This window comes from Blautia caecimuris (assembly GCF_024622975.1).
In the GTDB taxonomy this organism is placed as follows: domain Bacteria; phylum Bacillota; class Clostridia; order Lachnospirales; family Lachnospiraceae; genus Blautia_A; species Blautia_A caecimuris.
The window spans coordinates 1-57,671 of the sequence record NZ_JANJZT010000011.1 but is presented as its reverse complement, the minus strand read 5'-3'; the positions used below and the strand labels follow the sequence as shown (position 1 = coordinate 57,671).

Here is a 57,671-nt window from a genome sequence, read left to right as displayed (position 1 = left end):
TACTCCTACATATTCCAGCTTGATCTGAAGCTCTCCTTTTCCCGGCTGAGGAATGTCACGTTCTACCCATTCCAGTTTCTGTTTACCGGTTAATACACATACTTTCATTTTTCCTTCCATGATGTTCTTCTCCTTTATGTCATAATTATTTATTTAAGTTCTTCTCCGTTTACATTAGTACCCGTTCAACTGCTTTTTTCCATCCGAGATACTTTTGCTCAGCTTCTTTTTCATTCATTTCAGGTTCATATTTTGTCCTGTTCAGCTTGTTAAAAATATTTTCATCCCACAGCCCTAACGCAATTCCCGCTGCAAAAGCCGGTCCCATTCCTGAGAGTTCTTCCGCATCCGGCACCTGAACCGCTGCCCGTGTCATGTCGCTTTGAAACTGCATCAGATAACTGTTTCTGGTTGGGCCTCCGTCTACTCTTAATTCCTCAACCTTTACTCCTGCATCTTCGCTCATGGCATTGACAATATCTGTGATCTGATAAGCAATACACTCTACTGCGGCCTTTACCAGCTCCGGCTTTTTTGTAGTTCTTGTCATCCCTACAACTGCCGCTGTTGCCCGACTGTCCCAGTAAGGAGCTCCAAGTCCTGAAAATGCAGGAACCAGATAAGTTTTATCATCTTTTGACGCCTCTTCCGCAAGTTTTTGGGTCTCTCCGGGAGATGAGATCAGCTTCATATCATCTTTCAGCCATGTGATCACTGCCCCTGTATAATTCAGATTGCCTTCCAGTACATAATTTACTTTTCCGTTCATACTCCATGCAAGAGAGGTCACCACTCCATGGGTACTCAAAACAGGCTTTTCTCCAATATTCATCATAATAGAAGAGCCGGTTCCATAAGTGGATTTCGTCATTCCCGGTTTCAGACATCCCTGTCCAAATAAGGCTCCGTGTGAATCTCCCAGAACTCCGTGTATCGGAACCGGATGAGGCAGAAATCCGTTAAAATCCGTTTCGCCAAAGCAGGAATCTGAATCACATACCTCTGCCATATTATCCGGGTTGATCCCAAAAAGCTCACAGATCTCCTGATCCCATTTCAGCTCAAAAATATTAAAAAGCTGTGTCCTTGACGCATTGGAATAGTCTGTTTTATATTCTTTTCCTCCGGTCAGTTTATAAATAAGCCAGGTGTCAATTGTTCCATGACAGATATTTCCTGAATCTGCTTTCTCCTTTGCTCCTTCCACATTTTCAAGGATCCAGGCAATCTTGGATGCCGGAAAATAAGGAGACAGATTAATACCCGTGCGGCTTCTGACTGCTTCTGCCTGTCCTGCCCGTTCCACTCTTTCACAGATATCAACAGCTCGCGCGCACTGCCAGACAATTGCCTGTCCCAGCGGTTCCCCTGTTGATCTGTCCCAGGCAAGGGAAGTTTCTCTCTGATTACTGATTCCCACACCCACAACATCACCTGCCGGAATACCGGATTCCTGAACCAGATTCCTTACAGCTTCCAGAGTATTTCTGTAAATCTCTTCCGGATCATGAGAAACCCAGCCTTTTTCATTTATGATCTGCCTGTGAGCTTTGTCAGTACGTTTGATCAGATTCCCTTCCTGATCAAAAAGCAGTGCTTTTGTTCCCTGTGTACTCTGATCGATTCCTATTAAATATTTCCCCATATCAGATCAGCTCCATTACCTTTTTTACAATTCCCTGTGCATTCAGTCCGTAATAATCAAAAACTTCCTTTGATGTTCCGGAAATAACCGGCTCATCAGGTAATGAAAGATTGATCACCTTTACAGGACAATGTTCGCCTGTAACCTGACTTACCATAGATCCCAGTCCCCCAAACGGCGCATGCTCCTCAACGGTAACTACAGCCTTTACATTGGAAGAAACACGGATGATCGTTTCTTTATCCAGCGGTTTCAGGCAGTACATATCTATAACTGATGCACTGACTCCTTTTTCATCAAGAAGCTCTGCTGCATCCAGGGCCGGTTTCACCATTTCACCACAGGCAATAATTGCAATGTCTGTTCCTTCTCTTACTACTGTTGCCTTATCCATCTCAAAAGGTATCTTGCCCTCTTCATACACATCCTCAACAGCATTTCGTCCTACACGAATATAAGCAGGTTTTTCATCTTTAAGAAGCGCCTCTGTCAGCTTTTCTGTCTGAAATCTGTCGCTTGGAAGATAGACTCTCATATTGGGAATGGCTGACATGGCTGCTATATCCTGCGCAGAATGATGGCTCATTCCCAAAGCCCCGTAGCTTACTCCTCCACTGATCCCAATCAGTTTTACGTTTGTGTTTGAGTATGCCACATCTACTTTACACTGTTCATAGCTTCTGGTAGATAAAAAGCAGGCCGGCGAAGCAGCATATGGTTTTTTTCCACATTTCGCAAGTCCTGCGGAAATACTTACCAGATTCTGTTCTGCTATTCCTGTTTCTACAAACTGTTCCGGATACGTCTCTGCAAATTTTGAAAAAGAAGCGCTTCCCCGGGAATCACTGCAAAGAGCAACAATATCTTTATCTTTTTCTGCCTCCCGCATCAGTACATCACAAATTACCTGTTTGTTTGCAATTTTAGCCATGGATCAGCGCCTCCCTTCTTTTTCTCAAATCAGTTTTAATCTGTATTACCTCTTCCGGTGACGGAACCTTATGATGCCAGTTGGCTTTATTTTCCATAGTTTCGGAGCCTTTTCCTTTTACAGTATTTGCTATTACTACCGTAGGCTTATTTTTCACTGTTTTAGCTTCATCAAAAGCCGCTTTCAGCTGAGGTATACTGTTTCCATCTTTAACATCAATGACATTCCAGCCAAATGCCCGGAATCTTTCATGAAGATCATCATGTGCCATTACATCTTCTGTATTGCCGGAAATCTGTAAACGGTTTCTGTCTACTACAGCACAGAGATTATCAAGTTTATAATGAGAAGCTGCCATTGCGCCCTCCCATACAGACCCTTCCGCCAGCTCTCCGTCTCCCATAACCGTATAAACACGATATCCTGATTTATCCATCTTCCCTGCAAGTGCCATTCCTACACTTACTGGAAGTCCATGTCCCAGAGAGCCGGAGTTCATTTCAATGCCGGGAAGTTTATTATTGGGATGTCCGATAAATTTTGTCCCAAATTTACTAAACTGCGCTATTACATCTTTAATATCAAAAAATCCTTTTCTTGCCAGTACTGCATAATAGGCTTCAACAGAATGTCCCTTACTTAAAACGAACTTATCTCTTTCAGGATCATTCATATTCTCAGGGCTGATATTCATCTGATCGAAATAAATTTCTGTCAGAATCTCCATAACGCTCATGTCTCCGCCAATATGCCCGGCTTTTCCCTCCACTATCATATCGATAACATCTTCTCTAAGCTCATAGGCCATTGCAGATAACTGATTCATAATATCCTCCTCTCTAAATTATATTAAGTTTTATTAAGTTTTTATTTATTTGTATTTTACCCCCCCCCCCATGTGTAAATGTCAATAGTTTTTTAAATTATTTTTACTTTATTTTAGTTATATTTGATAAATATTTATCATCCTCGACTTATTTTTCTGTATTTCAACATAAAAAAAACACTGATCTATAGTATTTTCCATAAATCAATGTTTTTATATCAATTATATATTTAGAAAAATTAAGTTTATTTCAATTGATTAACACTTTTTCTAATAATTAATTTTGTGCCTATTTCAGTTTTCATAGAATAATCTCTGGGATTCTGCATTTTTTCCATTAAAAGCTCAACTGCTGCGGATCCAAATGCATTTTTAGGAACATTTACAGTGGTCACAGAAGGAACTATCATTTGACATACAGGTCTGTCGTCAAATCCAATTACAGAAATATCCTCTGGTACCCTGTAACCATTATCCTGCATTCCATGAATGGCATGACATGCAATAAAATCGTTTTCCGCAATAAATATAGTGGGATTCTCATTATTTTCTGAAAGGTATTTTCCTACCTCTTCTCTAATAGTCTTTTCCGAATAATTTACATCCCAGATATAGCTTTCCTTTATCTTCAGGCCAAATTTTTTCATACAATTTTTATAAGCCTGATATCTTTCTGAAAAACTGGTGATACGCTCTCGGCATCGTATATATCCGATTTCTCTATGTCCCATATCATATGCATATTGCATTGCTTTGCTGATTCCCTGAAAATTATTAATAGAAACAGAATCTACATCACTGTCCTGAAATGAATTATCCAATACCACAAAAGGAAGTCCTGTATCAATAAATACCTGAAGATCTTCTCGCTGCATCTCAACTCCAAATATAAGAAATCCTTTACAATCCGAAGATCGTAATTGCATTTCCTGTACCTCAAGAGGAGTACTTCTATTCATATATACAAAGCTCAGATTATAGCCATAGTCAGTGAGACTACTGTTTAGTCCCTCCAATATATAATTAAAAAACGGAGATTCATCCACAATTTTTCCTATTGTCTTATATACTACAAATCCAATATTTCCATTCGTAACAGGAATGTCTTTAAGAAGATAATCACATCCTAATTCTCTGATTTTTTCAATAATTTCCTGACGCTTTTGATCACCCACCCCTGGTTTATTATTTAACACAAGTGAAACTGTCGCTGTAGAAACTCCAAGCATTTCTGCAATATCTTTCGCTCTTAATGCCATTTTCATCCCTCCTTTCACTTAATCATACTAAATTGTTTAGAAAAAAACAAGTGTCTTTGCCACATAAAACAATTTCAGAGAAATTTTATGTATAAATTTTCTAAAAAACATGTTATCCCAAACAATATATTCATTTTCCTGTTATGATTCATAATCTTTAACACCACAAAAAATACAGGAAAGCTGGAATCATCATCCATCCCTCCTGTATTTTCCTGTTTCCTGGAATTTACATATTTTCCTTCTTTTTCTCCTTAAACGGCTTCATAAAGATCACCCATCCAAAGATCAGCAAATTCAGTACAAGAGCAGCCGGTATATCCGCCCAGTGGATCTGCTGGTTCTGAAGCACTTCCGTAGAATATGTTCCGGAAAAGACTACAGCCATATTGTTATTCAGAAAATGGATGATCACCGGAACCCAGATATTCTGTGTTTTCATATATGCATATGCCATAAAAAGTCCGATTGTAATACAGGTAATAAACTGACTTGCCAGAGCCGCCAGTCCCATATCCGGAGTGGTATAATAGAAAAAGTCAATTGGCAGATGCCATACAGCCCACACACAGCCCAGAAGGATCACGCCGCCTTTCAGTCCGAAACGCTTCTGAAGAAGGGGCTGAAGATAATATCTCCATCCGTATTCCTCGCCGAAAAACGCCACTACTGCCAGGAAAAAGTTTAGCAAAACAGTAAAAAACATGATCCAGGTGGTTGGATTTGCCATTATTTTTCCAAATTCAGAAAGCTGGCCGCCAAGAGCGCTGGCAATTACAAGTCTGAGAAGGTACAGTCCAATAAACAGCAGGATCATAAGAACCGAAGTACTCCACTGATTACTGTTCAGTCCGTAAGCTCTGCGCTTTTCTTTGCCGGATACCAGAAGAAGGATCCAGAAAACAATACTTCCTCCTATCATGACATACTGCAGAATCAGCATCCACTGAGAAAACGGTGTACCCATAATGTCTATATTCACAGGAGCCAGAACAGAGGCTGCCGTACATACAACCATCGCTGCCGTCAGCGCCACAAAAAATATGTAAAAAACTTTGGGAAGCTTTTTATCTCCCTTCCTGGTGATTAAATAAGCCATCATAACGCCTGCTGCCGGATACAGCATCTGCGCATTAGGAAAAGCGCTGAGATCAATTCCCTTTCCGTATCCATACCACATCAGAAGCCCCAGCACATAGGTGATTCCGTATGCTATGATCACATAGATCATAAGCTGTTTTTTCTCTGTCTGCGTAAATTTCATAATTCTCCTCCTTATTCTCCCGGAAATACTGCTGTTACGGAAAAAATCCCGTCTTTTGTCTCTATATTCAGCGCGCCGTGATATTTTTCTACTGTATGGCGCACATTTTCCAGGCCAATTCCTTCATGCCCCTGTTTTCCTGAGCGTCCCGGGGCGTAGACTTCAGAATAGGGATTCCATATTTTTACTACTGTAAAATCCTGTATCTGTTCCCCTCTTATTTTTATCCAGAAATTCTTTTTATTTTCGCCTGCCTCTATGGCATTATCCAGAAGGTTTGCAAAAATGGTTGTCACATCCATATCCGCCAGAAAATCCAGGCTGATACCGCCCATATTACATTCTGCCTGCCCCGGTTCCAGCTTTTTTAATTTGTCGTTCAGAATCATGTTCAACATTCTGTTATCTGAATAAAATTTCAGTCCCAGAGAATTCAGCATTCCGTGAACGTCCTCAAAATAACCGGCCGCATCTGTTTTTGCTGACTGTTCCAGCATATTCAGATGATTTCTGATATCATGTATGATTCTTCTGGAGCGATTATAATTATTTTCCATATCCTCATAGTACTGATGAGTCAGCTCATTCTGCTGCTTCATCAGCTCTACCTTCTGCTTCAGCTCCCTGTTTTCTGCCAGATCATACCATACATACAGACAGTAAATATTAATAACCAGCAAAAGGATCATACAGAGGATCACACCCCAGAATCCATGCTCCAGAAAAAAGCTTTCCCCGGAAATGCAGTACAGATATATAAGAACCATACTAAACAGCGGCACAAGAACCATTCCTCTGATATGCAGTTCTCTCTGTTCCTTTACCAGGCGTTTTCTGACAATCCGCCTCATAAGATAAGTCACGGAAAACATACAGATCATTTTTGCCAGCACAAGTGTATAATAGGAGAGTATATCCTGGTAAAAACCAAACTTTTTACTGATATATACGGTAAAATAAATACCTATCACCTGAGCGCCATAATTTGCCATTCCGTAGATCAGAGAATACAAAATCCAGGTTCTGCTTCTGTGATAGAGAAACCAGCAGACTGCAATGTAATATACTGTAAGCACGGACATTGTAATAATATCATTCCACCATAATGTCGGAATCAAAAAGGTCAGTACAACAAAAATCCCCCAGACACAGTATCTTACCCATGGTTTCGACTCCACCTCTCTTGGCATGGAATACAGAAACCAGATAAAGCTTCCTGTATGGATAACCAGTTCAATGATCTGAAAAAAGCAATATAATACATAATTCATTTCCATCATCCTCTCCGGTGCTCCAGCCGTGCCGACAGCCAGACAGTCAGCTCCTGTTTCCATGTTTTCTGTTTTTTCTGGGAAAGAGGAATTTCCATTCCATTGTCCAGATAAATGTGCTGTCCTTTTACATTTTTCACATGAAGCATATTTACGGAAAAGCTCTGATGAGGCATGGAAAAGCCAAAATCCTCCATACGTTTTGCCACATTTCCAATGCGCTCCACCATATAATATTCATCTTCATCTGTCACAATCCGTATCCTTCTGTTCTCATACTCAAAAAAATAAATGGACTCTACAGGAAGGCAGACAATTCCATCCACTGTGCGAAAATCAAGGATGATCTTTTTATCCGAGGCTTCCATATACCGGAATATCTCTTCCAGAACATTTATAATCTCCTGTCTGTTCACAGGCTTCAGCAGATACTGAAATGCATGAACTCCAAAAGCTCCTGCCACATAATCCCGGTAAGCTGTCAGATAAACAATTTTTACATCAGTATCTACAGACCGGATAGCCTTTCCTGTTTCTATGCCATTCATTCCCTGCATGTCAATATCAAGAAAAACCGCGTCGTAAGGCTGGTAATTTTCCATCAGCTCCCTCCCGGAAGAAAACACCCTTACCTCCACCTGAGACTTCCATTCCAGAATCATTTTTCTGACCTGCTCACGAATATTTTTATCATCATCACAAACTGCAATTCTGTACATTCCTGCCACTCTCTCCTGTTGTTTTTACTATAATCATTATACCTGAAGTTGTAAATACAGTATACACAAGAGACAAAAATCATGTACTAAATGACAGAAAATCGTATACCTGAACCAGAACAACAGAGAGGCCGTTTCCGAACAGAAAAAGACTGCTGAAGCCTCTCACCGCCGGGTTTTTATTCCCGGCAATTTCAAAGCTTACAGCAGCCTTTTATATTTTTGAATAAATCTACATTCTTAGCTTTTTGTGGAACTCACCCACTGTATTCTTCTTCTGAAAAATAAAAAGTCCTGCCAGCACCAGAAAGCTGATTCCCGCACAGATCACAGAAGGATACGTAAACCTTACGATTCCGGCCCACACCAGGATAATGGGAATACATCCCGCAATTCCCGCCTGCACAAGATAAAAAAGATATTCCTCCGGCTCCAGATGATTTACCTTGGCAATTACAGGAATGGAACCAAGCACAGCCATTGCCCCAAAGGGAAGTACAAAGTCCACCGACCATCTGTGCCAGCCTGTAAATACATCCCACAAAACAGCAATAGCCGTTATGATCAAAAGCTGCCACATTTCATTTTTCAGTATGTTTCTCCGCTTGGTATATCCCACAGAAACTACTAGCCACGCGCAAAAGCTTCCTGCTGCCGCAAACCAGAACCAGTTCAGAGTCTGCGCAGTCATATAATTGATCATTCCGCACAGCACCGCCGCTGCCAGACAAAGAAACGTAAAGGTCTGATATGCTTTTCTGCCCTCTTTTTTCTGCTCTTCCCCACATCCGGGAAAATCATTTCGCTCCTCTGTAAATGAAATTTCATCTTTTTTCAGATATTCAAGAAAATTTCTCTGAATGCTTTCCCCGGGTATTTTTGAGGTAAATCCCAGAAGAAGCTCGTCCCCGTAGGAACAGGAGCAAAGCTGCAGCGCCTCTGTACAGGTAAAAAATCCAAAGCGTTCAATATATTGTTCATATTCCTCCGGAAACCGCACCACTCCTATATTGGAATATACGGTTGTGATTCTCCTGCTTCCCAGAGCCGCGCCTACCATGAGAAAATACTTTTTTACTTCAAGGGGTACGGCCCGGATCACCGGATTCTTTTCCAGACGTACATAGCCGTTCATGTGCATGGCAATCTTTTCTTTTACAAGCTCTGTCTCAAATTGCTTTTTTACATCCTCCAGCACATCCTGAAAGGTGGTCGTCTCTGTAAATGTATAGCCCACCTCGATCCACCCGAAAAAATTTGCCATGGATTCCGAAGGAAAAAAGTTTCTCAGGTTTACCGGAACCATCAGGGTAACAGGACGCTTCTGACGGTTTCTGGGAATCTCCTCATGAATGGAACAGATAAAAATTGCCGACAGATATGCTGTAATGGAAGCGCCGTAGGAGCGCGCCTTATCCAGAATTTCCTTTACGGGAATGGAAATCTCCAGAATCTGCATATCGTCATGTCCCAGCATTTCTCCCTTCAGCCTCACTGCGCGAGGATTTTTTTCTTTGTTTTTCGGAGTTTCCGAGGAATAATACTGGGAAAAGCTGTCCTCCTCATGATCCCGGAACGTTGCCCTCTGCCGTGTCTCCGTTTCCGGAAACCGAGTCTCCGGATGCTGCAGTTTCAGATAATTCTGCACCAGCTCCTGAAGAAAATTCCTGGCTCCCGTACCGTCGGTAAGTGCATGATATACTTCAAAATTAATACGGTTTTCATAATAGGAAACCTCAAACAAAAGAGCTTTCTTATCCGGAATATAAAGCCTGCTGCACGGAGGTTTTACTTCCTTCTTTGCAACAGCTCTGATATCTCTTCTTTCCAGATAGAACCAGAATAACCCCTTTCTCAAAACCACTTGAAAAAGGGGATATTTTTCCATTGTATGATCCAGGGCTGTCTGCAGTATTTCCGGATCTACTGTCTCTTTCAGCTCACAGTACATCCGGAAAACTCTGGTATCATTCTTATCCGTTGCGGGCGGAAATGCCAGCGCCGCATTATCCAGTTTCCGCCAGTTTGAATATCCTGATTTCACGTTTTCCGCCTTCTCTCCTATAATAGTTCAAATATATCATAGTCTTAATGAACAGGCAAGAAAGGATTTGAGCAGACTTTTCCCCACTATCCACAAATTTTTCTGTTAAAATATAAAACAATCTTTTTATGGAAATGGGCAAGAATCAGACCTCTCTTTTTTTCAAAAACTCATTCATATGCCGAAAGCTTTCCTGCACATGAAAAAACCGGATCCCCAGTGCAAAATATCCATGGAGCGCATTGGAAATTCTGTGTACCTCCACATAATTTCCTGCCTGTTCCAGTCTGTTTCCGTATTCTTCTCCTTCATCTCTTAACGGATCAAACTCTGCTGTCAGTATCAGAGTATCCGGCATATCAGATAAATCCTTTTCCATTAGCGGTGAAAAATAGGGATTCTCCCGATCCTGCGGGCTGCTCTCATAAAGCTTCAGATAATTTTCCATTCTCTCAGAGGTCAGCAGATAGTCTGTTCCGTTCCTGTGAACCGACTCATAGGGAGACTGCTCTGTATAGCAGTTGCCCAGAGCCGGATAAATAAGAATCTGCCTTTTTGGCATAAATTCTCCTCTGTCCCTTGCCATCAGGCACACCGCTGCTGCCAGATTTCCTCCTGCGCTGTCTCCCATGATCGTAATTTTATCCGGATCTATATTCAGGTCATGGTCTGTATACAGTTCTCTGGCCGCAGCATAGCAGTCCTCCAGCCCTGTCGGGAAACGATATTCCGGAGCCAGCCTGTATTCTACTGAAACCACAATATGCTCTGTATCCTGAGCCATTCGGGAACATACCCGGTCGTAATTTTCCACGCTGTCCGTCACCCAGCCTCCGCCATGAAAAAACAACAGGATCGGACAGGAACGTCTCTCTGCTGTGTCCATTGTCATAACATCCTCTGACGGAAAATAAACGCGCACGGGAACCTCATATTCTCCGTTATACACCTTTGTATCCAGTTTTTTTACAAAAATCCTCATTGCATCCAGTTTTTTGAGATCCGCCAGACGTCTGGCTGCCTCCACTTCAACATTACCGTATGATAGCGCATGTAAAATTGCGCGCATTGTCTTTGATATCAATACGTTGTCCTCTCTGTTTATCTCATTTTTACGTTTCCATCATATCATCATCAGTTTTGTATGACAATCATTTCCCGAATTTATCTTATCAATGCTGTTGCTTTTATTTTCTTTTCTCTTTCCCTTAAAAATGTTATACTTGTCTCATAAATACATTCTCTGCCGTTTCCTGGATTTTTTCTGAGACAGGCCGGCATCTGATTTCATTTACTTACAGAAAGGAGCTTTCAATATTGGAAAATAATAATACCGCCGTACAAAATCCACTGGGTACGGCTCCTGTCGGAAAGCTGATTGCCAAATTTGCAATTCCGGCCATTATCAGTATGCTGGTCAGCGCTCTTTATAATATTGTTGACCAGATTTTTATTGGCCAGGGAGTGGGAATGCTTGGAAATGCAGCCACAAATGTTGCCTTTCCCGTAACGATTTTTTCCACTGCCACCGCGCTGCTTCTGGGAATCGGCAGCGCATCCAACTATAATCTTGAAACGGGCGCCGGTCACGAGGAACGCGCCAGCGGAATTGCCGGTACCGGACTTTCCATGCTGGTAATCTGCGGAGCAGGCCTGTGCGCTGTGGTTCTGCTGTTTTTAAATCCGCTTTTGCATCTGTTCGGCGGAACGCCTGAGGTTATGCCTTATGCGCAGGATTATCTGAGCATTACAGCTGTCGGACTTCCATTTTTTGTACTGACTACAGGCGGAAATCATCTGATCCGCGCGGACAGAAGTCCAACCTATTCCATGGTATGTATGCTCACCGGGGCAGTGATCAATACCATTCTTGACCCTCTTTTTATTTTTGTATTCGGATGGGGGATCAAAGGCGGCGCCTGGGCTACTGTGATCGGACAGGCAGTTTCCGGTGTTCTTGTGATTATTTATTTTGCAAAGTTCCGAAAAATGCGCCTGACCTCCCATATGTTCCGTCCCCGTATGGAATATCTGAAAATGATCGCCTCCCTTGGAATGGCTTCCTGCATGAATCAGATCGCCATTGCCGTTGTACAGATCTCCATGAACAATATCCTTCGTCACTACGGAGCAGATTCTGTTTACGGTACTGACATTCCCATTGCCTGTGTCGGGATTATTTCCAAAGTAAATCAGGTATTTCTTTCTATCTGTATTGGCATTTCCCAGGGCTGTCAGCCTATCTGGGGCTTTAATTACGGAGCTTCCAGATATGACCGGGTACGTAAAACCTACCGTTGCTCTGTTACTGCCTGCACGGTAATCGCCACTGTATTTTTTGTGTGTTTTCAGCTGTTTCCACACCAGATCGTGGGACTTTTCGGAACCGGAAGCGAGCTTTATTTCCAGTTTGCGGAGCGCTATCTGAAAATATTTATGCTGCTTACCTTTGCCAACGGAATCCAGCCCATGTCTGCGGGATTTTTTACCTCTATCGGAAAAGCAAAGCTGGGCGTGATCATGTCCCTTACAAGGCAGCTTGTCTTCCTTCTTCCGCTGATCGTTATTTTCCCGTTATTTATGGGAATTGACGGAGTTATGTACGCAGGACCTATTGCCGATACGGCTGCCTTTATCCTTGCAGTCGTCTTTGCTCAGAGAGAACTGAATAAAATGAAAAATGCAGAAAAATTTCTTTAATTGGATGGCATATTAGAAAAATCCCGGGGATATTTCCTGGGATTTTTCATGCCTCTTATCTCCGTCTATGTACCATAATATCAGTCTGTTTCGTTCAGCTGATCTGCCATCTTACGTGGCTTCCGGCCTCATCCTTGGTGACAATCAGCTGATCCTCAATCTCCTGCTTCAGCTCTGTCACATGGGAAATAATTCCAATCAGCTTCGAGCCTTCCGCCATTTCCAGCAATACCTTTACAGCCTGATTTCTGGAATGTTCATCCAAAGAGCCAAAGCCCTCGTCAATAAACATAATATCCAGACTGATGGCCGCAGAGCTTTCCTGGATCTCATCTGCCATTCCAAGGGCAAGAGAAAGCGCTGCCATAAAGGATTCTCCTCCGGAAAGCGTCCGGATCTCCCGCTCTTTTCCGGTAACAGTGGAATACACCATCAGATCAAGACCTCTGTTTTTACCTTCTCCTGCCTTTTCCAGATCATACATACGAAGCTCAAACTGGCCTGCAGACATATCCTGAAATCTGCGGTTGGCCGCGTCCAGAATCTTTTCCAGATAATAACGCTGCACATAGGTTTCCAGATCCATTCTGGAACCGCTGACATTGCCGGAAACAAGGCGGTAAAGATTATCAAGCTTTGCGTGTTCCTCCACCAGACGCTTCCTATCGGTAAGTATTGGAGCAAGGGTATCATAGACAGCCTGATTCTCCTGATATACAGACTTTATCCCGTCCCTGATGCGTCCCGAAGCCTCAAAGATTTTCTCTGCTTCCTCTGCCTGACTACGTTTTTCTTCCAGCACAGGACGCTGTCTTTCTCCGATTGCAGCTCTCATAGACCGTGTGCTGCTTTTTGCCGCTGTCTGTCTGTTGCGGAATGAATTTACATCATTTCTGAACTCTTCAGCAGCATATTTTTCATATATGTCAGTAAGATTTTTCCACTGTTCTTCTGTAAGATTTTTCTCCTGCAAAAGTGTTTCGTAGATTTTTTTCTGCCTGTCTTTTTCTTTTTTTCGTGCGGGCAGCTCTTTCTCATACCGACGGATAAGGGTTTCTGCTTCTGTTTTTTTCTGTCTGGTACATTCTGCTTTATTTCTGGCTTCTTTCAGAACTTCTTCTGTCTGGTTCTTCCTGTTTTCTGCCATATTTCTGGCGTTTTTTGCCTCTTCCTCAGAAGAAAAATCAGAGGATGAGGAATAACCTGCAAGCTCTGATCTGGCTCCTTCCAGCGCCGCCTGTACATTTTTTTCCTGTTCCTGAAAAGTTTCCATATTTTCTTTTAAAGAAGGCTTACGTTTTTCCAGTTCCTCCAGTTTTTCCTGGATTTCTCTTAATGTCTCAGCCTGTTTCTGATACGCAAACTCCTCTGTCTGAACCTGCTGCTTCCACTGCTTTATCAGTTCCCGCGCCTGTCCCGGAGAAAAGCTTTCCGGAAGCTTCGGAATACTCCTGCGCATTTTATCCTGTAATTTCTCAAAATTCTCTCTGAAATCCCGGTCTCTGGCATCTCTCAGATTAGTATTAGACTTTACTTCTCCGGAAAGTGTTTCCTGTTCTTTGCGTAGGCTCTCCGCATCATTTCCAATTTGGTCTATCTTATCCTGAGAAAGCTCTCTGTGCTCTTCTTTTGGAATGCAGGGACTGGGATGCTCTGTTGCTCCGCAGACAGGACAGGGGTTCCCGGGCTTCAGCTCTGCTGCCAGAAATCCTGCCTGAGCATCCAGAAAAGCGCGTCTCAGGGTTTCATATTCCTGCTGTTTTTTCTCATATTTATCCCGGATATCCGCATATTTTTGTTTTAACTCTTCTGCAGTCTCATTATAGCTTTTTATTTCCTTATAAATAATTGACAGCCCTTTGATATCATCCATCATCGTTCCGATCTCACGCATTTTGGACTGACATACAGCAAGCTTTTCTCCTGCGTCAGAAAATGCTTCTGCCTGCTTCCGATATTCTTTTTCCTGAATTTCTGATGCCTCAAAAGCATCTTTTGCTTCTTTTTTCTGCTTTTGAATCTGCAGAAGATTCTTTTCCAGCTTCTGCACTTTTTTGCGGCATTCTCCTATCTGACGGAATAGTTCCAGAGCCTTTTCTGCCTTTTCAGATATGCGGCTGAACTCATCCTGAGCCTGACGCTGTTCCTTCTCCGCTCTTTCTTCTTCCTTCTCTGCCTCCTTTTGTATTTTCAGAAGCTCCGGAAGTTGGCTTTGCAGTTCTCTTAAAGCAGTTTCTGTACTCTCTGCCTCCTTTCTTTTTTCTTCCAGCTGATCACTGGATGCTTTTACTTCCCAGGCCGCCTGGATCTGACCTGCCAGCTGTTCTTTTTTCTCCATTTCAGAGGTCAGTTCTCTGCATTGAGCAAGCTCCTCTTCCGCCTGATCCAGCTGTAAAAAAAGTCCTTGAAGTTGCTGGGCTTCTGTATACTCATCTCTTTTTTTATCCCTGTTTTCTGCCGCTTCACTACAGTCTTTTTCTGCTGTTTGCAGCTTCTTATCCAGAACTCTGCAATACTGGAATAGTGTTTCCAGAAATTCTCCTATTACAACGATCTCCCCGTCTGCAATCTGCTTTTTTAGCTTATCCAGGCTCTCTTCCAGAACCTCTGTCTGCTGCCCAAACTCATCCTGTCCCTGGTTTTCCGCACTGTCTGACAGAAGTTTTACTCTGGCCGCTTCACTCTGACACCGGGTTCTGATATCAGCAATATCCTTTTCTTTTGCCCTTTTTCTGTTCCCCAGCTCCACAGCAATATCCTCGTACATTTCTGTATTAAAAAGCCTGCGGAATATTTTTTTCTTATCATCAGATTTTGCCCTGAGAAGCTCCATAAACTCTCCCTGTGCGATCATGGCTACCTGCATAAACTGATTTTTGGTAAGTCCGATGATCTCCTGGAGCTTCCCATTGGATTCCTTCTGAGGATATTCTGTACCGTCTGGCATGATCAGAGATACAGAACCTGTAATCTCTCTGGTTCCGACACCCTTTGCAGCTCCTCTGGTGATCTTTTTCAGATGTCTGGGCACCCGGCGTACTGTATAAATATCCTGCTCCTGCCCGTCTGTAAATTCCAGTTCCACATATGGCTCAAGCTCCAGTCCTGCATACTGGCTCTGCAGCACAACGCCTTCTTTTTTATTGGATACTGAGCTGGCTTCCCCGTACAGAGCAAAAACGATCGCATCAAAAATCGTTGTTTTTCCGGCTCCCGTATCGCCTGTAACCAGAAAAAGATTCTGGTCTGTTTTTGTAAAATCTATGATTGTTTTCTGTCCGTAGGATCCAAATGCCTGCATGGTAAGTTTTTGCGGTCTCATTCTACTTTACCTCCTGTACTGTGTTCAGTACGTCTCTGAGAATGTTTTTTTCTTCCTCATCCATATCCTTCAGAAATCCGCAGCACAGTTCAAAAGGGTCCTGCAATTCCTGATGTTTTTTCCCCCTGCTGTAGTCCGCTTTCCTCTGATTTTCACGACGGATCTCCAGAAGATATGGAAAGGCAAGCCTCAGTCTGTCCTGCATATCAATAACATCAAGATCTGCTTTATCTGTAAGAATTACAGTCACATAATCCTGACTTTTCTGCTGCAGAACCTCTTCAAGACTTCCTTTTGCCACCCGAACCTGGCGTAAGGGCATAAGAGGAAGAACTGTAATCTCCGGTGCCTTTTCTTTCTCTTTTATGTCCACCATAAGAATCCCTTTCTGCTGTCCTGCCTCGCTTACAGAGCAGGACAGAAGTGTTCCGCAGTAACGGAAAGTTTCCTTTCCCACTTTCATAGACTTATGAATATGCCCCAGGGCCGCATAGTCAAACTGTTCCAGAATATCCGCAGAAATCTGGTCAATATTCCCCACAGTTCGTATCTCCGAGTCCATTCTTTCCACATCGTCCGCAGTTTTTCCCACAGGAAGATAAAACTGATGGCTTACCAGAATATTTCTCTCTTTTTTATTTATAGCTTCTCTTTGGATGAGCTTATGAACCGTCTCGTCATATGAAAAATTATTGCCGTTTTTATCTGTCCCCACGATCATTTTTACCATGGAAGGTTTCACAAAAGGAAGAAGATAAAAATTCACTTTACCATAGGAATCCTGCAGCACAACCTTCTCAATATATTCTCCCTCACGCTGTGGAGGAAGCCCGATCATATGCACCTTCTGTCTGGAAAGCACACTTCGGAAACAGTCTACTCTTGGACCGCTGTCATGGTTTCCGCTGATAGCCATAACAGTCATTTCCGGCGCCGCCTCAGTCAGCTGTCCCATAAAGGAATCAAATACCTGTACTGCTTCTGCTGCCGGAACCGCCTTGTCATAAATATCCCCGGCAATGACCAGTGCGTCCGGTTTCTGCTCCTTTACCATGTCCACGACCTGCCGGAAAATATATTCCTGATCCTCTCTCAGATCCCGGTTCATCAGTTTTAAACCAATATGTAAATCTGACAAATGAAAAATTTTCATATAGCCTCCTTGCTTATAACCGCCAATTCCTGTTGCCAGTAGTGTCACTGTCTGTTTTTACAGCTTTATATACAAAATCCTCCGGTTCTGTCTCCACAGAGCCGAAGGATTTCTCATTTATTTTTGTTTTACTACAGTTATTTACTGCAGACTTCTGTTTTTTCCCCGGCTGTATTCCCCTCCTGTATCCAGGCTTCGCCTGTTTCAGATCTGATCCGGCAGTATATTTTTTATTATTACAATACTGAGATCATCCTCTGTTATCCCGGTATCCTCAGAATGAAGAACCTGATACAGCTCCATGCAGATACTTTTTATTACTAAAAAGGTCCCTGAATACACGGTCCTTGGTTGTGTGTTTTGCAATTTTCAGCAATTTTTCCTCAAGCTCTGCCGAGGTAAATCCTGTTTTACCTTTTGTAGTGGTATGTGTTTTTATACTGGTTTTCTCCATGCGTACCACCACTTATATATATTTGTTTCTTTCATTGTAGCAGACGCTTACAATACTGCCAAGTAAAAAATTTCTTAACTTCTCCGTTCACAGCACTCCGGTCGGAATACCTTGCAAACAGCAGTTCTTAACTTCTGCCACAAACAAAAACTGCTGCAGGCTTCCCTCTTCCGGCAGATTTTGCTCCGGAACTACAGGTTGCTTGCAGCAGTCCTCATCCTTATATTTTTTAATTATGAAAGAATTTCCAGGCAGTTACATCGCTCCCAGAATCTCCCGGGCATTGCGGATACGTTCCTCTGTTGGAGGCTTCACTCCTTCCAACGGATAGGGAATACCCAGCTTCTCCCACTTAAAGGTTCCCAGAATATGATAGGGAAGAACCTCTACTCTCTCCACATTTTTAAGGGTTCTGATAAAATCGACCAGTCTGTGAAGATATGTGTCGTTATCACTTCCGCCCGGCACAAGCACATGGCGGATCCATACAGGCTTGTCCATCTCCGAAAGCTTTTCTGCCATGGCAAGGATATTTGTGTTGGTGCAGCCGGTAAGCTTCACATGCTCTTCCTCATCAATCTGCTTGATATCCAGAAGAACAAGATCTGTATACTTCATCAGCTCCTGCCATTTGGAATAAAAAGGCTCTTTTTCCGTATAAGGGTTGGCGCTGGTATCCAGTGTGGTATGCACGCCGGCTTCCTTTGCCAGACGGAAAAATTCTGTAAGGAAATCGATCTGCAGAAGAGGTTCCCCTCCGCTGACTGTGATCCCGCCTTTATCTCCCCAGTAATTTTTATACCGCAGCGCTTTTTTTAAAAGCTCCGAAGGGGTGTATGCCTGTCCTTCTCCCATCTTCCAGGTATCCGGATTATGGCAGAACTGACAGCGCATAGCACAGCCGCTTAAAAAGATCACATACCGGACGCCCGGGCCGTCAACCGACCCGAAGCTTTCCAGTGAGTGAACATATCCTTTGATCTCTTTGTTGTCCATTCTTACATTTCTGCGTGGCAGGTTCTGGCAATAACGTCCAGCTGCTGCTCTCTTGTAAGGTCGATAAATTTAACTGCGTATCCGGAAACACGGATTGTAAAGTTTGCATACTCTTCTTTTTCCGGATGTTCCATAGCGTCAATCAGCTTTTCTTTTCCAAATACGTTTACGTTCAGGTGATGAGCTCCCTGATCAAAGTATCCGTCAAGTACATGAACAAGATTGTCTGTACGCTCCTCATCACTGTGTCCCAGAGCATCCGGGTTGATTGTCTGAGTATTGGAGATACCGTCAAGAGCATCCTCATAGTCAAGCTTTGCAACAGAGTTCAGGGAAGCAAGAAGTCCGTTCTGCTCTGCGCCGTAGGACGGGTTAGCGCCAGGAGCCAGAGGCTCGCCTGCTTTTCTTCCGTCCGGAAGAGATCCTGTAGCTTTACCATAAACAACATTGGATGTAATGGTAAGGATGGATGTGGTAGGTTTGGAATCACGGTAGGTATGAATGTGTTTCAGCTTTCCGAGGAAAGTAGACAGAAGATTTGTTGCGATCTCGTCTGCTCTGTCGTCATCGTTACCATAGCGTGGGAAATCTCCCTCAACAATAAAGTCTGTTGTAATTCCGTCCTCATCACGGATTGCTTTTACCTTTGCATATTTAATTGCAGACAGGGAATCTACTACATGAGAGAAACCTGCGATACCGGTTGCAAAGGAACGGTCAACCTTTGTATCGATCAGAGCCATCTCTGCTGCTTCATAGTAGTATTTGTCATGCATATAGTGGATCATGTTCAGTGTTCCAACATACAGATGAGCCAGCCAGTCCATCATCTGATCGTATTTCTGAACTACCTCGTCATAGTCAAGATACTCAGAAGTGATCGGCTGATACTGAGGTCCTACCTGCTGTTTTGTCTTCTCGTCAACACCGCCGTTGATGGCATAAAGAAGACATTTCGCAAGGTTTGCACGAGCGCCGAAGAACTGGATCTCTTTACCTGTCTCTGTAGCAGATACACAGCAGCAGATGCTGTAGTCATCGCCCCATACCGGACGCATTACATCGTCATTCTCATACTGAATGGAACTTGTTGTAACAGAAATATTTGCAGCATATTTCTTAAAGTTCTCAGGCAGTCTGGAGGAATAAAGAACAGTAAGGTTCGGTTCCGGAGCCGGTCCCATATCCTCCAGTGTATGAAGGAAACGGAAATCACTCTTTGTTACCATATGGCGTCCGTCAATACCCATACCTGCCACTTCCAGGGTTGCCCATACCGGGTCTCCGGAAAACAGCTGGTTGTAAGAAGGAATACGGGCAAATTTTACCATACGGAATTTCATAACCATATGGTCAACAAGCTCCTGAGCCTCTTTCTCTGTAAGGATTCCTCTCTGAAGGTCTCTCTCAATATAAATATCAAGGAAAGTGGAGATACGTCCAACACTCATTGCAGCTCCGTTCTGAGTCTTGATAGCTGCAAGGTATCCGAAATACAGCCACTGGAATGCTTCTCTTGCATCCTTTGCAGGCTGAGAAATATCAAAGCCGTAGGCCTGAGCCATAGCTTTCATTCCCTGAAGAGCGCGGATCTGGTCAGCGATCTCCTCACGAAGCTGGAAGTCATAGCGTCTCATACCCTGACGGTCGCTTGCTGCAAAATCCTTCTGTTTGCCCTCGATCAGAGCATCGATTCCGTAAAGAGCCACACGTCTGTAATCGCCTACAATACGTCCGCGGCCATAGGTATCCGGAAGACCTGTCAGAATTTTGCTGTGACGGGCAGCCTTCATTTCCGGTGTATAAATGTCAAACACACCCTGGTTGTGTGTTTTAAACTCATAGTTATTAAAAATATCTTTAATTTTGTCGCTTACTTCATAGCCGTAAGTTTCACATGCTTTTTCTGCCATTTTAATACCGCCGTATGGCATAAAGGCACGTTTCAGAGGTTTGTCTGTCTGAAGACCTACAACAGTTTCCAGATCTTTCAGATCCTCGTCAATATATCCGGGACCATACGCGGTAAGAGATGTTACAACCTCTGTCTCCATATCCAGAACTCCGCCCTTTGCGCGCTCTTCTTTCTGAAGCTCCTGAAGCTTGCCCCAGAGTTTATTTGTTGCCTCTGTAGGCCCTTCCAGGAAAGAAGCATCTCCGTCATATGGTGTATAATTCATTTTAATAAAGTTACGTACGTCAATTTTTTCTTTCCAGCGTTTACCGTTAAAACCTTCCCACTGTGAAAATTCTTTCATGATCAGCACCTCTTTCTTGTAAATACAGGTATCATGTCCTGAAGCTTTTTTGTACAGCCAACAGAACTGTTTCGTTAGTTATTTCATGTGAACTTCTGCTGTTCACACCGACAGTTTATACCGCTTTGACAGCTCTGTCAATTATTTAACACATGTTTTCCATAAAGTACAATCCGGGGCTCTCAGACACCTTTAAATGCCTGAAAATCCCCGGATTTTACAATGCTTTTTATATTATTTGTATATTTTGATGTTGGGGCCAGAACCATAAAATGTTATTGAACTTTTGACCCTGACTTCATTATTTCTCCCCCCCGCGACGGAAAATCAGACGGAAGATCAGCCTCACAAATGGCCCACAATAAAACATCTGATAACAGATTGCCATCGGAAAATTCATGGCCCAGGTACGGATCCATGTTCCAAAAGAGGGCTCCTTAAATAATACAGTAGCAATCAGACTCATGACCGGGCACATAATACAGCAGATGCAGATGGAAATCGCATAAGTAATAAACTGCGGTCTGTCTGTTGGCTTCATGATCTTAAACGCCAACATGCCAGCCAGCTTACTGACAAAAAAAAACTCCAGCACAAAAGCAATCGGAGCCATGAATACCAGCTCATGAACAGCGGCAAGGAATGTAAAACCACTTACAGTTCCACCGGTATTCAGCGCAACATTGTATACGATCATTCCATACACCATGACAATAGCCATAACAGCAGTAAAAATCACATCTTCAAATTTGTTTTTTGGCATAAAAAAATCCTCCTTATAATAACGTAAACACTTTTGATTCTTTGTGTTGTTCGTTATCATCCGGAGGATGTGCGTTTCCAATTTTAACCAAATCAAACTGGGTTATATTACCATAGTTCATTCCCTATTGCAAGCACTTTTTGATTCTGCATTATACGATACCTGCGGAATTTAATCTTGCAAAGTAGAATTTACTTTTTCAATTGACCGATACCTTCGGATTGTTCCACACTGTGCACTGCCACGATCCTGTTTTTAACATATTCCTTAAAATATCAGTTCCAAAAATCTGTCTTTGTTTCCAGATTAATATCCTTTGCTTTAAATACAGGATTTTTCCCTGATTTTTTCTGTTTGAAATAATCCTGCATACATCGAAGCGCCGGTTTCGCAAGAAGCACAATTACCGGCAGATTAATAAGCGCCATCAGGCCCATAAGTACATCTGCTGTGTCCCACACTACGCTGAAATCCATAGTTGCTCCCATACATACGATCAGAGCTGCTGCGATACGGAATATATTCATAATCAGTTTTTTCGGTGTTTTATCACAGATGTAGCGAAGTCCCATTTCTGCATAATAAAAATTTCCGATCAGTGTAGTAAATGCAAATAAAAACAGAGCCACTGTAATAAACACAGAACCAACGCTTCCCAGTGAACCTGCCACTGCCTCCTGTACATAAGGCATTCCGGCAATTCCCTCTTCCGGTATCACACCGGAGCACAGAAGCATAAATCCTGTTGCACTGCAGATCACAATTGTATCAATATAAACAGAAAGCATCTGAACAAGTCCCTGCTTTACAGGATGAGACACACCCGCAGAAGCTGCGGCATTTGGAGCAGAGCCCACACCGGCCTCGTTGGAAAACAGACCTCTTTTTACTCCCTGCATGACGGCTGAACCTGCAAATCCGCCGAAAATTGCAGAAATATCAAACGCGCCTTTAAAAATTGATACGATCACTCCCGGAAGAAGATTCAGATGCGTGATCACAATAAACAGAGAAACCGCTATATAAAAGATTCCCATTACCGGGACAATAACCTCTGTAATTTTGGATATGCGTTTGCTGCCGCCAAAAATACAAATGCCAAAAATAACTGCAAGAATCAGACCTATAACAAGTGGTGTTGTTCCTGGCTGATAGAAATCATATCTGCGGAAAGAATCTGAAATGTTAAAAGCAGCAACCATGTTGAAGCCACCCATATAAGTTACAATAAGAACTGCCGCAAACAAAACTCCCAGCCATCTTTTTTTCAGCACAGCCTGAATATAGTATGCAGGGCCTCCGTAAGAGCTTCCGTCAGCAGCTTTTCTTTTATAGATCTGCGCCAGTGTACTCTCAATGAACGCAGATGCGCTTCCCAGAAGCGCGATCAGCCACATCCAGAACATAGCTCCTGCTCCGCCAATGCAAAGAGCTGTGGAAATTCCGGCAATATTCCCGGTTCCCACCCTGGACGCAGTAGAAACCATCAGAGCCTGAAAAGAAGAAATTGATTTTTCATCATCCTTTGGCTCCATAACCACCTTAATGGCTTCTTTCAGCGCTCTGAACTGGACGCCTTTTGTTTTGACGGTGAAATAGATCCCGGCGCCTACAAGCAGGATAATAAGAATATAGCTGTACATCCAGTTGCTCAATGTACCTATAACTTTCCCATACGCCTCAACAATTCCTGAAAACAATTGTCAGTACCTCCTGTTTTTTATTGTGCGTAAAACATGGATATTTTACCATAAAATCAAGGGTTCTGACAAGAAAAAAGAATGAGCAGCGCCGGAAATCATGTCGCATAAACAATAAGCCTGGCCACCCATTCTCAATTATAAGATTTCAGATATTTTGTTATTTCCCGATAATCAGATCATAACTTTCTGCAATCATTCGTTTTATGTCCTGATCCGGAATACTTCCGTCCAGGATCACAGTATTCCAATGTTCTTTATTCTGATGATATCCGGGAATCACGGAATTGTAAGTATTTCTCCAGAAATCTCTCCATTCTGGATCCACCTTGACATTGATCCGCATCTGCCCCTGGTACTCGTACGTCCAGAGAAAAGCTTTTTTATTTTTCTTATACCTTACAAGTATCCAGTTAGGATCATGAAACGGCGTATCCTGATACACCTCGGGAAATGTCATTCCATATTTTAAAATTTCTTCCCGTGTTGTCATCCATTTACCTCTCTATTATTTGCATTTTGTTTCATAGCACACTGATAAACTCTTTTTCTATTCGTTATTTTTCATATACTATTCTCCAAATCGCTTTCCACAATGTTTTTCATGCAGTTTTCCTGTGCAATAAAAGCAGCGCCCGCCATACTATTATTTCTTGTTTTAACAGGTATGATTTTAAGATTTGAATACAAATTTGAATGTATCAGATTTTCCAGCTTCTTCTGAGCCAGTTCTAAAAGTTCCGGATAGTCGAGAATCATTGCGCCCCCCACCAGAATATAATTTGTATTGTACATGTAAACCAGATTCCGTAATAAAATCGATAAATCTGCCGCAGTTTTATGAACAAATTCCAACGCCCATTTTTCCTGACATCTGTATGCTTTAAAAATCTGCTCTACCCGGCTGATATCCACACCCATTTCCTGACATTCTTCAATCAGGCTGTTATGTGTCAATGTTGTCTGTACACAGCCTCTCTGCCCACAGTCGCATTTTCTTCCATCAGGATGGATAATTACATGACCGACTTCTCCAAACGCATTATCACTTCCCCTGATAATCTCCCCGTGAAACATTACAGCTGAACCAACGCCCATTCCTATGGATAAATATGTAACATCCTGACTCAGCAATTTTTTGTCCTGATGGACCACGCTGGTAATTGCCGCTTTCATATCGTTTTCCATATAAACGGTTTTTCCAAGCATTGCCTGGGCCATCTTCCCAAATTCTGTATGGTTCCATCCAAATTGTGGGGCAAAATAAATATCGCCTTTTTTATAATCTACATTTCCGATACAGGAAATGCCAACAGCCTGAATTTTTTCCTCTGTATACGGGGTTGTTTCATAGATATTTATTATCATTTTCTGAATTAACTGTATAATTTCTTCGGGCGTATAACTTCTATCCTGAAGTTCCAGAGTTTTCGTCACGAGTATTCTGTCAAAAAAATCCATAACACATACCCATAAATTATCAGAATCTATGGAAACACCTATGGTTATAATACTGTCTGGTACTAATTTAAGTTTTATTCCTTTCCGGCCGACATTATCTGTATCTATAGAATCATCTTTTCTGACCAGCCCTTTTAATATTAAATTTTCGACAATTCTTGAAATACTCGTAGGGCTCATATGGGTAAGCTTTGCAATCTTTGCCTGTGATATATCCTCATTTTTATTTGCCCTGATAATTTCAAGAACCATTTTTTCGTTATTATTTTTTAAATTTTGCTGATTCTGAACTTTAATTTTCATAACTTCTGGTCTCCTTCTTCTATCAAAAAGCAAATTAAATATTTTTACAGATTAATTTTACCATATTATACCATCTTATATCTACTCAATTTTCCCTTTCTCCTGCATATACTTCCAAAATTGATACAATTTGCATATGAAAGAAAACATGCCAAAATACATATAGATATTCCGGCATGTTTTCCCATATTTATTTTTTATCCATATTGCACCATTCAAGGCATGTGAAGGCAACTGTTTTACAGCATGTTACAACATCTTCTGTCTTACATCTTTCATTTGTGCTGTGTGCCAGAGCCGGATTTCCCGGTCCGTAATTTACCACCGGAATCTTCGGAACCCGCATCAGCCAGCCTGTGTCTGTATGAAAACCGGATCCAATTAATTTACTTGTACTGTGTGTTTTTCTTGCATTTTTTTCAAAAACTGATACAAAAGGATGATCCTGAGAAACCTCTGAACAGTCCGCTTCGCAAACCCAGTTTACAACCGGAGGATTTTCCTTTAACCATGGATCTGCCTCGCTGACCTTCTGAATAAATTCTTCAAATTCTTCCTTTACATTCGGTCCCAGCCCAAATATATCTGTCTCCTGCGGAAGAATTTGAATATTAAATGAAAGTTCGCATTCTGCCGGATAACTGGATCTGTGATGACCGCCTTTTATCATCGCAACTTTTACCTGGCAGGGAAGTTTTTCCAACGGATGATTTTTGTCAGGCCGTTTTTCCCATTCCTCATTCAGGTAGTCAATCTGGTCCATAATATAGCGTGCTTTCTTTATTGCATCCACGGGACCGCCCTGAGTCCAGTGAGGCTGCCATTCCTCCAGATGCCCTGTTCTTCCGGTTATTATAATATCTCCCCATGTAATATTGCGGCATAAAAGGCTCACATCCAAATCCGTCGGCTCTCCCATGATTCCGGCATCTATCTGAACTCCCCGTCTTTTCAGCCAGTCAGCCACTGCCAGTACTCCGGTTCCACCGGATTCTTCACATACTACACTGGAAAACCATATATCTCCCTTAGGCCGATTACCTGTTTTTATAATGGCTTCTATTGCAATCAGCTGACTGATCAGTCCGCCCAGTTCATCCACACAACCGCGTCCATACAATACTCCATCTTCAATCTCTGCTGCAAACGGATGGTGTTTCCACCGATCAATATCATCGGCTGCCACAACATCGCAATGCCCGATCAATAAGATAGATTTTCCATGCTCCGGATCCGTTCCCGGCAGCTTTGCCACAATATTGGGACGGTTTTTAAAATTAATTTTGTCTGTATAGCCTGTAATAAATCCGGGCATTCCTCTGTATTCTTCCAGCTGATCCAGCTCAACATCAAAGGTATATATTTCAACGCCTGATTCTTGCAGTCTTGAAATAAGAATCTTTTCACATTCTGCCTCATCATATCCATGATCCCCGGCATATAAGGGATTAACTGGTCTTGATTGAATACATTTCTGCAAAAGCCCGATCAGATCCCCTTTATTTTTTTCAATGTATTCTTCTACTGCCTGCATATTCATTCTCTTATCCTCCTTAATTATCCTCTCTCACTGTACTGACTGCAACTGCAATAATAATGACAATTCCTCTGACAATTGTCTGCTGGTACACGCTAAGTCCATACATTACCAGAGCATTGTCAAGCATTCCCATCATCAGGGCGCCTACAATCGCACCATATACGGAAACCTTTCCTCCCATCATAGAGGTTCCTCCCAGAACAGACGCCGCAATCACAGACGTACCTGAGTCTTCACCCAACGTATATCTTCCTCCGCCAAAACGTCCCGCCCACAGAATACCGGCCAGCGCACACAGCGCTCCCATTAAAGTCATAACCAGCATCTGAATTCTGGCTATATTGATTCCGGAATATTTTGCAGATGTAAGATTTCCCCCAATGGCAATTACCTTTCTTCCAAACGGCATTTTATACATAAGCAAAGCGCCCAGTACAAATATAATCAGCATCCAGATCAGTACAGAAGGCACCGCGCCAATATTGCCTCCTCCGAATACATTAATAAACGTTTTATCTGTAATAGGTACTGACTGAAGATTCGTGATTGTCCTTGCAAGTCCTGTAAAAACAGTTTGTGTCCCCAGTGTTGCAATAAATGGAGGCATTTTTAAATATGCAACTAAAAATCCGTTCAGCATACCGGCTAATACTCCAAACAGAAGTCCTGCGAACACTCCGGCCCATAATCCATATTCCTGTAAAAAAATACCGCAAATTAAAGATGTGCAGGCGACTACGGGACCTGTTGATAAATCTATTAATGCCGCGCCCAGTACAAAGGTCATACCGACAGCCATAATCGCCACAAGGCATGTCTGTCTTAGAATGTTCATAATATTGCTGACGGATGCAAATCCGCTTCCTACATCTCTCAATGTAATTGAAAAAACAAGAAACAGCACGACGAATGCAATATAAATAATTGATTTTTGAATATCAATTCTTTTTTTCATTTTAATCCTCCCTTTACTGTATTTCTTCTGCAAGCTTATCCTGCGTTACTGTCATATAATCCTCATTTGATAATTCGCCTGTTAATTTTCTGCCTTTTAATATAAAGATACGGTTGCAGTTCTGATTAACCTCTTCAATTTCTGACGAGGCAAGAATGACTGCTCCGCCGTTCATTTTAAATTCGTTGATTATTTTCATAATTTCTGTCTTGGCTCCAACATCCACACCATAAGTAGGATCATCCATAAGCAGCACTTTGGGATTCGTTGCCAGCGCTTTGGAAATGACCACTTTCTGCTGATTTCCACCTGACAAATTTTTTACCAAATCATTTCTGCTGTTCGATTTTATATGAATCTTCTCTATATAGTCATCTACTATCCTGCTGCTCTTTGCATCATCAATAAAAAGATGTTTTGTAAGTTTTCCTAACAAAGGCAGCTCTATATTAAATTTTATAGAATGCTCCACACTAAGTCCCTGAAATCTCCTGCTTTCCGGAATCAGGTAAATTCCTGCATTCACTGCATCTGTTGTCGACTTTATTTCAACTTTTTTTCCATCTATATATATTTCTCCGGACATCAGTTTATCCAGTCCAAAAACAGCCCTGAACACTTCTGTTCTGCCGCATCCCTTTAATCCTGCCATTCCAACTACTTCGCCGGAATATATTTTAAAAGACAGGGGATCTTTTATATATTTTGTAGTAATATTTTTCACTTCCAAAATCGGCTGCTCATGTTTTATCTCTGATATACTTCGGGAAAATGCAAGATCTGTCTCTTCCCCGCCAAGCATTGCCTCTATCATCTTTTTCATAGAAACATTTGCCGTTTTATCATGAAGAGTCATAATTCCGTCACGGATAACTGCTATACTGTCGCAATTATCCATAATTTCCTGTAAATGATGGGTAATCAGTATAATAGAAATACCCTCTTCCTTTAATTGCTTTACCATTCTGTAAAATTTATCTGCCTGTTCATTATCCAGAGAAGCAGTCGGTTCATCCATCAGCAGAATCTTCTTTTGTTTAAGGATGGCTTTACATATTTCAACCATTTGCTTATCTGCCGATCCCAGATTCTTTACTTTCTCATCAACTGAAATATGAACGCCATATTTCTGCATAAATTCTGCTGCTTTCCGTTTTTCTTCCCGGACATTAATCATTCCCCTGGCTTTCATTTCATTGTTTAAAAACAGATTTTCCAACACTGACATTTCAGGAATCAGACTCAGCTCCTGAAAAATCATTCCCACCAAACCATAGGATTTATCTGAAATTTCCTTTGTTGTATCAGCTCCAAATATTTCAACCTTTCCTGAGCCGGCATGATATAAACCCTGTATGATTTTTAATAATGTGCTTTTTCCTGCCCCGTTCTTTCCTACAAGTCCGCAAACCTCACCCTTATCCAGAGAAAAATCTATATCTTTTAATACCGGTATCCCATTAAACCCAATACAGATTTTTTCCATATTCAACGCTTTTTCTTTCATGCTCACCTCTCCTAATCCCAGTGCGGCTGATTTAGAATGTGTCAGAGAAGTGTAGCGAACAACACTTTTCTGACACATTGCATAATAACTTTTATATTCTTACCATGATCACTTTCCAACTGCCTTCAGGGCTTCATCCAGGCTCTCCGGTACGTCTGTACCAAATGACCACTGCCACATTTCCCGCATATTGTCCACTGTTACCTGTTTGCCAGGTCCTGATAATTCGTCCGGAACATCCTGTCCCAGAAAATCCTTTGCAAGTCCGACAACTGCTGCCGCTGCATAATAATATGCAGAATCACAGACAATACCGGCAATATTTCCTTCGTTAATCATATCAAGGCAGCAAACCGTATCAAGATCAATCGTTACGATTTTAAAATCTTTCATACCCAGACTCTTTACAATATCCAGAACTTCCAGCGCAGGAGTTGAGAATGTCACAAACATTCCATCTGCCTCAGGATATCGTGCCAATAAACCGCTGGCTACTGAACCTGCGTCGCTGGCTGATTCAATTCCGCCTTCTTCCACAAGTTCAATATCCGGGTACTTTTCTTTAACAGCATCTACAAATGCTCCGTCACGGGTATTAGATACTTCATTTACACTGGAAATAGTAATCGCGAGAATCTCTCCTTCTCCTCCGATTGATTCTGCCAGATAATCCGCAGCCAGAACGCCTTCTTCCGCAAATTCATCTGTTACCATTGTTACATACTGTTTTCCAGCCTCATAATCTTTCGGTTTTGATCCTGTAAATGCAAGCTTGATTCCCGCATCCACAACAGAGTCAAACCTTGATGCGGCTGTATCTGCATCCTGAGGCTGACATACGATTCCATCTACACCCATGGAAATAAAATTTTCCATATTTGCCTGCTGCGTAGCCGGATCCAGTTCACAGGACGCTTCTCCTGCCACTTTAATCCCCAGCGCTTTACATGCATCTTCAAATCCACGCATCTGACCGTATCCAAATTCTGACTCTGTAGGCGTTTCAATAGCAAAGCTTAAATCCATTTCCTTTACTTTTTCAATTTCTTCGGATGACAGCCCCCACTGTTCTCCTGCCCACTCAAAATAATATCCGTCTGCTGCCTCTTCCTCTGCAAACACATTTACAGCAGTTACATTTGCTGTCATAGCGAATGCCAATACCATTGCAATTGCTTTTCTTTTGTTCATCATATAATCCTCCTGCATTTTATAAATTTGCCATGTCCCATTTATTGCGGATTAAACTCTCCTCCTTTCCCATCCGCCATTCTTTTTATTTTTTTACATAAAGTGCACTTTCTTTATTCAAAAGATAAGGTCTGAATAATCCACAGATCATAGACATTGGGAGAACCTCATCTTTTATATCAATATGAAGAATATTTTTCATATACTCCCTTCTTTTTTCAAATCGTTTCCACAGCTGCGGATATTCTTCCATAACCTGCTTTCTGAGCCCGATATCAGCCAATACTATACCGTCCTCTGCATTAGCGCCTCCATAGCCCTGAACGTTTATAATAATATCCATCTGCAGCATCATTCCACTTCTTAAAACAATCCGGGAATCAGGATAAAAAGGAGATGACATCCACTCCTCTCCGGCCGTATAATGTCCGGGATTCAGTTCCCATCTGTAAATATTTTTTGGTAAAATTTCTTCTGTTTTTTTATATATTTCAGCAGCCTCCACTCCTGCTCCAATACTGGAATACCAGCTTGCCAGAGCTTTATAATACGGTATTGCCACTGCTTCCAGGTAATTCTGTTCTTCCTCCTTTAGCTGATTCTTATTCTCAACAGCATATCCACATCTATGAGACAGGCCGCCCCTTAATCCCATCGTAAATGTAACTCTGTCTCCTCTGCATATTTCTCTGTTTCTTGGCGATACTACTGCATTGGAAAATCTCTCTCCGGCTGCACATATCGTCTGCACAGACAGAGGCTGTCCATACGCTGACAGCCTGTCTGCCAGTTCCAGTTCCGTTTTTCCCGGTTCTATATTGTTCATTACCTGATAAATACAAAATGAAGCCAGCGATGAACCATATTCATAATGTGCAATTTCATTGGCGTTCACCTGTATTCTCACTCCATATAAGGGATGAATGAAAAGATCCGTTGCATTACATACAGCATCCTGACCGCAAATCCTTTTTACTCCATCCACTATAAAAGAAGGAACATCATAAAACTGTGAAGTATCCTCGTTTTTTGGCGTAAATAATTTCCATCCTGTAATACCAACCTTCTTCCCCTCTTTGATACCTGTATGTCTTAATAATTGAGTCCATGTATAAGAGGATTCCATAGGTTGATTTGGAAGCGAAAAATATGGCACATGAACAAGTTTCGCTTTAATTCTGGAATACAGCGCCATCTTTTTACTCTCATTTCCCAGCATTAAAAATGCTGTTCCATCTTTATGCAGAACCAGAACGCTTTCTTCAAATCGAGGTTCAAATCCTGTAAGATATCCATAATTCGTGCCGTGTTCCCGGTCTGCATATACAACCAGAATGTCCAGATTTCTTTTTTCCATTGCCATAAGAACCTTATTCTTATGTTCCTGCATAGTATCATCTGTCAAATCTACAGGTTCCGGCGCTGCTGTCACCGGAGGATCCGGCACTTTACCAAACAATATTTCCATTTTGTCCTCCCTCATCCTATTACAGTCTTTGCGGCCCCATATATTCCTGCATCATTGCCTAATGATGCTTTTATAATAAGCGCCTTTTTTTTCGATAGCGTAATATATGTATTAAACGATTCCTGTATAATGTCTATCAGATACTGCCCTGCATTTGATACGCCTCCCCCTATAATAAACACTTCCGGGTCTGCTATATAGGCTGCTGCCGCCAGCGCTTTTGCAAGGTATTTCATACAGTGATTAATAATATGTTCTGCCACATTATCACCAGCCTTAGCCGCATTAATAACATCTTCGGCTGTAAACTCTTCTTTCATTCTTAAAGAAGATTCTGCATCGTTTTCCATAAGCAGTTTCTTTGCGTAACGCACGATGCCTGTTGCCGATGCAATCTGATCGACACACCCGACTCCTCCACATGTACATTCTTCTTTTTCATCTGAATTTACTCTTATATGTCCGATTTCACCGCTTAATCCGTTAGCTCCGCAGCATAACTTTCCGTCAATAATAATTGCTCCTCCAACTCCTGTGCCAAGCGTTACCATTCCAATACTTCGATATCCCTGTCCGCTGCCTTTCCATTGTTCTCCCAGTGCGGCGGCATTGGCATCGTTCACCACAGCAATCTCTACATCCGGAAAATATTCTTTTAAAACAGACGCAGGATTAAAGTTGTGCAGATCCAGATTTACACAAACCTCCACAAATCCATTTTCAAGAACAGGACCCGGTATTCCTATCCCAATTCCTCTTAAATCCTTCTTTTCAATGTTCTTATTAATTTCTTCGCAAATCTGTTTCCACATATGAATCCCATGATCACTATAGTCTGTAACAATTGACCATTTTTTGATTAACTGCCCATCCGATAAAAAAATGCCAAATTTTAAATTTGTACCCCCAACATCCACACCCACATATTTTTCCAACTCTTTCCCTCCATTCATTATTTTATTTCTTCTATGGTGTTATTAATTATTGCAAAAAAATTCCTTCTGTGATGTTATATATTATTGCACTTATTATTTGGTTTGTCAATAGCCATTGTCCAATATTTTTATCTGATTTCATTTGATTTCTATTTATTTTCAGATATTATATAATAATAACAAATATATTTTAATTTAAAATTGTCCAAAATCAAAGATGAATATGGAATAAACTCTAAAAATGACTTACAAAAAAGAAAGTCAAAACAGCTATCTCAAAAAATAATAGCTGTTTTAACTATATCAATTTCCTATCTGTTTATTTCCATCCCACAGGGCAGCGCCTCCCCAGCTGCCATCCGATCCCCTGTAACTGTCTCGTACAGCCGGAATCCGCCGGAAAAGTTTCTGCAGTCAAATCCCTCCTGAACCAGGATCCGGTATGCAATATAGCTTCTCAGCCCGCTCTGGCAGATGATGTAAACCGTTTTATTTTTATCCAGCTCAGAAATCCTGTCACGAAGCTCATCTACCGGAATATTGATAAATCCTTCAATATGTCCTCTTGCATACTCTCCCGGGGTTCTTGCATCCAGAAGAATCACGCTTCCGTCCCTTGGAAGATTTTCCACATCCTCTGTAAAAAACTGCTTCAGTCTTCCCTCTGCAATATTCTCGATCATAAAGCCTGCCATGTTTACAGGATCTTTCGCGGAAGAATACGGAGGCGCGTAAGACAGATCCAGTTCCTTCAGCTGAAGAGCTGTGATGCCTGCATACATGGCAGTTGCAAGCACATCAATCCTCTTATCCACACCGTCATAGCCTATGATCTGCGCACCCAGCAGCTTATATGTTTTCTTCTCAAAAATCACCTTCATGGTCATGACTTTTCCGCCCGGATAGTAGGAGGCATGGCTGGCAGGGGACAGATAAACCTTATCATAGTCAATTCCTGTCTGTTTGGCAGTGCGCTCGTTAATTCCGGCGGAAGCTGCGGTCATGTCAAAAACTTTGATCACTGAAGATCCCAGTGAACCGGGATAGCGGCTGTCTCCTCCACAGATATTGTCTGCTGCAATGCGGCCCTGCTTATTTGCCGGACCTGCAAGGGATATCAGAGCTTTTTCTCCTGTAATGTAATGCCTTACTTCCACAGCATCGCCTGCTGCAAAAATATCCGGCGCTGAGGTTTCCATACGATCGTTTACCACAATGCTTCCTTTGATACCAAGCTCCAGTCCCGCCTCTTTTGCAAGGTGAGAATCCGGCGCAACGCCGATCGCAAGGATTACCATATCTGCCTCCAGAGGCTGCTCGTCCTTCAGAAGCACGCGGGTTCCTTTCTCGCCCTTTTCAAAGCCTTCCACCGTATGTCCAAGCATCAGCTTCACACCCCTGCTTCTCATTTTTGCATGTACAAAAGCTGCCATATCTCCGTCAAGAGGATTCATAAGCTGCTTTGGTCTCTGAACTATGGTAACGTCCAGTCCCAGCTCCCGAAGATTTTCCGCAAGCTCCAGGCCAATATATCCGCCTCCGGCAAGCACTGCCGACTTTGGCTGATTTTTCTCCACAAACTCCCGGATTTTCAGAGTATCTTCTACTGTACGAAGGGTAAAAAGATTGTCCAGATCTGTTCCGGGAAGCTTCGGCCATACCGGTTTTGCTCCAGTGGAAATGAGAAGTTTATCATAGACCTCCTCAAAGCTTTCCCCTGTATTCAGATTTTTTACTGCAACTGTTTTTCTCTCAGGAAAAATCCCTGTCGCCTCATGCCGCACCTTCATGGTGATCTGGAAGCGCTTCCAGAAACTTTCCGGAGTCTGAAGAGTCAGTTCTTCCTTATTCTGGATCACACCGCCAATATAGTAGGGAAGTCCGCAGTTTGCATAGGAAACATAACCTGACTTCTCAAAAACAATAATCTCTGCCTTTTCGTCCAGCCTTCTGATTCTTGCTGCTGCAGTGGCTCCTCCTGCAACGCCTCCGATGATAACAACCTTCATTTTATCTTTCCACCTTTCCCCGGTAGCTGTTAATACCTCCAAGATTTGTAACCTTTGCATATCCCATCTGCTGAAGCTGCGCCACTGCCATACGGCTTCTTGCTCCGCTTAAACAATATACAAAAAGCGGCGCGGCCTTATCGATCAGCCTTTCCACCTTCTGAATTTCCTGAAGAGGAATATTCCAGCTTCCCGGAACTCTTCCCTCCAGATATTCCTCCTGAGTTCTTACATCAAGAAGAACTGCATCCTTTGTGTTTTTGTAAGTCTCAATTCCTTCATTAAAATCCGGTCCTTTAAAGAAATCAAATAATCCCATTCTGTTTCCTCCATCTTTCCTGCAATAATTTATCTGATCTGCCTTTCAGCCTGCTCATCTGTTTATACTGATACGTTTTTACTCTTATATTGCTCCGGTCAGGTTCGCGCCATTCCATCCACGCTTAACACTACGCCTGTAATATAAGAGGCCTCATCCGATGCAAGAAACACAAATGCATTGGCAATATCTTCCGGCTGTCCCAGCCTTCGAAGGGGAATCTGTGCGATCATAGGCTCGATCACGCTCTTTGGCACAGCCTTCATCATATCTGTTTCCGTAATTCCCGGCGCCACTGCATTGACGCGAATTCCCTTTGGACCAAGCTCCCTTGCCAGAGAAACCGTCAGTCCGTTCACTGCAAATTTAGAAGCCGGATAAGCGATCCCGCTTGGCTGTCCGTAAAGACTGACCATAGATGAAGTACTCAGAATTACACCGCTGCCTCTTGCAATCATACACTCAGAAGCAGCTCTGGTGGCATTAAACACACCTTTTACATTCAGATCCATTACTTTGTCAAAGGCTTCCTCTGTATACTCCACAAAAGGAGTGCTCTCTGATACTCCTGCATTATTCACAAGAATATCTACACATCCATATTTCGCAGTTGCTTCCCTGAATTCGTTTCTCACACTTTCCAGACTGCTGAGATCAGGGCTGATGCCTGCCACAGTCCTGTCCGGATATTTTTCCTTCAGACTTTCCACTGCTTTATCTGCTGACTCCTGAGAACTTGCCGCCAGAATGACTGTTGCTCCCTCTCTCAGAAATGCATCTGCTGTGGCATATCCGATTCCTCTGCCTCCGCCTGTGATAATTGCTACTTTATCTTTTAACCTCATATAGGATACCTCCCTGTTGTTTATGTCTGTATCATACTCTTTTGGAAATATCCTGTCTGTGATAATGTCACCATTGGTTTCAGGATGTATCAGGAGGCTTTTATAATAATACAATATTTTTAAATAACCAACTGAAACAGCAATACCATCAGAGGCATTGTAAGTACTGCCGCCAGAGTCGTCATCACACCGATTGCACTTGCATACTCCGAATCATTCCCATAAATCTGGCTCATCTGTGTCACCGTAGATGCTGCCGGTGTTGTTACTGCAAGAAATACTATCAACAGAATCTGCCGCCCTTCTGCATGAGTTCCAACCAGCCTGCTGATCTTCAGAATCAAAAGAGAAAATACCGGTACAGCAATCAGTCTCAGGCCTGTTACCAGATAGGCTCTCTGATTCGTAAATATTTTTTTCAGATCAGCGCCTGCCATCAGCATTCCAATTACAAACATGCTTGCCGGGCCTACCATACCAGATACTGATTCAAAGGTTTCTGTCAGTAATTTCGGAAGATGAATATTCATAAAAAACAGAATAACCGCAATCATAACTACAATAATATTGATGTTTGTAAAAATCTTTTTTAAATCAATTCTTTTTTCCCTGCTTAATTCTTTTTTGCAGTGTGTCCAGAAAAAAACAATTTGAATACTCATATATACGCAGGCATATAGGACCCATTCCTCTCCCAAAATAAACGTCACCAGTGGAATAATTAAATTGCCGGCGTTGGAATAATAAACAGACATCCTTTCCACTTCATTCAGTTTCAGAAGTCTCCCCAATAAATTTACTGCAGGAAGCGTTACAAGCATAAGCAGCAGAGATGTTACAAATGCAAGAAAAAGTCCGCTGGCCTTTTCGGGAGAATATTCTACCTGAAATGCATTCATAATAACGCAGGGAACGATCAAATAGAGAACCATGGCAGAAAATACCCTGCTGTCTTCTGATTTTAAAATACCCACCTTCACAATCATATATCCCATAAAAATCATAATGAATAATTTTATAATCTGCTGCATCAATAATAAACTGAGTTCCATGTGCTCCCCCTTCTGATAAAGTCTGATTTCCAGGCCAGTGTCTCTCCTTTATTTTATAATAGCTTATTTAAAATGTAAAAGCTTTTTCTTTATATGAAAACTGACACTATATGACATCACATTTATATATTTCAAGTATCTCTTTTCAATAACCGACACAACAGGAATATCCCAACCAAATCACCACTCCATACCTTTGCGTTCCCAGCTATGTGCATCTGAGGAGACTGCGTACCTGCTGATTTATGATCAGGCACATGATATAAATATTTTTACAGTATAATACAATAACCCCTATCCATTCCGGATAGGGGTTATTCTCCTACAAACTCACTGTTTGTTATTCTTTTCCTCCAAAAGCTTTTTTAAACGCTGAATTTCCGCTTCGGCTGCTTCTGTTTTCTTTCGTTCCATGGCAATGCCCTGTTCAATTCCTCGCTGAATCAGCTTATCTGATTCCAGTTCCAATACCTTTCCGCCCATCACATCACCAAATCCTTTCCTTACTTTTTCTTTGTCTCTGAACACATAATCTGCGATCCGGATGATCAGCTCAACCGTTTGTAACCGGCCTCCCTCCTTTATCATATCACAGGATTGATTATTACCCTTTTATTATAAACGAATCATGGGAATTTATAAAGCAAAAACGTAACTGTCCACACAGCAGCAAACCGTGTAAACAGTTACGTAAAAACAACTCTTTTTCCTCTTTGTATTTCTATCTTCTACGACACTCTCCCATTTTCCATTTCATACATTACATCCGCCACATTCATGGTAGATTTCCTGTGTGAAACAAGAACAACAGTCTTTTTATCTGCCTCTTCACGAAGTGATTTTAATATAATGCCTTCATTCAGTGAATCCAGGTTTGAGGTTGGCTCGTCCATAAGGATAAAAGGCGCGTCATGGAGAAAGGCTCTGGCTATTCCTATCCTCTGTTTTTCTCCTCCGGAAAGTGTGTCGCCCAGCTCTCCCACCTCTGTATCATAGCCTTTGGGAAGGCTCATAATAAAATCATGAACCGACGCTTTTTTTGCAGCTTCCATAATTTCCTGTCTGGAGGCGCCGGGTTTTCCCACTGCAATATTGTTTGCTATGGAATCATGAAATAAATGTGTTTCCTGTGTTACATAGCTTTCCGTATCTCTCAGACTGCGTGTGGGAATCCCGCGCACATTGGCTCCGTTTACAGAAACCTCACCTGAATCTGCATCCCAGAACCTCATCAGAAGCTTCAGAAGTGTAGATTTACCACTTCCACTGGCTCCATGTATTCCCACAATTTTACCGGCCGGAATTTTAACAGAATAATTCCTGAGAATTTCTTCTTCCTCATAGGAAAAGGTTACATGGGATGCTTCTGCCCCGGCAAATAGCATCTGTGCAGAGCCCTTATGGAAAGTGTTTTCCTGTTCTTTCCCCAATTCATGAAGGTCCTTTTCTCCCTCATAAATTTCTTCTACCTGAGGTTTTTCTTCCAGAACGGACAGTACCCGTTCTCCACTTGCCAGCGTCTGATTCAGATTATTGGACAGGTTTGAAAGCGCTATCACCGGGCCAAAGGAGCCCATCATGGCTATGGTACAGATAACCACTCCGTCAAGATCTACCGTCTGTTTTCCATAAAGATACAACATAAAAAACAACATTCCAAAGGATGCCAGAAGAATCACCAGATTTGTGACAGATCTCTGCCCGCCCTCCATGCAGCTTAGTTTTTTCTGCTTTTTAATCAGCTCCGCAGATTTTTCTTCCATCTGTATTTCACGATTTTTACCCTGACCATACTGTATTGTCTCATCCAGTCCTCTGAGAGAATCCAGCACATAGCTGTTCAGCTCACCGAATTTCGCGCGGAACTCCATTCCGGTATTTCCCCCTCTGCTCCCGTTCCACAGAGGAATAAAAATACCCACAATCAGATAAGCGCACAGCGCAAAAATCCCTGCTCCCACATGATAGCTTCCCATAAAAAATACCATCATAAAAGAGGTAAGAGCTGCAATGGCTGCAGGTGAAATGGTATGAGCATAAAAGACTTCCAGAAGCTCAATATCTGTGGTAATAATAGAAATCAGATTTCCCTTATCCCGTCCTTCAAGCTTTGCCGGACAAAGCCTTCGCAGTGCCGCAAATACTTTATGACGGATAATTGCCAGCAGCTTAAATGCAATAAAATGATTGCAGTACTGTTCCGCATAATGAAGGATTCCACGGGCAACAGCCAGAACAATCATTAAAACAAAAAGATTCTGTGGCGTCATTCCCGCAAAAAGCCCCTGGCTCATTGCTCCCTGAGTGCCTGCTGCATGGCCTAGCCCCTGAATAAGTATCTGCCCTGCAAGTATTGTAAGAAAAATCGCGCAAAGATACCCGGCAGTTCCCAGAAGGACTGCCAGAATCATAATGTGGATCAGAGGCTTTACCAGACCGATCAGGCTTCCCATAATCTTCAGTGCGCTTCTGCGCCTGTCCGGCAGGACCCTTTTTTCTGATATATCATAGCCAGTATTCATACTCTTTTCTATCATCTGCCTTTCTGCAAAAGGACTCAACAAGGTCATAAAACCTTCTTTATCCCTTCACTTTTAATTTTTATCCTTTGATTCTTTGGTAAAGAATTGTTTCTCTTTCCGGTCTGCGCCCATTACTTCAGAATTTCCTCTCCTGGGATTACTGTAATTTTCAAGCTCCATCTGTCCCTTATAAAGTTTCCCATAAGTTCCGTCAAGAGCCAGAAGTTCTTTATGTTTTCCCTGTTCACATATTTTTCCGTCCTTCATCATATAGATACAGTCTGAATCCACTACATTTGCAAGCCTGTGGGAAATCAGGAGAACTGTTTTTGTCTGTGAAAGCTGGCGTATTACTTTCATAATAAGCTCTTCACTTTCTGCATCAATATTGCTGGTCGCTTCGTCAAAAACATACACCGGCGAGTCATGAAGCAACGCTCTGGCAAGAGCCAGTCTCTGACGCTGGCCTCCGGAAAGGTTCTCCGCCTGCTCCAGAAGCTCTGTTTTCACTCCCTTTTGTCCGTCCAGAAATCCCAGAAGATTTACTCTGGCAAGAACCTCCCTCATCTCCGATTCCTTGGCATCCGGTTTTGCCATACGGAGATTTTCCTCTACAGTTCCCTTAAAAAGATAACTGTTATGGCGGATCAGAGTAACATTTTTCATCAGAGCTTCCTCGGAAATCTCTTCCAGGGCAGTTCCATTCACAGTAACAGAACCGGAAAATCCCCGATTTCTCCCTGCCAGAATACCTGCGATAGTACTTTTTCCACATCCGGATTCTCCCACAAGGGATATAAACGCTCCTGCCGGCATATCAAGATCAATCCCTGCCAGGATTTCCCTGTCCTTTTCATAAGAAAAATGCACGTTCCGGAACTGTATTTTCATCTTTTTACCTGTTATTTCTTCCTGGTTTACATCTTTTATAGCTTCTGAAGCATGTAAGCTTTCTTCCTTTAATCGAAAGTTCGCATTCCTTTTCTGACCTTCAGCTTTATCTCCTGAATTCTGGCTGATCTTTGTTTCCGGAATATCCAGAATAGCAAAAATCTTATCGCTGGCAGCCATTCCGTTCATTGCAATGTGGAAAAATGACCCCAGAAGTCTCAGAGGAATAAAAAATTCTGATGCCAGAAGAATAATTGTCAGGGCTCCGGCAAAGCTTAATGTGCCTGCCAGAAATTCAGATGCTGCCACGATCATTCCAGCCGCAGCGCCTCCGTAGGCCACGATATCCATCACACTTGTGGAATTTAGCTGCATAGTCAGAACCTTCATAGTAATCCTGCGAAATATCTGAGCCTCTTTATCCATTTCTTTTGCTTTCATCTCATCTGCCTGATAAATTTTAAGAGTGGTCATTCCCTGAAGATTTTCCAGAAACGAATCTCCAAGTCCTGTATAAATACTCCAATATCGGTTCAAAAGTCTTTTTGCAAGCTTTTGTACTGCCACAATAGAAACCGGAATCAGAGGCACACAGATCAAAAGTACCGCGCTTGCCCGAAGGCTTATGTGCATCAGCACAAAAAATAGTGTCAGAGGCGCCAGGAGGCTGTAAAAAAGCTGAGGCAGATACTTTCCAAAATAAATTTCAAGCTGTTCCACTCCCTCTGTACACACCTGCATCACCTCTGAGGTTGAAACCTGTTCATGATAGGAAGCTCCCAGACTGAGCATTTTCCGGTAAATCCTTTTGCGAAGAACCTGCTTTACATCCACGCTTGCCTGACAGGATGCCCGGGCTGCCAGTTTTTCGCAGATAAAACGGACTGCCACACAGATTGTCAGCACAATAAGTGTCTGGCCCATATAAAGGCCATTTGTATTCTGTCCCTGTATAAAAAACATTTCTTCTTTTTTACTTTCCAGAAGAATTGCTGCCTGCCCCAGAAGTCCTGCAATGGAAAAAACTGCTCCTATCTGTGCAAGAAGTGAAATCCACTGCCAGAATATGTTGTATACAATATACTTTTTTGCATGGGACAAAAGTCCTGTAAGCCTTGTGTCGATCATTCTGTATGTCTCCTTTTTCTATTATCAAAAATGCTCTGTGCTCTTCAGTCTTTTACTTTCTTCAAAGCCTGTTTTTTACTGCTTTGTCTCTGTGGGAATCGTTCTGATCCTCATAAAAAAGTAAAAAACATGAAATACCCACACTGCTGCCAGACAGATTCTTCCTGCAGGCACATCCTTCATCATAAGAAAGCCAATTGCCATAATTCCGGAAACCATTCCCATGATCCTTAGTTTTGTTCTCATAGTCATAGCCCTTTCTCTGACAAAACTGTCCAGATTCTTTTTATACAGAGTGGTTCCGATAAACCAGCCATGAAGCTTCCTGGAGCTTTTTGCAAAACAGAAAACAGTTGCCATATAAAAAGGCACAGTTGGCAGAAAAGGTAGCAAAACTCCTGCGGTTCCCAGTCCCAAACATAAAAAACCTGCCGTTATCCAGAATATTTTTATTGATTTCTTCATATACCAGACCTTTCCGCCGCTTTTCTGTACACAGTGCAGCTGTTCTCCTACAAGACAATCCCTCTGTCTTTCATACTGCATTTTTTTACAGTTGTCCCGGCTGTTTTCAATCATTATTTAGTAAGTCTAATCTAACTTAAATATGTATACCACAACTAACTGTAAGTTGTCAACAACTTTTATATTGCTAACCATAACTGAGCAAATACAAAATTTTCACAATGGAATCTTTGATATGCGGATACCAAAAAGCCTTAAACTCTGGCTATGCATCTCATAAAAACAAAAGAGACATCTCAATTACGAAATGTCTCTTTGTCGCTGCTGTATCAATGATTATCTCAGATATTCTGCCAGTACATAAACTCTGGCTTTTGTCAGTTCCGATCCCTTTAAATTTTCCAGCATAGGCTGCATGCTTCCGCCTGCTGCCTCACGGCCTGCCGCTGCCACAGCTGCCTCCTTTTCTTCAATCCAGGCAATCTCTTCATCTGTAAGCTGCTCCATTGTATCTGCTGGAAGAATAGTCTTTAATCTTCCCCAGATAGAATTCAGCTCATCATCCCAGAGCTTATAAAGCTCACCTGACAATATATTGATATCTGCCTGCGCCAGAGCGCTGTCTATCCTGCTCTGAAGCTCTGCTGCCTTTGATTCTGTTTCTGTCAGCTCTGCATCAATATCTGAAGTCTCCTCAGTCACCGGAGCCGAGCCTTCTTTTACTGCACTGGAAAATCCCTGCTGGGCAGCCTCATTATAAAGTCCGATAAATGGCAATGAAGTTTCCTGAAGATTTGCCAGATCCAAATATCCAACCCAGCTTCGGTATCCTTCGGGAAGCTCCGCTATGGGCGCTCCCTCCATGTAAAACAGTATATTCTCTGCATTATCCAAACCATAAGGTTCGCTGTACATATTTTTTATTCCCTCAATAATTTCCTCTGTACCCGGTTCCTGTTCACACTGAAGAGTCTGAAGCTGAGCTGAATATGTATACTCATTTACCTGAACCGGCTCTGTAAACTGTCCTGAAAAATTACAGACATATCGTGTTCCGCTAGGGTATTCTTCCCCACGACTTCCCATATCTGTGTCATGATAATACCCCTCAAAAGTTCCATCCTCATTGATTGTCAGAACTGTTGACCACGCACCGGCCCCACTGCAAAACAAAAACTCCCGATTTGCCACATCCTCATAGGAAAATCCTCCATCTGCCAGTACCGTATCTGTCTGTGTTACAGATATCAGCCCTGCGGCGCAGATAAGTGCTGCCAGTCCTGCTGTTTTCTTTCTCATACTCTCTTTCCTCCTGTTTTTCATTTATGATAAATTTTTATTTAGTACAGAAATATTTCCGTGTCCCCTTTCACCTCATTCTTCCTGTCCCAAATCAGATGATCCGAAAATATCTGTTCTATTCACACAGACTCTTACTGTACTTCCGTATTTCTTTGTCTCTGATGCAATTTATCGCTGTACTTTCAGCATTATTTTTACGAAAGCTATAAATTCACCTTTTTATTGAATCCCTGCCTGCTATCCTGATTATATCAGCATTGTCATACTTTTTCTACCGTGAAACCCAACTGATTATACATTCATGTGCCGTTATATAAAAATGCTGCTTACTCCGTTCCCGGAAATCTGGTCAGAATCCCTTTCCATTCATCTTCGGCTATGTCATTTTATCCTGTATATCCCGTTTTTTTGCATATATGCCCGAACACCTGGCAGAATAATATCCCGTGGACAATAAATAATATTCTCCTGTTTTTACAGTGGTGTTATACGCCGGGAAATGATACAATAAACCTAATAAAACCAATAAGGAGTCCGGCTATGGATTTTACAAAAGCAGCTCACGTTTTTCAGGAATATTTAAAAGATTATGATCAGAATAACGATAAAGTCCGTCTGAAGATCGTCCATACTTATGGTGTGGTAAAGCAGGCGGAAGAGGTATGCCGCCGGAGAAATCTGGATGAAGAAACTGTATCCCTTGCCAAAATCATTGCTCTTCTCCATGATATCGGACGGTTTGAGCAGTTAAAACAATTTGACAGTTTTGAGCCAACAACCATGGATCATGCCGCCTATGGCGTGCAGATTTTATTTGAGGAAGGAATGATCCGTCGTTTTATGCCGGATGATCGCTGGGATGAAATCATTCGCACTGCCATTGCAAAACACAGTGATTTTGTTCTGGAAGGAGTTTCTGATCCCTGTGCGCTTTTCCATGCCCGGCTTATCCGCGACGCAGATAAACTGGACAACTTCCGGGTAAAGCTTGAAGATGATCTGCTCACCTTTATGGGAATGCCCGGCGAAGAGATTGGAGCCCTTGAAATCTCCCCAAAGGTTTATGAAACAGTATTCCGCAGCAGCACCATTCTGTCCGCTGACCGGATCACAAAAATGGATTACTGGGTATCCTATCTGGTTCATATCTTTGACCTGAACTTTAAGGAAAGCATGGACATTGTTGCGGAAAACAATTATATTGAAAAACTGGTTCACAGAATCCCGTATACCAATCCTGTCACTGCCCGTCAGATGCAGGAAATCCAAAAGCATGCGCAGGAATATATAAAAAAATTTAAAGGGGTGTAAACACCCCTTTAAAATTCCTGTCATTCTGATAATACTTTCTGTTTTTATTCTGCTTTCGGATATTTATTACAAAAGAGACAGTATGTCGGCTCGTCTTCCTCAATTTCCGGGAATCTTCCGAAAAGAAATGTTTACTTCTTATACTTCCATTTTCCTGCCAAAACAGATACTCCTACTATCAAAATTGTGTATATAATTGAATCTCCTAAAACTGTAATTCGCAGAGCCATACTCACCGCAAGTAAGCTGCTGTACCCAAAAACTAATTGTCTTGACCTTTTTCTGTAATACCTGCTGTCTGCCTTTAATAGAGGATGTATCGGATTATCTGCAGGAGAAAACAAGGCGATCACACAAATGAAGCATATATAAATCATAAGTATACTATCTGGTGAAAATACATTGATCTTTCTTACTAGCATTGCAATATTCACGATTCCTACAGAAATCATACAGCATTTTATTTCTGTATCAGCATGATAACCGCCTGCATATGGGCGCAAAAAATATATTTCTAAAAAGACCAAGATACTAAAACAAAATTCGTGCCATAAAACACCGGATATTGCAATTGCAAAAAAATTTAATAGTATCCAAAAAAACTGATTTAAACCATACTGAATAATCTCCTTTTCGTTCTGATTTTCACATATTTGATTTGATATTGTCCTACTCCATTCACTTATCATTCATTTTTCTCCCCCCCCCCCAAATGTCACACCTTTAAAAGTTCCTAGCCCAATATCCTCCATTAAAAACTCTGTTTTTCATATTTTACAGATTACCCCGTCTTCCATTTCATAAACCTCATCGCAAAGAACATCAATATCTTCCCGATTATGACTGGCCAGAATAATCAGTTTATTTTCTTCTTTCATTTTTAACAGAAGCTCCCTGATCTCTCTCACTCCATTTTTATCCAAGCCATTCATAGGTTCATCCAGAATCAAAATTCCCGGATCTTCCATAATGGCCTGCGCAATGGCAAGTCTCTGGCGCATGCCCAGTGAATATTTTCCAACAGGACGCTTCAATGTGGGATCCAAACCGACTTTTCTGAGAACAGAATAAAGATATTCTTTGTTCTTTTTGTTGCGCAAAGTATAAAGAAATTCCAGATTATGATATCCACTCCATGTCCGCAAAAAAGCCGGTTCCTCAATAATAATCCCCGCATCGGTCAGCATATCCTTATCTTTCCCCATAACCTTACCATTGACAGTTATGGTTCCTTCATCGCAGGAAAGAAAACCACAAATAGATTTAAACAAAACAGTCTTTCCAGAACCATTATGTCCAACAAGTCCATAAATTTTGCCACTCTGACAGGAAAGAGAAACATCCCTCAAAACTTTGTTATCTTTAAAACTTTTACTTACATGAGATACTTCGATCGCATAATTCTGTCTGTCCATATATTTTCCTCTGTACAAGTTATAATAATAAAAATTCAGTCTTCTTTGCTAAATAAAAACTCCACATTATTTACACGCCATATTATCAATATGCTGAATATTAAAATCCCAATACATAATGCGCATACAATATAAGTCAGTGAAGGTCGTGTATAATAATTATACATTTTTGTCCCTATATTAGTTGTTTGTATCCAGCTGACCGGAGCAAATGCAGATATCTTTTGAATCATTGCAGGATTTGCATTATGAACAAGATAAACCATACTGATCATTGCTACCGCCGCTGCTATTGCCCAGTAGCGATTCAATATTAAACAAATTGCGAACATAAAAACACCTGTAAATGCAATTACGAAAGTACCAATAAACAATGTCAAAATAGTCAGTTCCTGTGGTGAATACTTTTGTATAGCGGAATATGGCACTTCAAATAAAAAACCATAATGTGCAGATGCATTTGTCAAAGCAACGGTATGCAACAGTTTTCCCCATTCCAGTTTCCATTCACAATGTCTGATGATCCACAGTATACTGACAGATAAATGAAAAAACATCAAAAATAATGACTGAAAAATAATTGATACAATCTGCCCGATTGCCCATCTTTTTCTCCCTATACGCACTATTTGATACATGTAATAATGTTGCATAAAAGGTACGTCTGAAAACATGTATACTACCCCTAGCATAAATAAAAAAATAAAATATATATTAGAAAACAGAAATGGCAACAGCCATGGTGTTGATGGATATTTCACGTCCTGCGAAAATTTAATCACTGGCTGAACATAAATATAAAGGATATAAGTTTCTAAAATCAAAAGTGTATACATTCTGCTCTGCCGGAGTTTCTGTAAAAAAATTTGAATTGAATAATGTAGTTGTTTCATGCTTTTATATCCTTTTCTTTAATCTGATATAACTTATTCCACATAGAGCCATAGTCGTACAAAGACTCAGCCCCAGCGCCCACAGAAACATTTTTCTATCGTCTCCAAACATTTGATACCTGGCATCAAAAACGCTTTGAATACTCCACATACTGTTTTTTTCTGTAAGTTTTACAGAAAACTCAGTAATTGCCTGGTAACAAAATACAGGAACGGACAGAACCAGTAAACGATTGGTTATGTATAAAGAAGCAAATGCTGCTGCTTGTGAAAGGCTTCCTGCCAGCATCCCCCATTGTAATCCGTACGAGACAAGCCATAATACATATCTGTTTTCTTTAATCAGCCAGGCATATCCCCCTGATGCTGCCAACTCTTTACAAATCTGAACGTCCGCCCATGGCATATGCAAAGAACAAAGAATGCCAAACACTCCACATCCTGCTGCCATAACCACTACTGAGGATAAAAATATTGTTGCTGCTTTAGAAATTACATAATGTTTCAATCCACCGCGTATTACAGAATAACGAATATACCCGTTTTCCAATTCATCACTATAAACTGTTCCATAGGAAAACGCACAAAATACAAACGCAAGTAAGAATCCTACCCCATATGTCCCATATAAAAAATTAGAAATAACTGTTGTCTGTATATTTCCACTGATTGAAAAAAATAATGCAACCGTTACCCCTATTATCCCCATGTAGGTTTCTTTCTTTATAAATACTCTTCCTATATCTGTTAAAAAATATCCTCTGCCTCGGTTTGATTTTATCAAACAACCACTTCCTCTCCTGTCTGCGCATCCAGAAATGTATATAGTGTGGTTTCGTACTCATTTTCTGTTTCACTATCTGTACCTTTTTCGTGAATTTCAAATAACCATACCGGACGTAATTCATAATCTTCCACACCTATTGCGACAGGCATATAATATAACTTCGCACGGTTTACATAATAAGATGCAGATGTCAGTAGATTCCCATATTTATCCGATATCTTTTCTGCTAATTTATCAAATTCCAGCAAACTCACTTTTCCCCCCGATTCAGTAATACTATATACCTTATTTACATATAATCCCTCCACTCCTCTGGAAGAATACACCGCCTGAACAGGTCTGTTTGTAACTCCATCATCTGGAAACGTCTGATTTCCATAATAAATTGGCAGCCCTTCATATACCTGTTCTGCAAAAAAATAATAACAGTCGTCTTCTTTATTCCATTCCCGTGGTTCACTTATAGAATTATCGCCTGCCTTGTCTGCTATAATTTCCTGTTGCTGCATAGTCTCTGCATCCAGGGCATAATATTTATAATTTGTTTCTCCTAATTCATACCCGCATCTATTGATCATATCAACAATGTACTGAAAAGCATCCTCCGAACTGATATAACTAAAATTATTTTCTTGACTATAATTGTCTGCGTTAAAAACGTCTGTTTTTTCAACACGAAATACATTCAAAATATCATCAAAAAACGGAGTTGTATAAGTTAGTATCGTATCCAGGTTCAAGGTACTTCCATCTTCAAGCGTATAATAACTGATATCTACTGTTTTCCCTTTCCACTCAATACTTGATATATCTTGATCAACTATTGCAATATCAGCAGCAATTTCCGATATAGCCTGTTCAGATTTTGGATACTGCAATTTGGCAGTTCCTGTTTTTATTTTTGAAAAATCAAGTTTCTCTGGGACTTCAATATTTGTTTCAAATGTCACACCATTCTGTTTATTTATATATTTTTCTGGAAAAATATTCTCAGATGCCATAACCATATTTTGTGATATTAATGGCATAAACAAACACACATAAAGAACAGCCATAAAAATTTTTTTATAATTCATTGCACAACCTCCCTTGTTAAAAAAAGGAGGATATATTCCTCCTTTTTCTGCCATTGAACGGATTACGGACAATAATATCCTTTTACAGTCACACGCTTACTCTGAGCCTCTGATTTCATATAATAATATTCTCCTCCAGGAGCTGTCATATTATATTGAGCACTCTGACGTATTCCTGCTGTAGTACTTACCAAAAACTTTTGTCCCGAATAAATATACTCTTTGTCCAAATTATACGATCTTACATAAATCCCTGCTTTATCAGCACTAAATTCCTGGCCTCTAAAATAGGCAAATGTATCTCCATCATCTGTTTTCCTCTCTCTCTTTGACAATGGATCCTGAGACCCGGTTCCACCAACCGTAACGGTAAACGGTATTGTTCCTGCATGAACTGTGGAACTACTACAAATCAACGTTGTAGCTAAAACCGCTGCACATAATAACTTTTTCATCATTCGTCCTTGCCCCTTTCATTCATTTTATTTAATTGTTTTACTGTCTGTGGAAGTTCAGGCTGATATCCCAAGAAAGGACAGGTTGTATTGGCATCTCTTACGGCTATCCTCTTTGCTATGTACCTCAATACCTTGTTCCCATTTGTAGAAGTTCTCTTATCCATTGGCTTACACCTCCCTTTAAAGTGATTGAATTGTAACATACAATTATTGACTTTTTACATGATTGTCAAAATTCGCCCATGTTTTTGTCAAAATCAGCCTCTGCTTTTTATATACAAAAAAAGAGACTCATCATAAGTCTCTTAGTTTTTGATCTGCGACATATACAAAAGAACCTGAACGCAAAATCTATCAGATGTATAATCTGTTTTAATTTCTCCTCCATTGGCAAGAACCACTTTTTTTACATTTTCTAATCCGATACCATGTATTGCAAGTTCTGTCTGAGTTGTCTGCAGTCCATTTTTCTTTTCAAGGATTTTTCCTGAATAGCTGTTTTCTATAAAGATTAATAACACCTCCTGTTTTATTTGCATTTTTATGGTCAACAACTTTTCCTCCGACTTACTGGCTTCTCTTACTGCATTGTCTACTAGGTTTCCCAAAATAACACAAATATTAAAATTATTGAAATATAGATCTTCCGGAATATTTATCTGAACATCTACCTGATTCAGCGTACTGTTTGCTTTCTGTAGCATGTAATTCAATACTCCGTCTATTTCCCGGTTTCCTGTAGTTGAATATTCTTTTGGATTTAGCATAAATTCCTTCATACTGCTTAAATATTTTATCATGTCGTTATTATTATTTTTTTTAGCCATTGCAGATAATTCAATGATATGATGTTTGATATCATGTCTCAATGCTTTCACCCGCTCTTCTGATTCTCTGGCTACATCTAACTGATAAGAATAAACTTCCAGCATCTGTTTAAATACCTGCTCATTCATACGTGCAGAATAAAATTTAAGCAATGAATGATACAGATAAAAAATGAGAATATTAATAAAAAGAAGTGCCAGTGCTGCAAAAATAACAATTCCTTTTATTTCATGTACAGTAATAACCAGATAATATATGTATACAATACTGATAACAGGAACCATTAAAAGCGCAATCATATTTAATGTCGGTAATGTAATTTCTTGTTCTGATTTTGTTGTCCTCTGGATAATAATCGCAATCAATAATAGGATAAAGCTTGTGATACATTCATACACCTGATTTACCGGCTGTCCTGGCATGTATTTTGTCAAAGATAAAATGACAATACTGTCAACCAAAGCATTAATCACGTATATGACAAATACAGCCAGACATTTTTTTGTTTTCTTTATACGGTATGGTAAAAAGATTAAAAAAAGGCTTGCTATGTTTGACAGGATATTCATAGCCGGAGAGAAAAAAATCAAGCTTATCACACTTGTCCATGCCCAGCCTATAATGTATAAAATAAAAATATGATTCCACTTGCTCTCCTCTTTTTGCACAAAAATACCAACAAAATATTTCAACGCGTAAAAACGCAGTGCATTTGCCAGCAACGCTATAATACTATTAAATATTTTCAAACTCATCAGCAGCACTCTCCAAAATCTTTCTCCGTACATCTGCACGATTAATTTTACTTATATTCAGTACGTCTCCATTCAACATTTTTACCCACTCGTATGTAAATCCCTTTACATAACTTTTATTCACTAAATACGATTTATGTATTCTCAGAAAAAGATTTTCCGGAAGTTTTTCTTCTATTTCATTTAATTTCCCATAAAATGTCCTGACCTCTTTTTTCATTACAATATTAATTTTTCTTCCATCACTTTGAAAATACAAAATATCTTTATACAAAATGCAATATGTGCTGTTTTGAACTTGAAACTTAAATTCCGCACTGTTTTTTCCCGATATACGACAGATGTTGTCCAAAACATGGTATATCTTCGCCTGTTCTATGGGCTTTACCAAAAAATCAAATGGACGATTTTGAAAAAGCTGTAATGCATAATTCTCTTTTGAAGAGATATACACCAAAAATATATTCTCTTCTTCAAGAACCTCTCTTATATATTTGCCAACCATAACTCCATCTTTCCCTGGCAGCTCTATATCCAGAAAAAGAATATTTATTTTCTCTCTTTTCAAATAATCCAGCAAAATATCCCCTGAATAGAAAACCTCTGTCACAAGGGGAACTCTTTTCTCTTTCGCATATTTTAATATGATCTCTTCCAGCTCGGAACATGTACTTTTTTCATCATCACAGATTATAGCCTTCACTATTTTCCCTTCCTTTTTTCAGTTATATGGAAGTATATTTCGCAGTCTCTTCCACATTATCTTTATAAATATTATAACCTCTCCTTTTTGTTGAATTCGTATCTGTCCTCCTGATTATATCAATATTGTCATGCTTTTTCTACCGTGAAGTCAATCTGATGGTACATTCATATGCCAACATCCTGTCTGTAAAATTACTGTTTATTTTGTCCACACTTATAGTGTGGTAAAATCATTCGTACTGTCATTGCCAGACACAGTGATTTTGTTATTGAAAAACTGGTTCACAGAATCCCGTATGCCAATCCTGTCACTTCCCGTCAGATGCAGGAAATCCAAAAGCATGCGCAGGAATATATAAAAAAATTTAAAGGGGTATGATCCACCCCTTTAAATTTATGTCTGTATTCTGTTTTACCGGATATCCCACACACTTCTGAGCTTCAGGCCTTCCGGTTTTCCACGAAGGATCTCTACTGTTCTGCTGTCTCCGTTCAGATCAAAGTAATTATCTGACAGTACCAGATCCTCCTGTTCATTGAGGATTTCCACGCTTTTTGCATATACCGGCGAAGATACCGTAATCTGATTTCCCTCCACCTTGCAGCTAAGCTCAGGATTTTCATACCGGAAATATTTCGGATAGGAAAAAATCACAGTTCCTTCTGAAATACACTTTCCATTTTCCCAGGCTTTAAAGCTTACATACTGAGTAAATACATCAATTTCCGGCAGCTCCTCTTTAGGAAGCCATACACTTTCCAGAGCCGGAACCTGAATCATTGCCTGCTCTTCTCTTAGAATCTCCGACGCCGCATTTCTCACATACCACTTCACCAGAATTTCTTTATCTCCTAAGGTTTCATTGGTGACGTTCAGATGAATGGACTTTTCAAACTGAAAATGCTGACGGTTCATATTCGCCTCCTGGGTCAGCCAGCTCTCTTCCTGACAGGAGATCATTACCGGGGCAAAAAATCTTTTTGCGTAATAATGAAGCGCTTTCCAGCGGCCGGTGTAGTCAATGGAGGACCAGGAAATTACAGGCCAGCAGTCATTCAGCTGCCAGTATACTGCTCCCATACATCTTCCTCTGTTTCTTCTGAAATGCTCCACTCCATAGCGGATAGCGTCTGCCTGAAGAAGCTGGGAAGCATAGATCACCGTATCGAAATCTCCGGGATACCGGTAGGTCTGCTGCATGTAATTCATGATCTTTCCGTTTGCGCCGTAATTCCTCTGATGCTTTTCCATAATATAGGAAAACAGATTCCAGTCATCCGGATCATCGCTAAATGTCTCAATAGTCTTTTTGGAAGGAAGAGCCTGAAAACCAAACTCGGATGCATAGCGGAAAAAGTGCTTCCTGTACTCAGAAAACGGACGGTTTCCATGCCATACCTTCCAGTAATGAACATCGCCTCTGTCCGGATCATTGGGATTGTCAAAGGAACCTCCGGAGGACGGGCTTGCCGGCCAGTAAAAGGTTTCCGGATCATATTCTCCTAAAACCTCGGGAATAATCCTCTCATACATAAAAAGATAATCCCGCACCTCTGAAGCCTTTGTGACCCAGCACCTTTCGTCCACAAACATTTCCATTTCATTATTTCCACACCACAGGCCAAGAGATGCATGGTGACGAAGTCTTTTTATATTATCTGCAAATTCTTTTCGGATATTTGCCTCAAATTCCGGCGTAAGCTCATATACAGAGCAGGCAAACATAAAATCCTGCCACACTACCAGACCAAGCTCATCACAGATATCAAAGAACCAGTCGTCCGGATAAAAGCCTCCGCCCCATACACGGATCACATTAAAGTTCGCAAGCTTACAGTCTTCCAGAAGCTTTCTTGTCTTTTCTTCACTTCTTCTTCCCAGAAGATGCTCTTCCGGAATATAATCAGCACCCATGGCAAAAAAAGCTTTTCCATTGACCTCATGGGCAAAGCTTTCCCCATACTGGTCCTTTTGGCGCTGCATAGTCATAGTCCTAAGACCGATCCGCTTTTTCCAGGTGTCTTCCACATTTCCTTCATACAAAAGCTGCACCTGTACCTGATAAAGAGGCTGATTTCCAAGTCCGTTAGGCCACCACAGCTGCGGATTTTCAATAACCAGCTGACCCTCTCCCTGAGGAGAAAGAACTGTTTCATATTTCTGTCCGTCAGGAGCTGTTACCAGAACCCTCCACTGGTATTCTCCCGGCATTTCTCTGATACAGTCTCCTTTAAACTTCAGAGTACAGTTATTTTCCTCATGCTGCTGTCTGATATAAACACTGTCAATCCTTCCATGAGAAACGCTGCACAGAAAAACCGGACGGAAAATTCCGGCATCCGGAAGATGCGCTCCCCAGTCCCAGCCAAACATGTAATGGGCCTTTCGAAGATGCATGAACCCTTCATATGTATCGTCATTTCCGATATTTCCATATTTTTTGTAGGCCTCTGCAATAAATTTCAAAGGAGAATGGAATACTACCTTCAGAGTATTTTCCCCGGACAAAAGAATGTCCTTTACAGAATATTCCCATATGCGGTGCATGCTTTCCGCATTTCCAAGATGCACATTATTCAGATAAATGTCCGCAACGGTATCCAGTCCCTCAAATCTCAGAAATACGCTGGAAAGCTCTGATGTTTCCTCTCCCTGAAAAGTACACTGATATTCATAATCCTTTTCCATAAGGCTGCAGATGGCATCCTCATTGTCCTTCCAGTAAGGATCCTCCATGTTCCCGTTTCTCAGAAGATCGGTATATACTGTCCCGGGAACTCTGGCTTCCTGCCACTGTGAATCCTCCACACAGCGCATGGTCCAATTCTGGTTTAATTCTCTTGCTCTCATAGTGTCCTCTGGTTCTTTTTATTCTGCTTTCGGATATTCATTACAAAGAAGGCGGTATGCAGGCTCGTCCTCTTCAATTTCCGGGAATCTTCCGATAGGCTCATAGAAACGATTGTCGTTTTCGTCATCATTACACATGGAAACCTCGCCAAGAAGCACTGCCCCTGTTCCTTCTTCCACATGGAAGTCATGATACATGTAAGGATAAACAGTAATGCTCTCTCCCGGTGTCAGGCGGATCTGTGTTCCTGCCTTCACTGTAAATTCTCTTCCGTCACAATTTACAGTAACGTCTGTGTCTGCAAACTGTCCGTCCTCTGTGGAATTATAAACAGTGATCAGAACGTTTCCGCCACCGCGGTTAATGATGTCTTCCATTTTGTTCCAGTGGAAATGCATAGGAGCCATCTGTCCTTCGTTTACCATAAGAAGCTTTTCTGCATAAGTCTTTGTATACTTATCCATTTTAAGGTTTCCATTTCTTAAAGTAATCAGTGCAAATCCTACTTCATCGAATTTTCCAAGGCCATAATCTGTAATATCCCAGCCCAGCATATTGTCTCTGATCTCATCATATTCATGACCTTTTTCATTCCAGTCCTCCGGTGTCCATTTGCAAAAAGGAGGAAGCTGAAATCCGTGATCCTTTATCAGCTTTTCCATATCTTTGATTACTGCATTAATCTTACTTCTTTTCATGTCCTATTACTCCTTTTTTCCTGCCAGGGCCTGCGCCTCTTCTTCTGTACGTACAAGCTCTTCTTCCTCAAGAATTGTAATCACAAGCCTGTTGTTTTCTCTGGCAAATGGTTTGATTGTGTGAAGATTGCCGTTTTCTTCATGATACGCTCTTCCATATACGCTGGAATTTGCAGGCTCCAGACCTACTACATAGTCTCCGGACGCCAGGGATTTCCATTCCATAAAATACGGAAGATTTTTTCTGTTAAAATCCAGCCGGATTCCAAATCCGGTTTTTTCGTTGATCACAGCAGCAAAAGTATTTCCTTCTCCATCTTCTGCCAGTTCATGAAGAAATACATACTCCGGTTCCCGATCCTTCGGTGCTTCCATTATACAATATTTTTCTGTAAAGGGGGCGGCAGCTTCATCTCTTGGTGTTACTTTTTTTGTAGGAAGAATAATTTTTGTTCCTTCTTCCAGAAGCGGATAGCCAACATTAAAATGATACAAAAGCATCGCGGGTTCTTCCCGGAAGCCCTGATTTTCTATTTCATCCTCAATAATGATCTGCTTTCCCGGAAAAATGGTGGAAATCTTTCTTTTCAGCACCAGATTTTCTCCGAAAAGCTCTGCCTCCCGCATCTCTCCGCATACGGAAAGATGGTATTCATCTCCCTCCCAGCATACCTTTTCGCCGGTATGCTCTGCCGGAGTTGTACGAATTCTTCCGTGCATGGGATATTCCCTGTCTCCGATGTAAGGAGCGCAGATGTTTTCCAGTCCGCAGGTAAAAATCATTCCTCCCATGATGCTTCTCTGGGCTTCCTGCCCGTTAGTATCATAGTGGTTTCTTCCCTGAAGCCCCGGCTTGGAAAGAAAGCTCATATTGATTCCCTTATAGGAAAGCTCGCTGATATCCAGCCCTTTATCTTTCATAACCGTAAATCTTAAAGGGCCATTTTTAATCTGCCAGCCGTTCATTCCTTTTGCTCTGCCTTCCTGATAGGATATTTCTCTTATTTCTGCAATCTGGCTCATATGGCCTACGTGTCGGAGTATATCCTGTTTTTTCATTGTCTGCGCTCCTCTTTCAATTAACTTTTTATTTTTATATGTTATTATTTACTTGCCTTCCACTCGTCAATCTGAGACTGCATTTCCTCAATAACCTTGTCTACACCTGTTGCATCAAGCTTATCAAGCAGCTTCGGAAGATATTCATCCGGATCTACGCTTCCTGTGTACAGAGATTTTCCAAACTCATCCAGAATGTTTCTGAATCCGGCTACCTCTGTTGCCACAGGCTCCAGATTAAAGTCAAATCCAAAGGATGGCGCCTCCACAGATTCGTCATTAAACTCCTTAAAGGTTGCCCATTTGTCAAGAGGTTCATTGTCCATTACATAAGTGTTGAACAGACCTCCCTGTACCCAGTAAGGAGCAGAGTAATCTTTCTGTTTTTCCGGAATCAGTTTTGCCTTGTAGTCATAGATATAATCTTTGCCTTCTGCTGCAGCCTTTTCCTCTTCAGAAACTTCAACCTTTTCCCAGTGAGTTCCCTCAATACCATAGTTCAGCATGTTTCTCAGTTCCTGGTCTGTATTGATCAGGTTCAGAAGCTCCATTGCCTTTTCCGGATGCTCGGAGTTTTTGTTGATGGCTGTCAGAGCTCCACGGGCAGAAGCATTGGTGATCTGAGTATCCATGATCTGAGATGCAACTACCTCATAGCCAAGGTCTTTTCCCCAGGTAAGCTCTGCATATGGCTGTCCGTCACCTTTTGTTACAAAACGTTTGATCGATTTGTCATCAGAAGCTGTTGCCGCATCCTTGTTAATATATCCTGCAAGATAATACTCGCGCATGGTCTTTAAGGTAGACTTCATTCTCTCTGTCTCAAATACATTCTTTACAGTCAGTGTGTCATCACCGTATTCAATTCCGATAGGATCCTGGATCTTGTCCATATAAGTAGGAGCTGTATAGTCCTTTGTCAGATACAGCGGCACTACATCCGGCTCGTTTTCCTGGATAAGCTTCAGGTATGGTTCCAGGTCCTCAAGAGTATGGATATCCTCATATGGAATGTCATACTTGTCTACATATTCTTTTGTAAATACCCACATCGGGCAGTTTCCGATTTCCTTTTCACTTGGAACACCGTAGGTCTTTCCTCCTACCTTTGCAGCCTCCCAGAAGCGCGGATCAATGCTGTCATACATTTCCTTGCCTTCTTCTTTCAGAAGATCATCCAGTTCCAGGAAAGCGCCCTTCTGTGCGTTCTGGAGGTAATCGTTTGCCCAGGAGCAGGTAAAGCACAGATCCCACTGGTCGCCTGTATTGATTACAACCTGCATTTTCTGGTTGTAGTCTCCCCAGCCTACTTTTACTACATTTAATTTTACACCGATTTTGTCAGCCAGATATTTATTTACTTCATCAAATACCATGTTGTCATCTGCCTGAGCGTCTCCCACCTGATACCAGGTAAGCTCAACGATCTCTTCGCCGTTTTTATTTGTTTCTGCTTTGTCTCCGCAGCCTGTCAGCATTCCTGCAGTAAGAACTGCTGCTGTTCCAAGGGCTGCCGCCTTTTTTATATATCCACGTTTCATCTTTATAATCTCCTGTTTTTTATTGGTAGTGTCAAAAACTATCTGTTTTTATTGTTCTAAAATCCTTTAAAACCTTGAATTACAGGAGGTTTACA

49 protein-coding genes (1 of these 49 running past the window's edge) are annotated in these 57,671 nt (G+C 41.4%); 2 read left to right on the top strand and 47 right to left on the bottom strand.

Going from position 1 to position 57,671, the window contains the following annotated elements:
• The 10 genes from NSA57_RS08735 to NSA57_RS08690 form a co-directional block, all read right to left on the bottom strand.
• A protein-coding gene (locus NSA57_RS08735) for an NAD(P)-dependent alcohol dehydrogenase (RefSeq protein ID WP_022068309.1) crosses the window boundary here: on the bottom strand, positions 1–120 show its 5' end (the start). The gene continues 927 nt to the left of window position 1, outside the view; 120 of the gene's 1,047 nt are visible here — the first part of the coding sequence; it begins with the start codon at positions 118–120; its stop codon lies off the left edge, out of view.
• Between the two features lie 49 nt (positions 121–169).
• Complete coding sequence (locus NSA57_RS08730; RefSeq protein WP_173753219.1) at positions 170–1,645, bottom strand: FGGY-family carbohydrate kinase; 1,476 nt, start codon at positions 1,643–1,645, stop codon at positions 170–172.
• Position 1,646: 1 nt separating this feature from the next.
• Entirely contained in the window at positions 1,647–2,576 is a 930-nt protein-coding gene (locus tag NSA57_RS08725) for a transketolase family protein (protein WP_257464603.1), read from the bottom strand.
• Positions 2,569–3,402, bottom strand: coding sequence for a transketolase (locus tag NSA57_RS08720; RefSeq protein ID WP_257464602.1), 834 nt, complete (start codon positions 3,400–3,402; stop codon positions 2,569–2,571). Before NSA57_RS08720 ends, NSA57_RS08725 begins: the two co-directional genes overlap by 8 nt.
• A gap of 245 nt (positions 3,403–3,647) precedes the next feature.
• Positions 3,648–4,667: a LacI family DNA-binding transcriptional regulator gene (locus NSA57_RS08715; protein ID WP_257464601.1), complete on the bottom strand. Its 1,020-nt coding sequence runs from the start codon at positions 4,665–4,667 to the stop codon at positions 3,648–3,650.
• Between the two features lie 223 nt (positions 4,668–4,890).
• Positions 4,891–5,925 (bottom strand): CPBP family intramembrane glutamic endopeptidase, encoded by a 1,035-nt coding sequence (locus NSA57_RS08710; RefSeq protein ID WP_257464600.1) that lies wholly within the window; start codon positions 5,923–5,925, stop codon positions 4,891–4,893.
• 11 nt (positions 5,926–5,936) lie between these two features.
• Entirely contained in the window at positions 5,937–7,196 is a 1,260-nt protein-coding gene (locus NSA57_RS08705) for a sensor histidine kinase (protein ID WP_257464599.1), read from the bottom strand.
• Between the two features lie 5 nt (positions 7,197–7,201).
• The gene (locus NSA57_RS08700; protein WP_022067996.1) at positions 7,202–7,915 is read right to left on the bottom strand and encodes a LytR/AlgR family response regulator transcription factor; all 714 of its coding nucleotides are present in this window, start codon (positions 7,913–7,915) and stop codon (positions 7,202–7,204) included.
• A 232-nt stretch (positions 7,916–8,147) separates the two neighbouring features.
• Positions 8,148–9,959 carry a DUF6320 domain-containing protein gene (locus tag NSA57_RS08695; RefSeq protein ID WP_257464598.1) on the bottom strand — a complete coding sequence of 604 codons (1,812 nt, stop codon included), beginning with the start codon at positions 9,957–9,959 and terminating at the stop codon, positions 8,148–8,150.
• A gap of 145 nt (positions 9,960–10,104) precedes the next feature.
• Positions 10,105–11,028 carry an alpha/beta hydrolase gene (locus tag NSA57_RS08690; RefSeq protein WP_257464624.1) on the bottom strand — a complete coding sequence of 308 codons (924 nt, stop codon included), beginning with the start codon at positions 11,026–11,028 and terminating at the stop codon, positions 10,105–10,107.
• Positions 11,029–11,276: 248 nt separating this feature from the next.
• On the opposite strand from NSA57_RS08690, the gene NSA57_RS08685 reads away from it, so the two are divergent.
• Positions 11,277–12,659 carry an MATE family efflux transporter gene (locus NSA57_RS08685; RefSeq protein WP_257464597.1) on the top strand — a complete coding sequence of 461 codons (1,383 nt, stop codon included), beginning with the start codon at positions 11,277–11,279 and terminating at the stop codon, positions 12,657–12,659.
• Between the two features lie 94 nt (positions 12,660–12,753).
• Here the strand turns inward: NSA57_RS08685 and NSA57_RS08680 are convergent, their stop codons facing one another.
• The 24 genes from NSA57_RS08680 to NSA57_RS08565 all read right to left on the bottom strand — a co-directional run bounded on the left by NSA57_RS08680 (position 12,754) and on the right by NSA57_RS08565 (position 43,195).
• Entirely contained in the window at positions 12,754–15,981 is a 3,228-nt protein-coding gene (locus NSA57_RS08680; RefSeq protein WP_257464596.1) for an AAA family ATPase, read from the bottom strand.
• A gap of 1 nt (position 15,982) precedes the next feature.
• A complete protein-coding gene (locus NSA57_RS08675) occupies positions 15,983–17,134 on the bottom strand; it encodes an exonuclease SbcCD subunit D (RefSeq protein WP_257464595.1) in 1,152 nt (383 codons plus the stop codon).
• Between the two features lie 274 nt (positions 17,135–17,408).
• Positions 17,409–17,588: a hypothetical protein gene (locus NSA57_RS08670; protein ID WP_257464594.1), complete on the bottom strand. Its 180-nt coding sequence runs from the start codon at positions 17,586–17,588 to the stop codon at positions 17,409–17,411.
• 255 nt (positions 17,589–17,843) lie between these two features.
• The gene (gene pflA, locus NSA57_RS08665) at positions 17,844–18,584 is read right to left on the bottom strand and encodes a pyruvate formate-lyase-activating protein (RefSeq protein ID WP_257464593.1); all 741 of its coding nucleotides are present in this window, start codon (positions 18,582–18,584) and stop codon (positions 17,844–17,846) included.
• Between the two features lie 2 nt (positions 18,585–18,586).
• Positions 18,587–20,842, bottom strand: coding sequence for a formate C-acetyltransferase (pflB, locus tag NSA57_RS08660; protein WP_257464592.1), 2,256 nt, complete (start codon positions 20,840–20,842; stop codon positions 18,587–18,589).
• A 301-nt stretch (positions 20,843–21,143) separates the two neighbouring features.
• A complete protein-coding gene (locus tag NSA57_RS08655) occupies positions 21,144–21,605 on the bottom strand; it encodes a DUF2798 domain-containing protein (protein ID WP_257464591.1) in 462 nt (153 codons plus the stop codon).
• A 275-nt stretch (positions 21,606–21,880) separates the two neighbouring features.
• Entirely contained in the window at positions 21,881–23,248 is a 1,368-nt protein-coding gene (locus tag NSA57_RS08650; RefSeq protein ID WP_257464623.1) for an alanine/glycine:cation symporter family protein, read from the bottom strand.
• 217 nt (positions 23,249–23,465) lie between these two features.
• Positions 23,466–23,798 (bottom strand): MmcQ/YjbR family DNA-binding protein, encoded by a 333-nt coding sequence (locus NSA57_RS08645; RefSeq protein WP_138270917.1) that lies wholly within the window; start codon positions 23,796–23,798, stop codon positions 23,466–23,468.
• A gap of 71 nt (positions 23,799–23,869) precedes the next feature.
• A complete protein-coding gene (locus tag NSA57_RS08640; RefSeq protein WP_257464590.1) occupies positions 23,870–25,069 on the bottom strand; it encodes an ROK family transcriptional regulator in 1,200 nt (399 codons plus the stop codon).
• A gap of 190 nt (positions 25,070–25,259) precedes the next feature.
• Positions 25,260–26,609: a M20 family metallopeptidase gene (locus tag NSA57_RS08635; RefSeq protein ID WP_257464589.1), complete on the bottom strand. Its 1,350-nt coding sequence runs from the start codon at positions 26,607–26,609 to the stop codon at positions 25,260–25,262.
• Between the two features lie 13 nt (positions 26,610–26,622).
• Positions 26,623–27,564, bottom strand: coding sequence for an ABC transporter permease (locus NSA57_RS08630; RefSeq protein ID WP_257464588.1), 942 nt, complete (start codon positions 27,562–27,564; stop codon positions 26,623–26,625).
• A gap of 13 nt (positions 27,565–27,577) precedes the next feature.
• Complete coding sequence (locus NSA57_RS08625; RefSeq protein ID WP_257464587.1) at positions 27,578–29,071, bottom strand: sugar ABC transporter ATP-binding protein; 1,494 nt, start codon at positions 29,069–29,071, stop codon at positions 27,578–27,580.
• Positions 29,072–29,179: 108 nt separating this feature from the next.
• Positions 29,180–30,265, bottom strand: coding sequence for a substrate-binding domain-containing protein (locus tag NSA57_RS08620; RefSeq protein WP_257464586.1), 1,086 nt, complete (start codon positions 30,263–30,265; stop codon positions 29,180–29,182).
• A gap of 82 nt (positions 30,266–30,347) precedes the next feature.
• Positions 30,348–31,730 (bottom strand): M24 family metallopeptidase, encoded by a 1,383-nt coding sequence (locus tag NSA57_RS08615; protein WP_257464585.1) that lies wholly within the window; start codon positions 31,728–31,730, stop codon positions 30,348–30,350.
• A gap of 11 nt (positions 31,731–31,741) precedes the next feature.
• On the bottom strand, positions 31,742–32,665 hold the full coding sequence (locus NSA57_RS08610) for an ROK family protein (protein ID WP_257464584.1): 924 nt from the start codon (positions 32,663–32,665) through the stop codon (positions 31,742–31,744).
• A 311-nt stretch (positions 32,666–32,976) separates the two neighbouring features.
• Positions 32,977–34,674 (bottom strand): FAD-dependent oxidoreductase, encoded by a 1,698-nt coding sequence (locus tag NSA57_RS08605; protein WP_257464583.1) that lies wholly within the window; start codon positions 34,672–34,674, stop codon positions 32,977–32,979.
• A 1-nt stretch (position 34,675) separates the two neighbouring features.
• Positions 34,676–34,993: a rhodanese-like domain-containing protein gene (locus tag NSA57_RS08600; protein WP_022068856.1), complete on the bottom strand. Its 318-nt coding sequence runs from the start codon at positions 34,991–34,993 to the stop codon at positions 34,676–34,678.
• 98 nt (positions 34,994–35,091) lie between these two features.
• Entirely contained in the window at positions 35,092–35,838 is a 747-nt protein-coding gene (locus NSA57_RS08595; RefSeq protein WP_257464582.1) for an SDR family NAD(P)-dependent oxidoreductase, read from the bottom strand.
• A 119-nt stretch (positions 35,839–35,957) separates the two neighbouring features.
• A complete protein-coding gene (locus NSA57_RS08590) occupies positions 35,958–36,890 on the bottom strand; it encodes an AEC family transporter (RefSeq protein WP_173753385.1) in 933 nt (310 codons plus the stop codon).
• A gap of 330 nt (positions 36,891–37,220) precedes the next feature.
• Positions 37,221–37,478 carry a hypothetical protein gene (locus NSA57_RS08585; RefSeq protein ID WP_257464581.1) on the bottom strand — a complete coding sequence of 86 codons (258 nt, stop codon included), beginning with the start codon at positions 37,476–37,478 and terminating at the stop codon, positions 37,221–37,223.
• Positions 37,479–37,618: 140 nt separating this feature from the next.
• On the bottom strand, positions 37,619–39,427 hold the full coding sequence (locus NSA57_RS08580) for an amino acid ABC transporter ATP-binding/permease protein (RefSeq protein WP_257464580.1): 1,809 nt from the start codon (positions 39,425–39,427) through the stop codon (positions 37,619–37,621).
• 57 nt (positions 39,428–39,484) lie between these two features.
• Positions 39,485–41,431, bottom strand: a complete 1,947-nt coding sequence (locus tag NSA57_RS08575) for an ABC transporter ATP-binding protein/permease (RefSeq protein WP_257464579.1) — start codon at positions 41,429–41,431, stop codon at positions 39,485–39,487.
• 75 nt (positions 41,432–41,506) lie between these two features.
• Positions 41,507–41,977 (bottom strand): YbaN family protein, encoded by a 471-nt coding sequence (locus tag NSA57_RS08570; protein ID WP_330671318.1) that lies wholly within the window; start codon positions 41,975–41,977, stop codon positions 41,507–41,509.
• Positions 41,978–42,232: 255 nt separating this feature from the next.
• Positions 42,233–43,195 carry a lysozyme inhibitor LprI family protein gene (locus NSA57_RS08565; RefSeq protein WP_257464578.1) on the bottom strand — a complete coding sequence of 321 codons (963 nt, stop codon included), beginning with the start codon at positions 43,193–43,195 and terminating at the stop codon, positions 42,233–42,235.
• Between the two features lie 543 nt (positions 43,196–43,738).
• Here NSA57_RS08565 and NSA57_RS08560 point away from each other — a divergent pair.
• Positions 43,739–44,509: an HD domain-containing protein gene (locus tag NSA57_RS08560; RefSeq protein ID WP_173753379.1), complete on the top strand. Its 771-nt coding sequence runs from the start codon at positions 43,739–43,741 to the stop codon at positions 44,507–44,509.
• A gap of 131 nt (positions 44,510–44,640) precedes the next feature.
• On the opposite strand, the gene NSA57_RS08555 is transcribed toward NSA57_RS08560, so the two are convergent.
• From NSA57_RS08555 to NSA57_RS08495, 13 genes are all read right to left on the bottom strand, one after another.
• Positions 44,641–45,198, bottom strand: a complete 558-nt coding sequence (locus tag NSA57_RS08555; RefSeq protein WP_257464577.1) for an accessory gene regulator B family protein — start codon at positions 45,196–45,198, stop codon at positions 44,641–44,643.
• Between the two features lie 78 nt (positions 45,199–45,276).
• Entirely contained in the window at positions 45,277–45,924 is a 648-nt protein-coding gene (locus NSA57_RS08550) for an ABC transporter ATP-binding protein (protein WP_257464576.1), read from the bottom strand.
• Positions 45,925–45,959: 35 nt separating this feature from the next.
• Complete coding sequence (locus NSA57_RS08545) at positions 45,960–46,817, bottom strand: hypothetical protein (protein ID WP_138270883.1); 858 nt, start codon at positions 46,815–46,817, stop codon at positions 45,960–45,962.
• Positions 46,818–46,821: 4 nt separating this feature from the next.
• A complete protein-coding gene (locus tag NSA57_RS08540) occupies positions 46,822–47,601 on the bottom strand; it encodes a hypothetical protein (RefSeq protein ID WP_257464575.1) in 780 nt (259 codons plus the stop codon).
• Positions 47,598–48,680, bottom strand: coding sequence for a hypothetical protein (locus NSA57_RS08535; protein WP_257464574.1), 1,083 nt, complete (start codon positions 48,678–48,680; stop codon positions 47,598–47,600). Before NSA57_RS08535 ends, NSA57_RS08540 begins: the two co-directional genes overlap by 4 nt.
• A gap of 62 nt (positions 48,681–48,742) precedes the next feature.
• Complete coding sequence (locus tag NSA57_RS08530; RefSeq protein ID WP_138270880.1) at positions 48,743–49,138, bottom strand: hypothetical protein; 396 nt, start codon at positions 49,136–49,138, stop codon at positions 48,743–48,745.
• Positions 49,135–49,302, bottom strand: coding sequence for a cyclic lactone autoinducer peptide (locus tag NSA57_RS08525; RefSeq protein WP_022068834.1), 168 nt, complete (start codon positions 49,300–49,302; stop codon positions 49,135–49,137). The genes NSA57_RS08530 and NSA57_RS08525 overlap by 4 nt, the downstream gene beginning before the upstream one ends.
• 141 nt (positions 49,303–49,443) lie before the next feature.
• Complete coding sequence (locus tag NSA57_RS08520; RefSeq protein ID WP_257464572.1) at positions 49,444–50,721, bottom strand: GHKL domain-containing protein; 1,278 nt, start codon at positions 50,719–50,721, stop codon at positions 49,444–49,446.
• A complete protein-coding gene (locus NSA57_RS19610) occupies positions 50,702–51,424 on the bottom strand; it encodes a LytR/AlgR family response regulator transcription factor (protein WP_257464571.1) in 723 nt (240 codons plus the stop codon). The genes NSA57_RS08520 and NSA57_RS19610 overlap by 20 nt, the downstream gene beginning before the upstream one ends.
• A 414-nt stretch (positions 51,425–51,838) precedes the next feature.
• Positions 51,839–54,277: a beta-mannosidase gene (locus NSA57_RS08510; RefSeq protein WP_257464570.1), complete on the bottom strand. Its 2,439-nt coding sequence runs from the start codon at positions 54,275–54,277 to the stop codon at positions 51,839–51,841.
• 18 nt (positions 54,278–54,295) lie between these two features.
• Positions 54,296–54,976 (bottom strand): D-lyxose/D-mannose family sugar isomerase, encoded by a 681-nt coding sequence (locus NSA57_RS08505; protein ID WP_257464569.1) that lies wholly within the window; start codon positions 54,974–54,976, stop codon positions 54,296–54,298.
• A gap of 6 nt (positions 54,977–54,982) precedes the next feature.
• Complete coding sequence (locus NSA57_RS08500) at positions 54,983–56,035, bottom strand: aldose 1-epimerase family protein (protein WP_257464568.1); 1,053 nt, start codon at positions 56,033–56,035, stop codon at positions 54,983–54,985.
• A gap of 44 nt (positions 56,036–56,079) precedes the next feature.
• A complete protein-coding gene (locus tag NSA57_RS08495; RefSeq protein ID WP_257464567.1) occupies positions 56,080–57,576 on the bottom strand; it encodes an ABC transporter substrate-binding protein in 1,497 nt (498 codons plus the stop codon).
• Positions 57,577–57,671 lie beyond the last annotated feature (95 nt).

Coding starts and splice junctions, on each gene's coding strand:
- NSA57_RS08730 (WP_173753219.1), bottom strand. CDS start 1,645: ATGGGGAAATATTTAATAGGAATCGATCAGAGTACACAGGGAACAAAA.
- NSA57_RS08725 (WP_257464603.1), bottom strand. CDS start 2,576: ATGGCTAAAATTGCAAACAAACAGGTAATTTGTGATGTACTGATGCGG.
- NSA57_RS08720 (WP_257464602.1), bottom strand. CDS start 3,402: ATGAATCAGTTATCTGCAATGGCCTATGAGCTTAGAGAAGATGTTATC.
- NSA57_RS08715 (WP_257464601.1), bottom strand. CDS start 4,667: ATGAAAATGGCATTAAGAGCGAAAGATATTGCAGAAATGCTTGGAGTT.
- NSA57_RS08710 (WP_257464600.1), bottom strand. CDS start 5,925: ATGAAATTTACGCAGACAGAGAAAAAACAGCTTATGATCTATGTGATC.
- NSA57_RS08705 (WP_257464599.1), bottom strand. CDS start 7,196: ATGAATTATGTATTATATTGCTTTTTTCAGATCATTGAACTGGTTATC.
- NSA57_RS08700 (WP_022067996.1), bottom strand. CDS start 7,915: ATGTACAGAATTGCAGTTTGTGATGATGATAAAAATATTCGTGAGCAG.
- NSA57_RS08690 (WP_257464624.1), bottom strand. CDS start 11,028: ATGCGCGCAATTTTACATGCGCTATCATACGGTAATGTTGAAGTGGAG.
- NSA57_RS08680 (WP_257464596.1), bottom strand. CDS start 15,981: ATGAGACCGCAAAAACTTACCATGCAGGCATTTGGATCCTACGGACAG.
- NSA57_RS08675 (WP_257464595.1), bottom strand. CDS start 17,134: ATGAAAATTTTTCATTTGTCAGATTTACATATTGGTTTAAAACTGATG.
- NSA57_RS08670 (WP_257464594.1), bottom strand. CDS start 17,588: ATGGAGAAAACCAGTATAAAAACACATACCACTACAAAAGGTAAAACA.
- pflA (WP_257464593.1), bottom strand. CDS start 18,584: ATGGACAACAAAGAGATCAAAGGATATGTTCACTCACTGGAAAGCTTC.
- pflB (WP_257464592.1), bottom strand. CDS start 20,842: ATGAAAGAATTTTCACAGTGGGAAGGTTTTAACGGTAAACGCTGGAAA.
- NSA57_RS08655 (WP_257464591.1), bottom strand. CDS start 21,605: ATGCCAAAAAACAAATTTGAAGATGTGATTTTTACTGCTGTTATGGCT.
- NSA57_RS08650 (WP_257464623.1), bottom strand. CDS start 23,248: ATGTACAGCTATATTCTTATTATCCTGCTTGTAGGCGCCGGGATCTAT.
- NSA57_RS08645 (WP_138270917.1), bottom strand. CDS start 23,798: ATGACAACACGGGAAGAAATTTTAAAATATGGAATGACATTTCCCGAG.
- NSA57_RS08640 (WP_257464590.1), bottom strand. CDS start 25,069: ATGAAAATTAAAGTTCAGAATCAGCAAAATTTAAAAAATAATAACGAA.
- NSA57_RS08635 (WP_257464589.1), bottom strand. CDS start 26,609: ATGAATATGCAGGCAGTAGAAGAATACATTGAAAAAAATAAAGGGGAT.
- NSA57_RS08630 (WP_257464588.1), bottom strand. CDS start 27,564: ATGAAAAAAAGAATTGATATTCAAAAATCAATTATTTATATTGCATTC.
- NSA57_RS08625 (WP_257464587.1), bottom strand. CDS start 29,071: ATGAAAGAAAAAGCGTTGAATATGGAAAAAATCTGTATTGGGTTTAAT.
- NSA57_RS08620 (WP_257464586.1), bottom strand. CDS start 30,265: ATGATGAACAAAAGAAAAGCAATTGCAATGGTATTGGCATTCGCTATG.
- NSA57_RS08615 (WP_257464585.1), bottom strand. CDS start 31,730: ATGGAAATATTGTTTGGTAAAGTGCCGGATCCTCCGGTGACAGCAGCG.
- NSA57_RS08605 (WP_257464583.1), bottom strand. CDS start 34,674: ATGAAGGTTGTTATCATCGGAGGCGTTGCAGGAGGAGCCACTGCAGCA.
- NSA57_RS08600 (WP_022068856.1), bottom strand. CDS start 34,993: ATGGGATTATTTGATTTCTTTAAAGGACCGGATTTTAATGAAGGAATT.
- NSA57_RS08595 (WP_257464582.1), bottom strand. CDS start 35,838: ATGAGGTTAAAAGATAAAGTAGCAATTATCACAGGCGGAGGCAGAGGA.
- NSA57_RS08590 (WP_173753385.1), bottom strand. CDS start 36,890: ATGGAACTCAGTTTATTATTGATGCAGCAGATTATAAAATTATTCATT.
- NSA57_RS08585 (WP_257464581.1), bottom strand. CDS start 37,478: ATGATAAAGGAGGGAGGCCGGTTACAAACGGTTGAGCTGATCATCCGG.
- NSA57_RS08580 (WP_257464580.1), bottom strand. CDS start 39,427: ATGATAGAAAAGAGTATGAATACTGGCTATGATATATCAGAAAAAAGG.
- NSA57_RS08575 (WP_257464579.1), bottom strand. CDS start 41,431: ATGATCGACACAAGGCTTACAGGACTTTTGTCCCATGCAAAAAAGTAT.
- NSA57_RS08570 (WP_330671318.1), bottom strand. CDS start 41,977: ATGCAGTATGAAAGACAGAGGGATTGTCTTGTAGGAGAACAGCTGCAC.
- NSA57_RS08565 (WP_257464578.1), bottom strand. CDS start 43,195: ATGAGAAAGAAAACAGCAGGACTGGCAGCACTTATCTGCGCCGCAGGG.
- NSA57_RS08560 (WP_173753379.1), top strand. CDS start 43,739: ATGGATTTTACAAAAGCAGCTCACGTTTTTCAGGAATATTTAAAAGAT.
- NSA57_RS08555 (WP_257464577.1), bottom strand. CDS start 45,198: ATGATAAGTGAATGGAGTAGGACAATATCAAATCAAATATGTGAAAAT.
- NSA57_RS08550 (WP_257464576.1), bottom strand. CDS start 45,924: ATGGACAGACAGAATTATGCGATCGAAGTATCTCATGTAAGTAAAAGT.
- NSA57_RS08545 (WP_138270883.1), bottom strand. CDS start 46,817: ATGAAACAACTACATTATTCAATTCAAATTTTTTTACAGAAACTCCGG.
- NSA57_RS08535 (WP_257464574.1), bottom strand. CDS start 48,680: ATGAATTATAAAAAAATTTTTATGGCTGTTCTTTATGTGTGTTTGTTT.
- NSA57_RS08530 (WP_138270880.1), bottom strand. CDS start 49,138: ATGATGAAAAAGTTATTATGTGCAGCGGTTTTAGCTACAACGTTGATT.
- NSA57_RS08525 (WP_022068834.1), bottom strand. CDS start 49,302: ATGGATAAGAGAACTTCTACAAATGGGAACAAGGTATTGAGGTACATA.
- NSA57_RS08520 (WP_257464572.1), bottom strand. CDS start 50,721: ATGAGTTTGAAAATATTTAATAGTATTATAGCGTTGCTGGCAAATGCA.
- NSA57_RS08510 (WP_257464570.1), bottom strand. CDS start 54,277: ATGAGAGCAAGAGAATTAAACCAGAATTGGACCATGCGCTGTGTGGAG.
- NSA57_RS08505 (WP_257464569.1), bottom strand. CDS start 54,976: ATGAAAAGAAGTAAGATTAATGCAGTAATCAAAGATATGGAAAAGCTG.
- NSA57_RS08500 (WP_257464568.1), bottom strand. CDS start 56,035: ATGAAAAAACAGGATATACTCCGACACGTAGGCCATATGAGCCAGATT.
- NSA57_RS08495 (WP_257464567.1), bottom strand. CDS start 57,576: ATGAAACGTGGATATATAAAAAAGGCGGCAGCCCTTGGAACAGCAGCA.